Origin of the sequence: Okeania hirsuta, assembly GCF_003838195.1 — a bacterium.
GTDB classification, from domain to species: Bacteria; Cyanobacteriota; Cyanobacteriia; order Cyanobacteriales; family Microcoleaceae; genus Okeania; species Okeania hirsuta.
The window spans coordinates 1-57,671 of sequence record NZ_RCBY01000018.1 but is presented as its reverse complement, the minus strand read 5'-3'; the positions used below and the strand labels follow the sequence as shown (position 1 = coordinate 57,671).

The 57,671-nt window shown below is 38.4% G+C and carries 41 protein-coding genes and 2 pseudogenes (1 of these 43 running past the window's edge); 25 read left to right on the top strand and 18 right to left on the bottom strand.

The features are described 5' to 3' along the window. The 4 genes from rplM to prfA all read left to right on the top strand — a co-directional run. Window positions 1-321, top strand: the 3' portion of a protein-coding gene (gene rplM / locus D5R40_RS05380) for a 50S ribosomal protein L13 (RefSeq protein ID WP_124143142.1). The gene continues 129 nt to the left of window position 1, outside the view; only the last 321 of its 450 coding nucleotides appear in the window; its start codon lies beyond the left edge, outside the window; the stop codon is at window positions 319-321. A 5-nt stretch (window positions 322-326) separates the two neighbouring features. Next, window positions 327-737: a 30S ribosomal protein S9 gene (rpsI, locus tag D5R40_RS05375; protein WP_124143143.1), complete on the top strand. Its 411-nt coding sequence runs from the start codon at window positions 327-329 to the stop codon at window positions 735-737. Between the two features lie 709 nt (window positions 738-1,446). Then, window positions 1,447-1,698, top strand: coding sequence for a 50S ribosomal protein L31 (gene rpmE, locus D5R40_RS05370; RefSeq protein ID WP_124143144.1), 252 nt, complete (start codon window positions 1,447-1,449; stop codon window positions 1,696-1,698). Between the two features lie 120 nt (window positions 1,699-1,818). After that, window positions 1,819-2,928, top strand: coding sequence for a peptide chain release factor 1 (prfA, locus tag D5R40_RS05365; RefSeq protein ID WP_124143145.1), 1,110 nt, complete (start codon window positions 1,819-1,821; stop codon window positions 2,926-2,928). Window positions 2,929-3,463: 535 nt separating this feature from the next. Here the strand turns inward: prfA and D5R40_RS05360 are convergent. Next, complete coding sequence (locus tag D5R40_RS05360; RefSeq protein ID WP_124143146.1) at window positions 3,464-3,652, bottom strand: hypothetical protein; 189 nt, start codon at window positions 3,650-3,652, stop codon at window positions 3,464-3,466. A 263-nt stretch (window positions 3,653-3,915) separates the two neighbouring features. Here D5R40_RS05360 and D5R40_RS05355 point away from each other — a divergent pair, with 263 nt between their 5' ends. Next, complete coding sequence (locus D5R40_RS05355) at window positions 3,916-4,395, top strand: hypothetical protein (RefSeq protein WP_124143147.1); 480 nt, start codon at window positions 3,916-3,918, stop codon at window positions 4,393-4,395. A gap of 242 nt (window positions 4,396-4,637) precedes the next feature. Here the strand turns inward: D5R40_RS05355 and D5R40_RS05350 are convergent, their stop codons facing one another. Together D5R40_RS05350 and D5R40_RS34645 are read right to left on the bottom strand one after the other, a co-directional pair. Continuing rightward, complete coding sequence (locus tag D5R40_RS05350; RefSeq protein WP_124143148.1) at window positions 4,638-5,501, bottom strand: pentapeptide repeat-containing protein; 864 nt, start codon at window positions 5,499-5,501, stop codon at window positions 4,638-4,640. Between the two features lie 305 nt (window positions 5,502-5,806). After that, complete coding sequence (locus D5R40_RS34645; protein ID WP_124143149.1) at window positions 5,807-6,031, bottom strand: hypothetical protein; 225 nt, start codon at window positions 6,029-6,031, stop codon at window positions 5,807-5,809. Window positions 6,032-7,778: 1,747 nt separating this feature from the next. On the opposite strand from D5R40_RS34645, the gene D5R40_RS05340 reads away from it, so the two are divergent. The 10 genes from D5R40_RS05340 (at window position 7,779) to D5R40_RS05290 (ending at window position 23,848) form a co-directional block, all read left to right on the top strand. Next, window positions 7,779-9,122, top strand: a complete 1,344-nt coding sequence (locus D5R40_RS05340; protein ID WP_124154326.1) for a sedoheptulose 7-phosphate cyclase — start codon at window positions 7,779-7,781, stop codon at window positions 9,120-9,122. Window positions 9,123-9,346: 224 nt separating this feature from the next. After that, the gene (locus D5R40_RS05335) at window positions 9,347-10,192 is read left to right on the top strand and encodes an O-methyltransferase (RefSeq protein WP_124154325.1); all 846 of its coding nucleotides are present in this window, start codon (window positions 9,347-9,349) and stop codon (window positions 10,190-10,192) included. A gap of 246 nt (window positions 10,193-10,438) precedes the next feature. Further along, entirely contained in the window at window positions 10,439-10,795 is a 357-nt protein-coding gene (gene panD, locus D5R40_RS05330; RefSeq protein WP_124143152.1) for an aspartate 1-decarboxylase, read from the top strand. A 75-nt stretch (window positions 10,796-10,870) separates the two neighbouring features. After that, window positions 10,871-12,235 (top strand): ATP-grasp domain-containing protein, encoded by a 1,365-nt coding sequence (locus D5R40_RS05325; protein ID WP_124143153.1) that lies wholly within the window; start codon window positions 10,871-10,873, stop codon window positions 12,233-12,235. Between the two features lie 153 nt (window positions 12,236-12,388). Next, a complete protein-coding gene (locus D5R40_RS05320; RefSeq protein ID WP_240041545.1) occupies window positions 12,389-13,918 on the top strand; it encodes a sodium/proline symporter in 1,530 nt (509 codons plus the stop codon). Between the two features lie 44 nt (window positions 13,919-13,962). Further along, a complete protein-coding gene (locus D5R40_RS05315) occupies window positions 13,963-14,958 on the top strand; it encodes a DMT family transporter (protein ID WP_124154324.1) in 996 nt (331 codons plus the stop codon). Between the two features lie 740 nt (window positions 14,959-15,698). Further along, window positions 15,699-16,808: a D-alanine--D-alanine ligase family protein gene (locus D5R40_RS05305; protein WP_192901034.1), complete on the top strand. Its 1,110-nt coding sequence runs from the start codon at window positions 15,699-15,701 to the stop codon at window positions 16,806-16,808. Window positions 16,809-17,229: 421 nt separating this feature from the next. After that, the gene (locus D5R40_RS05300; protein ID WP_124143155.1) at window positions 17,230-18,201 is read left to right on the top strand and encodes a DMT family transporter; all 972 of its coding nucleotides are present in this window, start codon (window positions 17,230-17,232) and stop codon (window positions 18,199-18,201) included. A gap of 182 nt (window positions 18,202-18,383) precedes the next feature. After that, complete coding sequence (locus D5R40_RS05295; RefSeq protein ID WP_240038764.1) at window positions 18,384-22,358, top strand: non-ribosomal peptide synthetase; 3,975 nt, start codon at window positions 18,384-18,386, stop codon at window positions 22,356-22,358. A gap of 452 nt (window positions 22,359-22,810) precedes the next feature. Then, window positions 22,811-23,848 carry a methyltransferase gene (locus D5R40_RS05290; RefSeq protein ID WP_124143157.1) on the top strand — a complete coding sequence of 346 codons (1,038 nt, stop codon included), beginning with the start codon at window positions 22,811-22,813 and terminating at the stop codon, window positions 23,846-23,848. Between the two features lie 559 nt (window positions 23,849-24,407). On the opposite strand, the gene D5R40_RS05285 is transcribed toward D5R40_RS05290, so the two are convergent. From D5R40_RS05285 to D5R40_RS05245, 9 genes are all read right to left on the bottom strand, one after another. Then, complete coding sequence (locus tag D5R40_RS05285; protein ID WP_124143158.1) at window positions 24,408-25,289, bottom strand: shikimate dehydrogenase; 882 nt, start codon at window positions 25,287-25,289, stop codon at window positions 24,408-24,410. A gap of 340 nt (window positions 25,290-25,629) precedes the next feature. Further along, complete coding sequence (locus tag D5R40_RS05280; protein ID WP_124143159.1) at window positions 25,630-26,577, bottom strand: F0F1 ATP synthase subunit gamma; 948 nt, start codon at window positions 26,575-26,577, stop codon at window positions 25,630-25,632. Between the two features lie 325 nt (window positions 26,578-26,902). Next, window positions 26,903-28,420 carry a F0F1 ATP synthase subunit alpha gene (gene atpA, locus D5R40_RS05275; protein WP_124143160.1) on the bottom strand — a complete coding sequence of 506 codons (1,518 nt, stop codon included), beginning with the start codon at window positions 28,418-28,420 and terminating at the stop codon, window positions 26,903-26,905. Between the two features lie 44 nt (window positions 28,421-28,464). Beyond that, entirely contained in the window at window positions 28,465-29,010 is a 546-nt protein-coding gene (gene atpH, locus D5R40_RS05270; RefSeq protein WP_124143161.1) for an ATP synthase F1 subunit delta, read from the bottom strand. Beyond that, window positions 29,007-29,540 (bottom strand): F0F1 ATP synthase subunit B, encoded by a 534-nt coding sequence (locus D5R40_RS05265; protein ID WP_124143162.1) that lies wholly within the window; start codon window positions 29,538-29,540, stop codon window positions 29,007-29,009. The genes atpH and D5R40_RS05265 overlap by 4 nt, the downstream gene beginning before the upstream one ends. 92 nt (window positions 29,541-29,632) lie before the next feature. Continuing rightward, complete coding sequence (locus D5R40_RS05260; RefSeq protein ID WP_124143163.1) at window positions 29,633-30,118, bottom strand: F0F1 ATP synthase subunit B'; 486 nt, start codon at window positions 30,116-30,118, stop codon at window positions 29,633-29,635. 344 nt (window positions 30,119-30,462) lie between these two features. Next, window positions 30,463-30,708, bottom strand: coding sequence for an ATP synthase F0 subunit C (gene atpE, locus D5R40_RS05255; RefSeq protein WP_011611801.1), 246 nt, complete (start codon window positions 30,706-30,708; stop codon window positions 30,463-30,465). A gap of 346 nt (window positions 30,709-31,054) precedes the next feature. Beyond that, window positions 31,055-31,804, bottom strand: coding sequence for a F0F1 ATP synthase subunit A (gene atpB, locus D5R40_RS05250; protein WP_124143164.1), 750 nt, complete (start codon window positions 31,802-31,804; stop codon window positions 31,055-31,057). A gap of 66 nt (window positions 31,805-31,870) precedes the next feature. Next, window positions 31,871-32,314, bottom strand: coding sequence for an ATP synthase subunit I (locus D5R40_RS05245; RefSeq protein ID WP_124143165.1), 444 nt, complete (start codon window positions 32,312-32,314; stop codon window positions 31,871-31,873). Window positions 32,315-32,355: 41 nt separating this feature from the next. Between D5R40_RS05245 and D5R40_RS34635 the strand changes: the two genes are divergently transcribed. Then, window positions 32,356-32,520: a hypothetical protein gene (locus D5R40_RS34635; protein ID WP_161564933.1), complete on the top strand. Its 165-nt coding sequence runs from the start codon at window positions 32,356-32,358 to the stop codon at window positions 32,518-32,520. 802 nt (window positions 32,521-33,322) lie between these two features. On the opposite strand, the gene D5R40_RS05240 is transcribed toward D5R40_RS34635, so the two are convergent. The 5 genes and pseudogenes from D5R40_RS05240 to D5R40_RS05225 form a co-directional block, all read right to left on the bottom strand. After that, window positions 33,323-34,507: a condensation domain-containing protein gene (locus D5R40_RS05240; protein WP_124154322.1), complete on the bottom strand. Its 1,185-nt coding sequence runs from the start codon at window positions 34,505-34,507 to the stop codon at window positions 33,323-33,325. Window positions 34,508-34,533: 26 nt separating this feature from the next. Beyond that, on the bottom strand, window positions 34,534-39,732 hold the full coding sequence (locus tag D5R40_RS05235; protein WP_375339369.1) for an aminotransferase class III-fold pyridoxal phosphate-dependent enzyme: 5,199 nt from the start codon (window positions 39,730-39,732) through the stop codon (window positions 34,534-34,536). A gap of 621 nt (window positions 39,733-40,353) precedes the next feature. Further along, window positions 40,354-41,367, bottom strand: a pseudogene (locus tag D5R40_RS42435) (methyltransferase); the annotation flags it as partial. Window positions 41,368-41,666: 299 nt separating this feature from the next. Then, window positions 41,667-42,311 (bottom strand): class I SAM-dependent DNA methyltransferase, encoded by a 645-nt coding sequence (locus tag D5R40_RS05230; RefSeq protein WP_124143169.1) that lies wholly within the window; start codon window positions 42,309-42,311, stop codon window positions 41,667-41,669. 831 nt (window positions 42,312-43,142) lie between these two features. Continuing rightward, complete coding sequence (locus D5R40_RS05225) at window positions 43,143-44,339, bottom strand: class I SAM-dependent methyltransferase (protein WP_124154320.1); 1,197 nt, start codon at window positions 44,337-44,339, stop codon at window positions 43,143-43,145. 177 nt (window positions 44,340-44,516) lie between these two features. Here D5R40_RS05225 and D5R40_RS05220 point away from each other — a divergent pair, with 177 nt between their 5' ends. The 9 genes from D5R40_RS05220 to D5R40_RS05185 all read left to right on the top strand — a co-directional run bounded on the left by D5R40_RS05220 (window position 44,517) and on the right by D5R40_RS05185 (window position 56,726). Beyond that, window positions 44,517-45,776 carry a DUF262 domain-containing protein gene (locus D5R40_RS05220; protein WP_124154319.1) on the top strand — a complete coding sequence of 420 codons (1,260 nt, stop codon included), beginning with the start codon at window positions 44,517-44,519 and terminating at the stop codon, window positions 45,774-45,776. A 1,093-nt stretch (window positions 45,777-46,869) separates the two neighbouring features. Next, window positions 46,870-49,611, top strand: coding sequence for a phycobilisome rod-core linker polypeptide (locus tag D5R40_RS05215; RefSeq protein ID WP_124143171.1), 2,742 nt, complete (start codon window positions 46,870-46,872; stop codon window positions 49,609-49,611). Between the two features lie 1,275 nt (window positions 49,612-50,886). Further along, a complete protein-coding gene (locus D5R40_RS05210; RefSeq protein ID WP_124143172.1) occupies window positions 50,887-51,207 on the top strand; it encodes a 2Fe-2S iron-sulfur cluster-binding protein in 321 nt (106 codons plus the stop codon). 226 nt (window positions 51,208-51,433) lie between these two features. Then, a complete protein-coding gene (locus tag D5R40_RS05205) occupies window positions 51,434-51,628 on the top strand; it encodes a DUF8621 family protein (protein WP_124143173.1) in 195 nt (64 codons plus the stop codon). Window positions 51,629-51,793: 165 nt separating this feature from the next. Beyond that, window positions 51,794-52,861: a DUF3326 domain-containing protein gene (locus tag D5R40_RS05200; RefSeq protein ID WP_124154318.1), complete on the top strand. Its 1,068-nt coding sequence runs from the start codon at window positions 51,794-51,796 to the stop codon at window positions 52,859-52,861. Beyond that, entirely contained in the window at window positions 52,845-53,024 is a 180-nt protein-coding gene (locus tag D5R40_RS05195) for a hypothetical protein (protein ID WP_124143175.1), read from the top strand. The genes D5R40_RS05200 and D5R40_RS05195 overlap by 17 nt, the downstream gene beginning before the upstream one ends. A 725-nt stretch (window positions 53,025-53,749) precedes the next feature. Beyond that, window positions 53,750-54,328: a CPBP family intramembrane glutamic endopeptidase gene (locus D5R40_RS05190; RefSeq protein WP_124143176.1), complete on the top strand. Its 579-nt coding sequence runs from the start codon at window positions 53,750-53,752 to the stop codon at window positions 54,326-54,328. A 9-nt stretch (window positions 54,329-54,337) separates the two neighbouring features. Then, window positions 54,338-54,505, top strand: coding sequence for a hypothetical protein (locus D5R40_RS36985; protein WP_192901035.1), 168 nt, complete (start codon window positions 54,338-54,340; stop codon window positions 54,503-54,505). A gap of 544 nt (window positions 54,506-55,049) precedes the next feature. Beyond that, a complete protein-coding gene (locus D5R40_RS05185; protein WP_124154317.1) occupies window positions 55,050-56,726 on the top strand; it encodes a M14 family metallopeptidase in 1,677 nt (558 codons plus the stop codon). A gap of 565 nt (window positions 56,727-57,291) precedes the next feature. On the opposite strand, the pseudogene D5R40_RS05180 reads toward D5R40_RS05185, so the two are convergent. After that, window positions 57,292-57,582: pseudogene (locus D5R40_RS05180) on the bottom strand (IS1 family transposase); the annotation flags it as partial. Window positions 57,583-57,671: the final 89 nt, after the last annotated feature.

Here is a 57,671-nt window from a genome sequence, read left to right as displayed (position 1 = left end):
ACTTATACTCCACATCTCGATACAGGAGATTTTGTGATTGTCGTTAATGCTGAAAAGGTGAATGTAACTGGTAAAAAAAGTAGTCAGAAACTTTATCGGCGCCATTCAGGAAGGCCAGGAGGTATGAAAACAGAGGTTTTTTCTAAGTTGCAAGCTCGTTTGCCTCAAAGAATTATTGAGGAGGCAGTTTTCGGAATGCTACCAAAAAATTCTCTGGGAAGAAAACTTCATGCTAAACTAAAAGTTTATCCAGGGCCTGACCATCCTCACCAAGCTCAAAAACCTGAAACGTTAATTATTGAAACTACTCCAGGAGAATAAAAATAATGCAAGCAAAAGAAAGTGGCCGTGCTATGTATTGGGGTACTGGTCGTCGTAAGTCTTCGATCGCTTCAGTACGCCTAGTTCCAGGTACAGGCAAATTGATTATTAATGGTAAGGATGGTGAGTTATACCTACAATATAATCATGGTTATTTATCATCTGCAAAAGCTCCACTAGAGACTTTAGGTTTGGAAAATGAATATGACATTCTCGTGAAAGCTACAGGAGGTGGGTTAACAGGACAAGCTGATTCTATTAAGTTAGGCGTTGCTAGAGCCTTGTGCCAGTTAGACCCAGATAATCGTAAACCTCTCAAGACAGAAGGATATTTGACTCGCGACCCCCGGGCAAAAGAACGGAAAAAGTATGGTTTACGCAAAGCTCGTAAAGCACCTCAATATTCTAAACGATGATATACTGAAAAATTGCCAATTGTTACAAGATTGATGATAATTGGCAAAAACTTTAGACATCTCCACCAAAAGAGGGAACAGGGAACAGGGAACAGGGAACAGGGAGAAATAATTGATAATTTATGGATAAGAATTGATTTGATTTTTGATTTTCACCAGATGTCTTTTGATAAAATTTTCAATAGCGCTATAGTAGGGCGTGTCATCAATTAAATCTGAAAGTACTATGTAGCAAGAGTTTTGAACTTTTGGCTGGGAAAGACTACAGGCGCTAAAAACCTTGACTCACAAAGCTTATAGTTCTAATTGATGACAGGCCCTAGTGGTGTGATACCAATTTGAAAAAAGAATGTTACGAATAGTTTAGTCAACTAAAGTAATTTAAGTCAGATGCAAATTTACTATAATAGATTTTTTCATGGCAAAAAATGAGAATAAAAGCTACTTCTACTGACTATTGACTATTGACTACTCGAAACAGTCCAAATATTTGTAGCAAAAATTTATAAAATTGGTATGACACATCTAAAATTTTGCAATAGTGTAGTAGGGGCGGGTTCTGCATTAAGTTAATGGTGTTACAAATTATTTAGATGAACCCGCCCCCAACCCAACAATTGAATGCACAAAATTAGCTTTGTCAATTCAGTGCAATAAGCTAAGATATTGTATAGAAAAAATATTTGTAATTTTAAGTAGAGTAAAGAAAATGCCTAAAGCTGGAATTCATCCTGAGTGGTATCCAGAAGCCAAAGTTTACTGCAATGGTGAAGTAGTAATGACAATTGGTTCTACAAAACCAGAGATTAATGTTGATGTTTGGTCGGGAAATCATCCCTTTTTTACAGGTACTCAGAAAATTATTGATACTGAAGGAAGAGTTGAGAGATTTATGCGTAAGTATAGTAAAAAAGATGGAGGGAAAAGCTCTAAATCTAAGAAGAGTAAAGATAAAAAATAGCTGGAATGTCAATTGTCCTTAATTAGTTGTCTGTAATATTTTATGGACAACAATTAACATCAACATCTCACAAAAATTCCCCATAAATAAAATACTAATTAAGACAAGGGACAACTGACAATGGCTGAAACATATTTACTAGAAAAATTAAAATCCGTTGAGCAAACTTACAATGAATTAACTCTACGTTTAGCAGATCCAGATATTGCAAAAGATCCAACTGAGTTCCAAAAAGTAGCTAAGGCACGCTCCTCATTAGAAGAGGTGGTAAATACTTATGAAGAGTGGAAAAATAGTCAGCAAGAATTAGCGGATGCTAAGGAAATCTTGAAAGAAGCTGGTGGCGACCAAGAAATGGAAGAGATGGCCAGAATGGAAGTAGAGGAATTGGAAGCCAAGCTGGAATCTCTGGAAATTCAAATGAAAATTGCCCTACTACCACGAGACCCCAACGATGATAAGAATATTATGTTGGAGATTAGAGCTGGTACAGGAGGGGATGAAGCTAGTATTTGGGCAGGGGATCTGGTGAGAATGTACTCCCGTTACTCAGAAACTCAAAAATGGAAGGTGAGTTTACTGAGTGAATCTTTAGCAGATATGGGAGGTTTTAAAGAAGCAATTTTAGAGATTAAGGGAGAACAGGTTTATAGTAAGCTGAAGTTTGAAGCAGGAGTTCATCGGGTTCAAAGAGTTCCAGTGACAGAAGCAGGTGGGAGGGTACATACTTCAACAGCAACGGTGGCCATTATGCCAGAAGTGGATGATGTAGAAGTGGAAATAGATGCAAAAGATATTGAACTAACAACGGCTCGTTCTGGTGGAGCAGGTGGACAAAATGTGAACAAGGTGGAAACTGCTGTGGATTTATTTCATAAACCCACAGGAATTAGAATTTTCTGTACTCAGGAGCGCAGTCAGCTACAAAACAGAGAGAGGGCAATGCAAATTTTACGAGCTAAACTTTATGAGATTAAGCTACAAGAGCAACAACAAGAAGTTAGTTCGATGAGGCGATCGCAAGTAGGTACTGGTTCCCGCTCAGAAAAAATTCGGACTTATAACTATAAAGATAATAGGGTGACAGATCATCGCTTGAGTCAGAACTTTTCCCTTGCACCTCTTCTTGAGGGAGATATAGAAAATGTAATTCAAGCTTGTATTACCCAAGACCAGCAGGAACGTTTGCAAGAGTTGGCAGCATCCACATCTACTCCAATGTCAGTCTAATTGACATTTTGTGAAATGGACTTATTCACATAATATCAATATCACTCAAAAAGCGAGGACAAAGTTCTCGTTTTTTTTATAAAATATGCTTATATTAGCAAGTATAGCGCTGTGCGCAGGAACAGGCAATATGGGGGATAAAAAGCTGATAGTATAAGACTTTTAGCTATGTAAAACATAAGTTTTTCAATTTTACCTTCAGCTACTTACCATTAAATTTCAGCAACACCAATTTTATTTAGGGTTTGCTGAAAAAGTATGCATGGTCAAGGGAGGACTGAGTCAGGAGAAATGGGAATTATAGAGGAGGTAGTTGGATGTTTTGTCCCTTGATTTTTCTGCCCTTGTCTGCTCAAAATGCTCATAAGCATGAGCTTGAGGCACTGAAAACCAGGCAATTTTTTCGACAATAAAAAGACTAAAGCCTTTATCTGTCAATGTTTTGAGATTTAATCAGCAAACCATATTTATAACTGACCCGTCCGAACATTATATAAGTCTGGGTTTGCACATTATGGAATGATATTGCCAAAAATTAGTTTAGATTTTGAGTAAAAAACCTAATATTAATCATTTTAGCAATTCTCAAACCCAAAATATTGTTCATCAAAAATCTAAAATCATTTGTCACTGTGCAACGCCATAAGTCTTGTATCCCACATTCCGCACTTCGATTTGTAACATTAAAAGTATTATAAAAATCTGTAGCTTGGTAGGTATTCATACTATGCAAATCATCTCAATTACTTTTTTCGTTCATCAAATCCCGAGTAAATAATTAATCATAAATACTTGCTTGATTGTTTACTCAATCACTGTAGCTATGATTTTCTCGTAAATTCTGACTCCTTACTCCTTCTTCTATACTACATTTTGTGGTGCGGAATATGGGTTGTATATTATTCTATGCAGCTCAGAAATGAATTTGATATAACGTAGTAAAGTATTCTAATTCTAGCAAATTAAAGAAAAGTAGGAGATTTGGGCATGACTACCAATGAAGAATTATCTTGGGAATGTGGAATGGGTTTCTATGTGCCAATTTTAAATGATGGAGAATTAGTGGGCATTTGTAAACCTGAATATGCCGAAGAAATTCTAGAAGTTATGAATGAGCAGGAAAGGCTACACAAAGCTTTAAGGCTAGCTTGTCTAGATTTACTGCGAAGGGTGGGAGGAAAAAGAAGTAGAGTCAATGACTTAATGCAGAAATATATAGCTCTGGCTGAACGACCTAAATATGGACCAAGAGCGGTAGCCCTCTTGTTGCGAGAAAGGCAAGAACAACTGCAGGTTAGTGGCCATGAGTTTATTAAATTTTGTGATATTCATAAAATTTCTCCTGAGCAACTCAAAGATATTTATGCAGGCAAAGCAGTAGATACAAACTTAGTAGGACCTATAGCAAGAATTTTAGGCAAAACTAATAATGAAGTACAAGAAATATTAGAAGGCCCTAGCGAATAATATTGTAATTTGTCATTAGCACTTAGTTTTTTGATTTTCTCGGTCTTAGAGTATGTCTGAAATTTTAATTAATATGATTTATCATCTTTTTAGATGAGTTTTTCAATTAGATTATTATTTTTTCTGCTTACAAAAACTTTTTCAAATCTACACCTCTTCCCTATTTTCTAAAATATTGAATTCCCTGTTCATATCTCAAACATAAATGGTATTTATACTACATAGTTAAAATACTAAAAATATCAAGTTTCATCATTATAATTAACTTTACCATTAGGCATAATTGTTTCCTGAAGATTAGCTTCAGAAAGGTTAATATCATTAATCAAAGCATCAGTAAGATTAGCACCTCTCAAATCAGCACCTCTCAAATCAGCACCTCTCAAATCAGCTCTAATTAAAATAGCCTTACTTAGATTAGTTCCTCGGAAATAAACCCCCCTCAAATTTGCACCTAGAAAATTAACTTTTTTGAGGTTTGCAAACCTAAAATCTGCTTTATAAAGATTTGCTTCCTTTAAAGAAGCATTTGATAAATGAATTCTACTCAGATGAGCTTCAATCAGATTAGCTTTGTCTAAATTAGTCTGGTAAAAATAAGCCCCAATCAATTCAGCTTCATGGAGATTAGCATGACTAAGATTAGCATAACTGAAGTTAGTTTCTATTAAATCTGCTTTGGCTAAGTTGCTTCTTCTCAGGTCTGCTGAAGTAGCATCAGCATATCGACAAATAGCATTTTGTAAATCAGTTCCAATTAAATTTGCACCAACTAAATCAGCATCTATTAAGTTAGCCTGTCTTAGATCTGCAGAAATCAAATTAGCATATCTTAAGTTAGCTCCCTGAAGATTAATAGAAGTAAGGTTAGCATGAATCAGTTGAGCTGAAGTTAAATTAGCATATCTTAAGTTAGCTGTTTTTAATTGAGTTAAACAGAGATTCGCTCCTGTGAGATTTACTCCTTGAAAATTAATACCTTGCAGGTTAATACCTCTGAGGTTGACATTAGTAAGATCTGCTTGTAGATGTAGATTTTTCTGTCTCCATTCATTCCATGTAATTACATCCCGATTAAGTAGGGCGAGATATTCTTTATTTGCCATTTTTTATTAGATAACTTCTTAGAGATATTTATATATTTCTGTTATGGAGTAATAACTATAAGAGACTGTTTGTAAAAGGAATGTTAAATCCAGGCGTAGGGTGGGTTAGGCAACAATAATTATGAGTCGCGAACCAAAATCTTAACTGTCCACTGTAACCCACCGAACATACCGAGTATTAAGGAGTTGGACATTATGGAATGATATTGGCAAAGATTAGTGTGTCGGCTAAATCCCTTACTTCAACTGAATTTGGGTTTATAGTCGAACATAGCAATACAGCAAAACTAAAGATCCTAATTATATCAAATCCGTTTAATTCGATATAAAGAAATTTTCCATCTGAGCGCCATTGCCAAATCTTTCTCAATATTCCCATCCTGGTAGGGGTTAGGGGTGGGTCTCCATATCCCCATATCCCCATATCCCCACACTCCCCATCTCCCCAGACTCTTTATGGAGGAGTATGGAAATATTTTTCCACCTTTTTCTCCTATTGCCTCTATCTCACGGACGACTCCATGGCTCAAAATTATTATCAAGGTCAAGATACCAAATAGCTTATATAGGAGGAAAAGAAGAAGGATGAGAAAGTTTTTTTCAGGGTTATTATTCCAGACATGATATTACTTATTCCACACTTTGCTGATGTAGTTCTAAGTATTTCTAGCTATAGTAAAAGCTATGGTCTTAAAAAAAAAGGTAATCAAAATATTTACTATATCATATAAACATCATATATATGCATAATATTAATTAAATTTATGTATAATTATTAAAACTTAATAAAGATTTACTTAATATTAAGTAAAATGATACGAATCAAGAGTTAAACTAACAAACGAGAACAATAGTTAACATATTGAAGAGCCATGACCTAACCATTGCAAACCAAAAGTGAATTTATTAGTACAGTCCAAAAAATTGAATGTCCCTAATTTAAGGATATTACTAAAAACGTCAGTATATCTTGGTGATCTAACGGCTCTACCAAATTTATTGAATGAATGGGGAAAATAGCTACACAGTAAACCTTGAGAATGTGTTGGCTAAAACCTCAAGATAGTGAAATGAAGTTTGGAAAGTTGGAGAAAACGCATTCCTCACTAATACAATTTCATAGATAATGAAGTATTTTTCTAGGGTGACTTCCCTAAAAGTGAGGCACAAAGTTCCAACCTCCTAACAGTGTTGAAAATGTAGAACTTTTACCTTGCCTGCCTTCAGGCACACATTAAGCTAGTTATTCTAGTAGCATTACTAAAATACTCCTTCAGTACGAAGTAATTTATAATTCCAAGTGGTAAAGAATAAAAAGCGATCGCAAACATAAATGTAAATTAGATTCACGTCGCCATAATTAAAATTACCAAGTCAGTCAATTAGTCATTAATACAAGGATTTGACAACTATGCTAAACACAATACCTATCAAGCAGCCGTTAAATCCAGATCAAAACGTGAATCACGGTTGTAACTTGAAGTGGAAGTTAGAAGATCGACAAGAGTATCGTTTTTCTGCTATAATTTTGATCACAAGTAAAATAACAAGAAAACACCAATGGTGACATCAATTCAGTTTTGCTATCAAATAAGGAAACTGTAATAGGTTTTGGTGTTGACAAAATAGTGATTATTAGCACCTAGTTAACCTCTGACGACAGGACTTCTTAAGTCTATAGCATCAGTCAATCTTTAAATTATACAAAGATTGTCTATGTTTATGATGTCTAAAATTGCTTCAATGTATTTCTAAGGACTTAATAGATATTTCCTAGATAGCGATCAAAATTAATTGTAAATGTACTAAAATATTTACATTCAGTACTAGAGTACACTGATCGGAAATACTGTAGTAGCAAAAAAAATTCACTGAATAATTGATGATTAATAATTTTAGGTTTAAAGCCTATCCTTTCAAGAGAAAATATTATTATGCCTTTTGATACCAAATGAATACAAAGGTGGTTACAGTATTAATATCCATATTTTCACCAGGAAAATAAACTACTGTAGCAAGATTTGATGATAGTGGTATTAGTCAGTCATATTCTTTTGAAGAAAAGGTGATTACTAATGATTAATCGTTAAATATTAGTTGTTGAATTAGCATTAATGAAAAAAAACTGCTCTCAGCAAGTAGTAATATCCCTAAAAACCACTGAATTCGTGTACTATAATAATGTGCTGATAAACTGACTTTAAGTTTAACCAAAAACTTCGATTGTGTGTTATTAAGAAGTAAAATTTCGGAGCAAACCATTAACTAACTAAAATTATGACCAACACAATATTACCCCCTACAGCATTAACCGAAGAAATTAGCAAGCCAGACTTCACATTTGATCCCAGTATTCGACGCGATCATGCAAAGAAGTACCGAACCTCAGAGTGGTACGATGGTCGTGGAGAAATTAAAGCGGTAGAAGATGGTCGCTCATTTGAGATTTCTGCAACCTTTACTCTCAAGTCAGAAGTAAAGTTGGTATATGGAGTACTAAACCCATCTAACCCAGTGTTGGCAGAAATCTACAAAAGTCGTGGTCGTTGTGTAGCAGTTGTCGATCAAACGGTCGATGAACTTTATGGAGAATCACTGCAAGCTTACTTTAAGCACAATGAGATTCCCCTAGAAACTCTAGTTTGTCGTGCATGGGAATCAGACAAAACTCCAGAAACAGTTCAGCGCATACTCCAATTCTTAGGTAAAGATGGCTGTGATGTATCCCGCAACGAACCTGTACTAATCATTGGAGGTGGCGTACTCAGCGATGTGGCAGGTTTGGCCTGTGCTTTGCAGCACCGACGAACACCTTATGTGATGATCGGAAGTTCTATTGTTGCAGCTATTGATGCTGGACCATCCCCTCGTACCTGCACAAATGGTCAGCTATTTAAAAATAGTATCGGTGCATATCATCCCCCAGTTATAACAATAGTAGACCGTAGCTTATTCCGTACTCTGGCAAAAGGTCATATCCGCAATGGGATGGCAGAAATTATCAAAATGGCAGTAACTGATGACCCAGTGCTATTTGATTTACTAGAAGAATACGGCCCACGGTTAATTGAAACCCATTTTGCTAACTTTGATGCGGATGAGGAACTGACCCAGGTAGCTGATGAAGTAATTTATCGAGCATTGTATTCCTACATGAAGCATGAGGGAACAAATATGTTCGAGACCTATCAAGACAGACCCCACGCCTACGGTCACACCTGGAGTCCCAAATTTGAGCCGGCAGTCAAATTGATGCACGGTCATGCTGTTACTATTGGTATGGCTTTTGGAGCAACCTTAGCAATGGAAATGGGTTGGTTAGAAAAAGGCGATCGCGACAGAATAGTTGCACTATGTTCTTCTCTTGGTTTATCAGTTTATCATCCTATCCTCGAAGACAGTGATTTGATGATTCAAGGACAGAAAAATATGCGTCGCAAGCGCGGTAGTAGTGGGTTATGGGCACCTTTACCTACAGGTATTGGTAGTTGTAGTTTTGCTGGAGAAGTTCCCTCAGACTTATTAATATCTGCTGTGGAGGAACATAAGAATTTTTGTACCTCTGTGCCAAATGAAGGAAAAGGCGAACAAATGTATTTAAGTGATCTTGGTTTGGAGTAAAATAAATAGAAGTTGTGATGTGGGGTGGAGAAAACAAGAAATTCCTCCCTGCTCCCTTTTGAAAAAAAGAACAATAGTGGGCAAAGACTGCAAAATTTTCATTAGACCTCTGCGATAATTAATCTCAAAGCCTTGTAATGCTTAGGCTAAAACTTAGTTTTCGTATGCTATAGATGATTTAGTATTTGCCCATTCTACTTATCCAATAGTAATGGAATAGAAATATGATAACCGTTGTAAATACAGAAACTGTAAATACAAACACTGCCAGACCAGTTACACCATTGGGTATTTTAGTAGAAAAACTTGAAAAAACTGTCAAGATGGCAGAAACCGTAGAAATACCTGCCCAACTTGCTGAGGCTATTAAAGATGCTTACCAATTAGCAGAAGGTCTTGACCCCTACATTGAAAAAAATACTACCCAGGAGTCAGATGCTTTGGCAGCATTAGCAGAAAAGACTCGCCGGGAACCCTGGAATTTACGATTTTCTGATGGCGAAACAGTGCGCCAGTTAGAACAGGAAATGTTATCTGGGCATATTGAGGGGCAAATTCTCAAAATGTTCGTTCACATGACTGGGGCGAAACGTATCCTAGAAATAGGAATGTTTACCGGGTATTCCGCATTGGCAATGGCAGAAGCGCTGCCAGAAGATGGACTTGAAGTTGCTTGTGAAGTCGATCAATATGTAGCTGACTTTGCTAAAGCTTGTTTTGAAAAGTCTCCCGCTGGGAAGAAAATATCAGTCGAAGTTGCACCAGCTTTGGAAACTATGCAAAAGTTGGCAGATGCCGGAGAAACTTTTGATTTAGTGTTTATTGATGCCGATAAAAAAGAGTATATAGAATATTTCAGAATTCTCTTAGATACAAGTTTATTAGCACCAAATGGATTTATTTGTGTTGATAATACTTTATTGCAAGGACAACCTTATCTGCCATCAGAAAAGCGTGCTGCTAATGGAGAAGCGATCGCTAAATTTAACCGTTTTGTTGCAGAAGATACCAGAGTAGAACAAGTTTTGCTACCTTTACGAGATGGGGTAACTATTATTAAACGAAAGTAGTTATGGTTTGAGGATATTATTAACCCAATAAATAATTGGATATAACTCCTGAATATTCGGTAACATCATGTCAGCTGGTATCATTAGTGTAAACCCAAAGGTGAATATCTACAGGGAATTTAAGTTTTTTTCTTGCTCTTAAGTATTCTTGCCTGTTCCCTGTTCCCTACCCTTGCTATACAATACCGATGCTACCTGACATGATATAACATCATAGGTGTTACCGATATAAATAATTATAATCAAATGCTACTGACAATTTTTAAGAGTAAACTGCATCGACTCAAAGTAACTGAAGCACAACTATATTATGAGGGTTCAATTACCATTGATGAAGAACTACTAAAAACTGCCAGTATCTTAGCTTATGAAAAAGTACAAGTAGTTAATGTCAATAACGGTTCACGGCTAGAAACCTACACTATTCCAGGGGAATGGGGTAGTCGTATTGTCTGTCTCAACGGTCCAGCAGCCCGAATAAATGCTGTTGGGGACGAGATAATAGTCATCGCTTATGCTCAAATGACACCAGAAGAAGCACTTCTACATCGTCCTCAAGTTATTTTAGTGGATAAAAATAATAATCCTCTACAGAAAAGCTAATACTTAGACCTACCTCTACAGCTAAATTTTTATTCTCAAAAACTTAACACTTTTTTCCTGATTATAAATAATAACATGGCACTAATTTTATTTGTTCAAGGACGTGCTTATGCACTTTTCCAAAATCTCGGCACTCTAATTTTATTATTAATTGTTTTACCTTTCAATTTCCTGAAAGTAATACCATCGCTGCTATGGAATTTTATCAGTCAACCTTTTCAAAAAAAAGTAGTAGCTGAAAACCCAAAAAACATCCTAATTACGGGTGCAAAAATGACAAAATGTTTGCAACTTGCCCGTTCATTCCATGCCGCAGGGCACAAAGTTTTTCTGCTAGAAGCAAATAAATATTGGTTATCAGGAAATAGATTTTCTAATGCTGTTACAGGTTTCTACACATTACCCTTTCCCCAAAAAGATTGGGAAGGCTATTCTCAAGGATTATTAGAGATTATTAAAAAAGAAAAGATAGATGTATTTATTCCAGTTTCTAGTCCGGCAGGAAGCTACTATGAATCTTTAGCAAAACCACTTATATCGGAACATTGTGAAGTATTGCATTTTGACGCTGAAATTACGCAACTATTAGATAATAAATTTACATTTATTGAAAAAGCTAAAAGTTTTGGTTTATCTGTACCAAAATCATTTTTAATTACAAATCCTGAACAAGTTCTCAATTTTGACTTTGCTACTGATGGGAGTAAATATATTCTCAAAAGTATCCCTTACGATTCAGTGCGTCGTTTAGATATGACAAAACTGCCCATGAATTCAAAAGCAGAAATGGAGGAATTTGTCAATAGTTTGCCGATTAGCGAACAGAGACCCTGGATTATGCAAGAATTTGTGAAAGGCAAAGAATATTGTACCCATAGCACTGTCAGAAAGGGTAAAGTTAGACTCTATTGTTGTTGCGAATCATCAGAATTTCAAGTCAATTATCATCATGTAGATAGACCTCAAATCTATCAATGGGTAGAAAAATTTGTCAGAGAATTAAATATTACTGGGCAAATATCCTTTGACTTTATTCAAACAGAAGATGGTCGAGTTTATCCCATAGAATGTAATCCTAGAACTCACTCAGCTATTACAACATTTTACGACCATCCAGGAGTAGCAGATGCTTATTTGAAAGATAGTAAAGATGAAAATGAAGCCTCACTAATACCACTGCCAAATAGTAAACCTACTTATTGGACTTACCATGAATTATGGCGACTGACAGGAATTAGATCTTTGGGACAATTAAAAACTTGGATTAACAGAATTTTTCAAGGAACAGATGGTATTTTTCAAATAAATGACCCCTTACCATTTTTGATGGTACACCATTGGCAAATTCCTTTACTTTTGTTAGGTAATCTGCAAAAATTAAAGGGGTGGGTAAGAATTGATTTTAATATTGGGAAATTAGTAGAATTGGGCGGAGATTAACAAATTGGATTTCTGTAGAATGTAAGCTCAGAAACCGTAAGCGTTTAGCTCTCATTTTCTTTAATGAATGAATAAATGAAGCAAGCATTTGTTTAACTTCTACTACATTTTCAACAAGAGAATTGAAGTACAAGAAGGACTAGCTTGCTTTAAATGAAGCTGAGATCTGATAGCTGGCAGCTAAATGCTTACCAGAAATTAAGAAAGAAAAAACAGATTTCTACTAAGGTTAAATCATCAATTTTTATGGATCAACAAATTTGGATTGCGATAACATTTATTGCCTTTTTACTTTCATTTACAGTAGTAGGCATTTACTCCGCAACCCAAAAACAAAACACAACAAATGATTACCTACTTGCTAGTAGAAATGTTAATCCCTGGTTGACAGCTTTATCAGCAATGGCAACAGGTCAGAGTGGATATTTATTCATTGGAGTAATTGGCTTTACCTACAAAGTAGGAGTTGCTTCCATTTGGATACCTGTTGCTTGGGCAATAGGAGACTATATTGCTTGGTGGTTGATATTCAAAAAGTTGAGGTTAGTCTCTCAACAAACAAATTCAGATACAGTTTCCTCATTCCTCGGTCAAGAAAATCTAAGGTCAGGAAAAAATAACGGGCGCTTGATTACAATAATTTCAGCCTTAATTACTATTGCTTTTCTCGGTACTTATGCTTCAGCTCAACTGGTAGCAGCAAGCAAAGGACTAAATGCAATATTTGGCTGGAACTATCAATTAGGAGTTATCATTGGAGCTGTAATTGTCGTTATATACTGTTTTTCAGGAGGCATTCGTGCTTCTATATGGACTGATTCAGTGCAGGCAATTTTGATGATTGGCTCCTTATTAGTTCTGTGTATAGTCGGTTTGATTAACTGTGGTGGGTTTGGAGAACTTTGGACAAAACTCAATGCAATTGACCCCACCTTAACAAATTTGATTCCCGCTAATCTGCCTTGGGGATTTTTCCCTTACTTTTTGGGATGGATAGTGGCAGGATTTGGCGCTGTCGGTCAGCCTCATATATTAGTACGAGCAATGGCAATTGACTCCGCAGAGAATGTGGCTTTTGCTCGAAACATCAAATTTGTCTGCGGTCAAATAAACTCTGCCACAGCCTTCGGTGTTGGGTTAACTGCAAGAGCATTGTTGCCAGATTTAATCACATCAAGTGACCCAGAATTGGCATTACCTTATCTATCTATGGAACTTTTACCAGCAGTGATGGTGGGGTTAATGTTAGCAGGATTATTTTCAGCAGCAATTTCCACAGCAGACTCTCAGATTCTATCTTGTTCGGCTGCATTGAGTCAAGACTTGATTCCTAATACAGCTAATTCTTATAGAATGGCTAAAATTGCCACGTTAGTTGTCACAGCTATTGTATTAGTAATTGCCCTAACAGGAGACAATAACGTATTCGCTTTAGTAATTTTCTCTTGGTCAATTTTAGCTTGTGGTTTAGGCCCATTATTGGTATTGCGGGTTTGGCAAAAACCTATAAGTGTGCCAGTAGCGATCGCCATGATGATTATTGGTATTATTGTTTCCATAGCCTGGAATTTAGGACTTGGGTTATCTAGTGCTATTTATGAAGTACTTCCCGGTATGGCTACAGGCTTTATTGTTTATGGAATTGTTTATTTTTTGACCGACTCTAGAGAGTTGAGTAAATAAAAAAATTGTACTACTTTGTATCAGTTTGATCGAGACGGAAAAAGATGGATGCTCCAAATAAAGTATCACGATTACAATTATTCTTATCATTACCGATAGACTGTTTAGCTGCATTAATGGGTGGGACGATATGTCTATCTTTATCACCAATTTTCATCCGTTTGAGCGAATATGAAATCGGTCCCAATGCCGCAATATTTAATCGCTTGTGGATTGCGACTGTTGCCTTTGGGTTAGTGAGTCGATTTTTGGCTGTGCGCCACCGAGAACGAAAAAAGGAAACCCAAAAGGAAATCCAATCAGATCAACAAAAACCCCATCTACTTCACAGAGCCAAGCTACTGATGATAGCAGATGGGGTTATTCTCTCGATGGGTCTAACATTTTGGGCTTGGTCTTTGACTCAGACAAGCATTGCCAACGCTAGCATGATGCATAATCTGGTTCCCATATTTACTGTTTTAGGAGGGTGGCTAGCTTTAAGTCAAACCTTTGACCATCGATTTCTGCTAGGTATGTTTGTGGCGCTCGCTGGATCTGCATTATTAGAAATGAATGACCTTTTATCACTAAGAGTCAGCCAACAACTACTAGGAGATTTGGCAGCATTACTTTCAGCAGTATTTTTTGGCATACACCCACTGATAGTTGAGCAACTCCGATCTCATATCAACCCAATCACGATTATGACTTGGTCTTCGGCAACTAGCTCTCTATTATTATTGCCTTTTGCTCTAATTGTTGAAGAGCAACTTTTTCCAAGTTCTTTCACTGGTTGGTTTTCAGTTATTGCTCAAGCCGTTGTTGCTCAAATGTTAGGTATAGGACTTTTGGCTTATTCTCTCAAAAGGTTATCTGCTGGACTTACTAGTCTAGTTGCGTTATTTATTCCTGTTCTCAGCGCTGTCGAAGGTTGGGCAATTTTCTCAGAAAATCTTAGCTTGTTGACTTCGGTAAGTTTCTTTGTAATTTTATTGGGAATGTATTTGGCTATCTCTAGTAGGTCTGCTATCAAACCGAAAGTTGAACCTTCTTATTGAAGGCAAAAGTTGAGAGCTTTGCTAGAATAAATGACATCTCATTATTAACCAGAGACGAAATACTCGGGGATTTAGAAGCTTTAATATCATCAGTATTTATAGAACGCATTTGGGATATTTGTCGGCGATTCAGTTTTTTGCCAGGAGTCAGGAGTCAGGAGTTGGAGGGAAGGTATAAGGGAAGTACATGGAATGTCAACTTCCCTAAATATTCATTGATTCAGCAACCCCTTAATTTTATTTTATGAACTTGATTGAAAATCTCCTTAGTGCAGGATGGTGGAAATAACTGACCAGTTACAAAATCCTAAAACAATTACAAATCAAAAATGATTGACTTTTAAGTTTTGACTTTTAACTTCCGTGTAGCGGCACTAGTTTAGCTTCATCTAAGATAAAATTACAGTTTTTTTTCAGATGAAGATAAAACATTGAAAACTAATGAAAAAGAACTACCTTCAAAGTAAAATAACAGAATATTAGGCTAAATAATTGGGGAAAAAAAATAGAAAAATGCAGTAATATTTAAGTGGAAGCTAGGGGATGTTATTGTCTGGCTGTAGTCCACAGTAGACTCAATACAAAATCACCTAGAAAAGTCCTACAGTTTTTGGTAATATATTTAATATTCGTGATATGAAACTAGTCAAAATTAATAAAAATTAATTTTTCTACTTTTTTTGTTTTGTTAAAATTTAGGACACAATTAACTAATTTAATAGAAACAAAACAACGCCATTATGACATTAGAAAAAATTTCTCAGACTCAACCTTCATCCTTAAAGACAATGCCAATGTTACGAGTATTGCACCTCGCAGGTTCCATTGTCTCTGACTTTTACTACAACTTATCAATAATCTACGCCAAAGAAGTAGTACAACCAGTGGGTGTCAGTAGCTACTATGCAGTCGTAAATCCTGACAGTCTTTGGCAGTTAGGAACATCCTTAGATTCCTTGTCAGAAAAGATGTCTCTCCAGGATATGATTCCTCGACTACCTCAGATTGATGTAGTAGTTCCCCATATGTTCTGCTTTCCTGGAATGACCAGTTTCAGGGCTTTATTTGAGGATATCATTGGTATCCCCGTGGTTGGGTCGCCATCCCATTGCACAGCATTAGCAACTAACAAAGCACAGACAAGGAGCATTGTTTCTGCATCTGATGTCCTGGTTGCCAAAGCACAACAACTACGCCGAGGAGATAAATTAACAATGGAGCCGCCCTTTGTAGTGAAACCTACCTCGGAAGACAATTCTTTGGGTGTGACATTGGTGTGGGATGAATCTCAAATAGAGGAAGCATTGAAAGTTGGGTTTAAACTAGACGAGACGTTGTTAGTGGAGGATTATATTCCTGGAAGGGAATTTCGTGTAGGTGTGGTTGAGTATGAAGGTAAGTTGTCCGTCTTGCCGATGATAGAGTACTTAGTCACGGAGGAACACCCTATTAGAACTGTACATGATAAGTTGGAGCTAAAATCAGACGGAACTCCTGGAAAACAACCTGAGAAACCAGAAGTGAAGCCAGTATGTCCAGCGAATGTCACACCAGAACTATTCAAGAAACTTGGCGATAGTGCTAAGAAGGCTCATATTGCATTGGGATGTCGTGATTACTCCTTGTATGACTTCCGAGTACACGCAAAAACCAATGAGCCATATCTGCTTGAAGCAGGATTATTTTGGTCTTTCGGCAAAATTAGCATGATTTCTCGGATGCTTCAAGCTGATGGGCAAAGTTTAGAAGATGTGGCTTTGCAACTGTGGAGTGCAGCAGCAGGGAGAACTCGCGTAGCTTGTGGTTCATTGTTTAAGTACAGCAAATCAGAGCAAGTAGCAAAGATTTAATGAAGTCAGAAGTCAGAAGTCAAAAGTCAGAAGTTAACCCACCCCTCGCCCCTCCCCCTCCCAGGAGGGGAAGTAGGGGATTTGAGCAAGCCTCCAAAAACATTTCGCCTTAAAAGGCAGGGTTGCGCGACCCATATTATTTTGATAATACCATTTCTCATTTTATTGAGCAGAGGAGTTAGGGAGTGGGGAGTAGGGGAGTGGGTAGGGACATTGCATGCAACGTCCCTACAGATAAGTAAACATTAGAGTCTCAAGGGGTGACAAGCACCTCAACGTATTTCCGTCTAGGGAAGCAATCTCAAGTCCTAGTTTTTCGTACCTCATGGGTAAGTCCTGTTCTAATTAGGACACTGGCTATTCAGCAGCCTTAATTTATCGTTATTATCATTCCCATGTGACTTAGCCTAGAAAAAAAAAGATGAATGCTCAAGCAAAATTATTAAAGCTACAGTTTGTCTCATTTTTACCGATAGATTCCTTAGTTGCATTAACAGCTAGCATAATCTGTCTCTCTTTTTCACCCATTTTTATCCGTTTGAGCGAACTGGAAATAGGACCAAACGCTACAGCATTTAATCGTTTTTGGATAGCCGCTGTTGCCTTTTGGCTGCTAAATACTTTATTGACAGTACGCCATCGATACCGAAATAAAGAAACTCAACTCGAACAACAAAAGCACCATCTAGTTAATAGGGCAAAGCTACTAATAATAGATGGTGTTCTTATATCAGTAGGTCTAATGCTTTGGGCTTGGTCTTTAAATCAAACGAGTATTGCTAACTCTAGTATGATTCATAATCTGGTGCCAATATTTACCGTCTTAGGAGGATGGCTAGCTTTAGGTCAAACTTTCGACAATCGATTTTTGATTGGTATGGTAGTTGCGATTTTTGGAGCAACTTTACTAGAAGCAAAAGAACTGTTATCATTGAGGATGAGCCAAGAACTATTAGGAAGTTTAGCAGCTTTGCTCTCAGCAGTGTTTTTTGGAATACATCCACTTGTCATTCAGCGACTCCGTAGTAATTTAAGCCCTGTCACTATTATGACTTGGTCTACAACAACAAGTTTTCTATTTATGTTACCTGTTGTTCTAATTGCCAAAGAGCAACTTTTCCCAACTTCGATAAATGGGTGGTTTGCAGTAATTGCCCAAGCTCTCGTTAGTCAAATGCTTGCTATGGGACTTTGGGCTTATTGTCTCAAAAAGTTATCTGCCGGGTTTAGTAGCTTAGTGGCGTTGATTATTCCTGCTCTCAGTGCGGTGGAAGGTTGGGCTATTTTCTCAGAAAGCCTGAATTTTTTGACTGTTGTAAGTTTCTTTGTAATTTTATTTGGAATGTATTTGGCTATTTCTAGCACATCTGCTATCAAGCTGGAAAATGACTAAAGGCATAGCTGAATTAGTGTATGATATTAATTTTTTAGGAGTCAAGAGTCAGGACTCAGGAGGGAAGAAATAAGAAGAAAGTAGTAGAAGAGAAAGTTTTTTGTTAGCGCTCTTCTCCAGAACTGATATCATACCTCAAATCAGCAACGCCAATATTCGCTAAATTAAAGAGGAATCAAATTTTGTCTACTTTACGATCAATTTCTACTTCCTACATACAGCAAGCAAATTGGTTTCTGTATAAATTCAAAGCTACAGGTTTAACAGACAAAGTGTCTGTAGCATTTCAGATTAAATCACCTCTGGATATTCAAAGTGTAAAAGATACACTACAAGTATTAATTGAACGTCACTCTATTCTTCGCAGTATCTATTACGAACAAGATGGAAAAATAGTTCAAACAATTCAGGAAAATGTCGATATTAATTTTGAACAAATTTCTGCTTCATCTTGGAGCGACGAGGAATTAGAAGGGCATTTATCTGACTCGCTCAAACGTCCTTTTAACTTAGAAAATAGCGGGGTATTTCGTGCTTGTTTATTTAAACGTTCGGTAACAGAGAATATTTTGTTATTGACTGTTCATCAAATAGCTGGAGATTGGGAGTCTTTATTAATATTAGTAAATGAATTTGTTGCTCTCTATGAATCAAAAATTAATCATGAATCTCTAGATTTACCCATATTAAATAAGTCTTATGAAGATTATATTCAGAAAGAATTAGACTTGCTCAATAGTTCAGAAGGAAAACAATTGGGTGATTATTGGCAACAGAATTTGGCTGATGAATTACCAGTGTTAGAATTACCCACAAATTCTCCTCGTCCAACCATTAGAACTTATAATGGAAAATCAATAAGGCGTACCATAAATTTACAATTAAGTCAACAAATTCAACAACTGGCAAAAACAGAAACAGTCAAGGTCGAAGAAATACTATTAGCAGTATTTAAAGTCCTGCTTTACCGCTACACAGGAGAAGAAGATTTACTTGTAGGTTTATTACAAAACCGAGAAAATCAACCATTATTCCCTGGAGTTATTGGCAATTTTACTAATGTTACGGTGATCAGAGATTCTATTTCAGGGAATCTCAAGTTTACAGATTTTTTGACTCAAGTCAGTAAAAAAGTATTTGAAACAGAAAGCTACAAAGATTATCAATTTGCTCTACTTGTACAACAACTCAAATTATCTAATCTGAGTTATCCTCCTATCTGTCAAGCAGCCTTTGGTTATTACAAATTTGATAAGTTATTTAATGCCAAAGAATTAGAATTAGAATATTATCAACTCCCACAACAAAAGGTAGATTTTGAACTCAGTTTAGAAGCAATTCAGTTAGAGGAATATTTCTGGGTTGATTGGAAATACAATAGTGATGTATTAGCAGCGGAAACTGTGACTCAAATTGCTGAACATTTCCAGAATTTACTAATAGCAATTATAGAAAATCCTCAGACAGAAGTAGATAAGTTACCGATACTGAGTGAGAGGGAAAAACAGCAAATATTGGTGGAGTGGAACAATACAAAAACAGATTATCCTCAAGGCAAATGTATCCATGAATTATTTGAGAGTCAAGTAGAAAAAAACTCAGATGGAATAGCAGTAATTTTTGAAGATAAAAAACTGACTTATTCAGAGTTGAATGCCAAAGCAAATCAACTAGCTCAGTACTTACAAAAGTTGGGAGTAAAGCCAGAAACACACTTGGGAATATGTGTAGAACGTTCTTTGGAAATGGTCGTAGGTATATTAGGAATCCTGAAAGCAGGAGGAGCTTATGTACCGCTCGACTCAAGCTATCCCTCAGAACGTTTAGCTTATATGCTTGCTGATGCACAAGTATCAGTGTTGCTAACTCAGGAATCATTAGTGACATCATTGCCGGAGCATCAAGCACAGGTTGTTTGTTTGGATAAAGATTGGGAAGCGATCGCTCAATTGCCTACAGAAAATTTAGCAAAAGTGGCTAAACCCGAAAATCTAGGCTACATCATCTATACTTCCGGTTCCACAGGTAAACCTAAAGGAGTTGCCATGAGTCAACGCGCTTTGGTCAACCTAATTATGTGGCAGCAGCAGGAAGCAATTATTGGTGAAGGTGCAAAAACATTACAATTTGCTCCCATCAGTTTTGACGTATCTTTCCAAGAAATTTTTTCCACGTTATATTCAGGTGGTACTTTAGTTTTAGTTTCTCCAGAAGTCAGGCGCGATAGTTTTGCTTTGATGCAATTTATGGTTGATAACGAAGTAGATAAACTATTTGTACCCTTTGTCGCCTTGCAACAGTTAGCTACAGTTGCTGCTCAATGTCAAACTTTGCCACAACTGCGTGAAATTGTGACAGCAGGCGAACAATTACAGATTACTCCAGACCTAATTGAGTTGATGAAACGACTCCCCAACTGTAGGTTGCAAAATCAGTACGGACCGTCAGAAAGTCATGTGGTTTCTGCTTATACTTTACAAGGAACTGCGGTAAATTGGCCAGCACTTCCTCCCATTGGTCGTCCTATTGCTAACAATCAACTCTACATTCTTAGTCGCGATCTACAACCACTTCCCATGGGTGTTCCTGGGGAGCTATATATTGGTGGAGTTGGTGTAGCAAATGGTTATCTTAATCGTCCGGAGCTGACTGCGGAAAAATTTATCTCCAATCCGTTTAGCGATCGAGGAAAAAGCAGACTATACAAAACAGGAGATTTAGCTCGCTATCTTCCTGATGGTAATATCGAATTTATTGGTCGCATCGATAACCAAGTCAAAATTCGAGGTTTTCGGATCGAAATCGGAGAAATTGAAACGACTATCAGTCAACATCCCACTGTTAAAGAAACAGTAGTTTTGGCAAGGGAAGATAATCCTGGTAATAAACGTTTAGTAGCGTATATTGTGCCCGAAACTGAGGCAAATCAAGAAATTGTGTCGCAACTCAAACAATATCTAAAACAAAAGTTGGCAGAGTATATGGTGCCTTCAGCTTTTGTGGTTTTGTCACAACTACCGTTAACTCCGAATGGGAAAGTTAACCGTCGTGCTTTACCTGTACCAGATATTTCTAGTTTTAGTGAGAGTAATAATATTGTTGCACCACGAGATGATATTGAAGGGAAGTTAGCAGAAATTTGGTCAAATATTCTCAATATTAATCCGGTGGGAATTAAAAATAATTTCTTTGAGTTAGGAGGTCATTCTGTTTTAGCAGTTAACTTAATGGCAAAAATTCAGCAAAAGTTTGCCAAACAATTACCTTTATCTACTCTGTTTACTAATCCCACAATTGAAGATTTAGCAAGTTTAATCCGAGGAGAAAATCAAGTTATTTCTTCTTCTCTAGTTCCGCTGCAAACTCAGGGAAATAAGCAACCATTTTTCTGCGTACATCCGGCGGGAGGTCATGTATTTTATTACCAAGAATTGTCCCGTTATTTAGGTAATAATCAACCTTTTTATGGCTTACAAGCACAGGGGTTTAATGAAGGAGAAAAAATCTTCACAAATGTGGAAGATATGGCTGAGTTCTATATCAAAACTATTCAAGAATTTCAACCAGAAGGGCCTTATCAAATTGGTGGTTGGTCTTTTGGTGGAGTTGTTGCTTTTGAAATGGCACAGCAGTTACTTCAACAAGGGCAAAAAGTTAGTTTATTGGCTTTGTTAGATCCTTGGGTTCCTATTCTATTAGACCACAATAAAAAGATTGATAATTTGTACATGAGGGGTGTATTAAGTCGTTATTTTGGAGGAATGTTTGGTATAACTAATTTAGTTAGCGAGGATGAATTAATTGGGCTAAGTTCAGAGGAGCAAATAGAGTTTATTATTGATAAAGCGGAAAAATTAGAGTTATTTCCCCAGGAAGCGACTCGCGAACAAAATCGGCGGTTTATTGATGTAATTATTGGCACTTTGAAGGCAACTTATAGTTATAAACGTCGGCCTTATTCCGGTAAAGTAACAGTCTTTCGTGCGGAAGAAAAGCATCCTCATGGAATAGATCCGCAATTAGTTTGGGTAGAAATGTATGCTATTTTAGATGTAGTTGATATGGAGGTAGTTATGGTTCCTGGCAATCATTTTACATTTATCAAGGAACCAAACAATAAAGTATTAGCAGAACGTTTGAGTGAGCATTTAAAGTAGGTAAGTATTCAGCAGTTAGCTACCAGCTATCAGTTATAGCAATTCGCAATTATTTGGAGGCTTGCTCAAATCCCCGTTATACCAAATTGATAAATTTTTGCTACAAATAGCTAGGATATTTCTTAGGAGTCAGGAGTCGTATAGGAATGGCTTTAATACCATTTTTTTAGGGCATAAATTATCTTTTTTGTCAAAGGGACATCTCTTTTAAAATCTTTTAATCACGCTGATTATTCGTAACATTCTTTTTTCAAATTGGTATTACAAAAATAACTTCTGACTTCCCCTCCTGGGAGGGGGAGGGGCGAGGGGTGGGTTGACTTCTGACTTCTGACTTCGTTAACCCTGTTCCGTCTTTTGGAGGAGATGTCTAATGGAACAAATAAGTTTAAGTACCTTTTTGAGAGTATTTGCTTTTATCATATAGTTAGTAAAAAAATTGGAGCTTAATTATGTTAGGATCTGCCTCAGAATCTAAGAAGAAAATCTATCGAATTATTTACGGTTACTGGCAAAGTCAGTGTGTTTATGTAGCAACAAATTTAGGTATACCAGAATTGCTGCATAACGGACAACAAACCGTTGAAGCAATAGCAGAAAAAACAGGCACAAAAGTAGAAAAACTTTATGTTGTGCTGCGTGCTTTAGCTCATTTAGGTGTCTTTTTAGAAAAACCTGGACGGGTATTTGCTTCTACAGAATTATCGGAACTTCTGATTACTAATGGTTCCCCTTCTATCGGTGATTTTTTAATGCACATTACAGAGCCTAATATGTGGGATGGTTGGCGAGAATTAGAAAACAGTTTAAAGACTGGAGAAGTTCCTTTTGAATTAGCAAAAGGTAAGGATTTTTATACTTCCTATATGACAGAAAATCCCAAAAGTAAAAACCTGTTCAACAATGCCATGAGTTATTTAACTACTGAAGTTGTTGACCCGTTATTTGCAGTTTATGATTTTGGTCGTTTTCAGACAGTAATGGATGTGGGAGGAAATCAAGGTACATTAATTGCCAATATTGTGAAAAGATTCGGCTGTAAAGGTATTTTGTTTGACTTACCCCATGAAGTAGAAACTGCTCCTAATAATCTGGCAAAACATGGAGTTAATGATGCAGTAACAGTTATTGGTGGGAGTGCTTTGGAATCTTTACCAAAAGGTGCCGATGCAATTGTAATGAAATATTTTCTATCGGTATTTAGTCGCGAAGATTCTATCAAGGTACTGACTAACTGTCGAGAAGCTCTCTCAAAAGATGGTCGGGTTATACTTTTACAAACTTTAGTTCCTTCTGTGGGAGCGCCTGTAGAATATCCCGATGGCACAATACCAGCTTTAGCTGCAGTGCAAATGATGATTACTAATCCTGGAGGTTATTGGCGTACCGAACAAGAATACAAAGATTTGTTTGCAGCAAGTGGTTTCCAACTCGAACAAATCGTTCATACTGGCACAAGTGTGACAGTTATGGAGTTCAGTCCTCTTTAAATAATCGGCGCATCACATTACTGTAATGTGATGCGCTGTTTCCCACATTGATTTTCATATATAGCAAGGAACGAGTTGGTGTTTGACAGAGATGGATGATGAACCTGATATCAAATCCGGTTGAACACTTATTATATAGTTTTATATAGTTGGGGGAAGTAGGAGAGTAGGGGAGATAGGAAAGAAGTAAAGATAAGAATAATCGGCGTTGGTGAAGCGCGTGTATGATATTAATCTTAATTACTCAGGAGTCAACCCACCCCTAACTCCCTCCCAGGAGGGGGAGGACTGAGTCAGGAGGGAAGAAAGAAGAAGAAAGAGGAATAGAAGGAGAAAGTTTTTTGTTTAGCTGGTGCACAACCCACGTTAACGCTACTTGAGATGGAAAGCGTACATTCAGGACCGAAAACGCGGAGCGCGGAACGGAGTTCTATCGCACTCTGATATAGAATCCGGTTATACAGTATATGTTTATAATTCTATCCACACTTCAATCTCCCCATCTCCCCATCTCCCACAACTATATAATAAGTATTCAACCGGACATGATATTACAGGTCTAATCATTCAAGCCTAAATGTTGGCGTAGAGAATAGCGCATAATATCAACTGGTACAGACTTTTGTAACCATAATTCCAAAGCTGCAGCCCCTTGTTGAACCAACATTTCTAATCCATCAATAGCGATCGCTCCTCTAACCAGAGCTTGTTGAAGAAATTTAGTAGGGTTGGGAATATAGATTAAATCATAGACTATTGCTCCTGGTGATAATAGATCGAACACTTTCTCATCTATTGGAGACTGCTCAATATTAGGATACATTCCAATCGGAGTAGTATTAACTAGCAAATCTGCCTGTGAAACTAATCTTGACATTTCATCCCACTTATGTATCTTTAAACTTACTGGTAAAGGAGAATTAATCCAACTTTGCCTAAAAGCAGCTAACTTTTCTTGAGACCGACCAATAACATGAATTTCTGCACAACCCAATTGTGCACAACCAGCCACTACTGCGCGAGATGCACCACCATTACCTAAAATCAACGCTACTTTTTGATGCCAATCCCAATTATAAGTTTTTAGTGGAGAAAGAAACCCTTCCACATCTGTATTTGTTCCCTCCCATCCTTTGTCTATTTGATAAACAGTATTAACTGCCCCCACTGCTTGAGCAAGGTCTGAAACTTTTGACAAAAGTGGTAATATTGTTTGTTTGTGGGGAATAGTAATATTAAAACCCTGAATGCCAATAGCAGAAAACCCAGCAATAGCTGTTTTTAAATTTTCTGGTTTAATTGGAAAAGGCAGATAAACATAATCTATTAAGTTTTGTTGATTATTTATTGCTTTAATTGCAGCATTGTGCATTACTGGAGACAAAGAATGTTCAACGGGATAGCCAATGACTCCTAATAATTTTGTTTTACCTGTAATCATTATGATAAATATAAGTAAAAATTGCTATAGTCTATTTTATAAAAATTAAACAATAAAACCCACATTCCGCACGACAAAATGTAGTATGCGAAAGTAGTTAAACTTGAGTAAGTATTTATACTTGTTGTGATTAGTGCTATATATTATACCAATTTGAAAAAAGAATGTTACAAATAATAAGCAGTATTAAAATAATTTGTAGGAAATATCTATTGGAGGAAAAAGATAAATTACTACTTGGTATTATTTAGCAACCCCTAAATAAGAAAAAAAATACGCCTGAGTCATGCCAGACGTATTAGACGTATTAACAATATAAATAATTTTCCAAAGTAGCCTATTATTCTAAAGCACTAGCACCACCCACAACTTCCAGAATTTCTTGAGTAATAGCAGCTTGCCGAGCTTTATTGTAAGAAAGAGTTAATGTACCAACTAATTCACTAGCATTATCACTAGCATTACTCATTGCTGTCATCCGAGATGCTAATTCACTAGCAGATGATTCTTGCCACGCCCTCAATAACTGGTTAGTTAAAAATAATGGCAAGAGAGCTTCTAAAATTTGAGTTGGGTCTTGCTCAAAAATCATATCGCGGGGAAAGCTTTTAGTAGGTGCTGTTACTTTATCCCGTGATACTTCAAAGTGACCACCTTTAGTAGTTAAACGGAAGATTTCATCATCTTGAACTTCTAAACCTTGAGGATCGAGAGGTAAGAGAGTTTGAATAACTGGTTTAGAGCTAATTAGTGAAATAAATTTGGTATAAACCAACTCTATTCTATCTACTGATCCTGAGAGAAAATCAGCAAGTACTTCATCAGTAACTGCAGAAGCATCATCAGCTGTAGGAATTTTTTCAGGATTATCATAAGTGTTTAAAATTGGAGCTTCCCGACGTTGGAAATATTGAATTGCTTTACGTCCAATCAATAAATATTTATAATCAACTCCTTGCTCAGTGAGTTCACGAGCTCTAATTTCTGCACGTTTAATTATGCTGCTGTTATAGCTACCACATAAACCACGATTTCCAGAAATTACTAATAACCCAACTGTTTTAACTTCCCTTTGTTTTAGTAGGGGTAAATCTACACTTTCAAATTGTAAACGTTCGGCAAGTCCGTATAAAACTTGGGCAAGGCGGTCGGCAAAGGGCCGAGTATTAATCACTTGTTCCTGGGCACGACGTACTTTAGCAGCGGCCACTAGGCGCATTGCTTCTGTAATTTTTTTAGTGTTTTTGACCGAGTTGATGCGATCGCGAATAGCTTTTAAATTAGGCATGATTTTGTGTAGGAAGAAGTAAGAAGTAACAAGGAAGAAAGAAGAAGGGAAATTTTTAATTTATTCTCAACTAAGTCAACTAGATTAAACTTTCTCATATCTGTCTATCTAGTTACTCTCAACCCTTTTTTTTCAATAAATCTATAGAGATTCGCCTATAAATTAAGTGCGAATTAGTCTTAAAAGTTAGGTAGTATCAGGTAAACAACAAAGCTGACTGCTGATAACTGACTTTTAATTACTACATCTAACTAATAATTAGTGGCTAGTTGCTTTTGAGCATTAACAACTAACCACTAAATGTTAATACTTAAAAGTAACTAATTTAAGCAGATACCAAGAATGTTTGCTTATACTCAGTAATACCTTCTTTTAAGACAGTTTGAGCTTCATCAGTCAGTACCTTTTCAGTACCGATAATTTCACCGAACTTGGGCTTACTGTTGTTCAAGTAATCCAGTAAACCAGAAATAAATTTAGTCACCTTCTCAAGAGGGATATCATCCAAGTAACCATTAATACCAGAATAAATCACTGCTACTTGTTCGGGAAGAGAGCGAGGTGAGTTTTGAGATTGTTTCAAAATCTCCCGCAAGCGCTGACCTCTTGCCAGTTGGTTTTGGGTAGCTTTATCCAAGTCTGAGGCAAATTGAGAGAACGCTTCTAATTCAGCAAACTGTGCTAGCTCTAGCTTAATCTTACCAGCAACTTTTTTCATAGCCTTGGTCTGAGCAGCCGAACCTACCCTCGACACAGAAACACCTGCGTTTACTGCTGGGCGGAAACCTGCGTTGAATAGGTCACTGGAGAGGAAGATTTGACCATCCGTAATAGAGATAACGTTGGTAGGAATATAGGCCGAAACGTCACCAGCTTGAGTTTCAATAATTGGTAGAGCAGTCATACTGCCTCCACCTAAATCATCATTGAGTTTAGCAGCTCTTTCTAAGAGACGGGAGTGGAGATAGAATACATCTCCTGGATATGCTTCACGACCTGGTGGACGACGCAGTAGCAAAGATACCTGGCGATAAGCTTGAGCTTGCTTGGAAAGGTCATCATAGATTACCAGAGTTGCTTTGCCTTTATACATAAAGTATTCAGCAATAGTAGCACCAGTATAAGGAGCCAAGTATTGGAGAGTTGCAGGGTCACTGGCATTAGCAGCTACTACAACGGTGTAATCCATTGCACCTTTTTCTTCAAGGGTACTTACTACCTGAACTACAGTAGAAGCTTTTTGACCAATAGCCACATATACACAGATAACATCTTCACCTTTTTGATTAATGATAGTATCGATGGCGATCGCTGTTTTACCTGTTTGTCTGTCACCGATAATCAATTCCCTTTGACCTCTACCGATGGGAATCATCGAGTCTATAGCAGTGATACCTGTTTGCATAGGTTCACAAACAGAACGGCGTTCGATAATTCCTGGAGCAGGAGATTCAATCAGACGACTGTCATCGGTTTGAATATCTCCTTTACCATCAACAGATCGACCGAGACCATCTACCACCCGGCCAACCATGGCCTCTCCTACTGGCACTTGAGCAATTCTACCTGTGGCAGTTACGGCAGATCCTTCTTGAATTTCCCGGCCTTCACCCATCAATACTGCCGCTACGTTATCTTCTTCTAAGTTTTGGGCAATACCTACTGTACCATCTGAGAACTCTACCAGTTCTCCTGCCATTACCTTGTCTAGGCCATAAATCCTGGCAATACCGTCACCCACTTGTAGAACAGTACCAACGTTAGATACTTTGACATCTTGGTCGTACTGTTCTATTTGGTCGCGAATAATTTGGCTAATTTCGTCAGGTCTGATTGATACCATTTTTCTTTTTTATTGTCCAGTCTTTATTACAAAAAATGAGTGAATTATGCTTTGAGGCTATTGCCAATTCGGCGTAGTTGTCCTTGCAGACTAGAGTCAATTATCTGAGAGCCTATTTTGATAATGACACCACCGAGTAAACTTGAATCGATTTTGGTTTCAATATCTACATCTCTTGCATCAGTCATTGATTTGACTCGTTCGCGGACTGTATTTTTTTGGTCTTCGTTTAATTCTACTGCGGAGGTCACTTCTGCTAGAACAGTTTGATTTAGTTCTCGCAATAGTGCTAGGTATTTTTTCCCTATCTCTTCTAGAAAAATAATCCGACCTCTATCAACTAGCAGCATTAAAAAATTACGCATATAGGGATCGGCTTCATCACCCATCATGCGTTGCAGCACTGCTTTTTTGTCTTCTGGTTTAATAATTGGATTTCCCATAAATTGCTTCAATTCTGGGGATTCATCCATAATATTAATCAGGGAACGTATATCTTCCCCAAATCTCTCAGCAAGGTCTTTTGATTTAGCCAAGGACATTAGAGCTGCTGCGTAGGGTTCTACAATTTCACCAGCAATTACAGTCATGATTGACCTCCTAATAACCCCAGACTACGATCTATTAATTGTTGCTGGGCATTCTCATCTAAAGTTTCTTTGAGGCGAGATTCTACTTGTGCCAATGCTTTAGATGCTACAATTGAGCGCAGTTGGGCAATTGCTTTATCTCTTTCCGAGTCCATCTCTTGGCTAGCAGTAGCTTTCATCCGCTCAATATCTTGTTCTGCCTGTTGCTCAATTTTTTGCTTGACTTCCTGTGCTCTTGTTTCAGCAGTGGCTAGAATTGTTTCAGCCTCTACTTGAGCTTGGGTCAACTTTTGTTGTTGAGCTGCTAGAGCTGATGCTGCTTCTTGTTGACGTTTTTCTGCTTCTTTGATTGCTTGTTCAATAGTGGCGCGTCTTTCACTAAGAATTTTCCCAATAAAGCCTCGCCCAAAATAAATTAAAACTACAATCAAAATTCCTAAATTAATTAGGTTAGTGTCTAAAAGATCCAGGTTTAAACCGAAACCTTCTTCTGCGCTAGCTTCTGTGGCTAGCCATAAAACATTTACCATGATATCCTGTGATAGTTAGCCTTAAATTATCTTGTTGGATGCTGAGTTTTACGATCTATCGCCTCAACTTTTCCACCTGGAATTTTCTTTGGCTATCTGACCAATTCTGGTCCTAATAGTTTTTCTAGAATTTGGTGGCTCAAAGAGTCTACCTGTTCTTCTAACTGTTGCAAAGCTGCTTGCTTTTGCTCTTCTATTTCTTGAGCTGCTTGTTCTCTTTTGGCTTGTGCTTCCTGTTGAGCTTTAGCCACTTTTTCGGCTACTATTTTCTGAGCTTCTGCTTGAGCTTCAGTAATAATTGCTTGAGATTTTTTACGAGTTTCTGCTAGGTCTTGCTCGTATTGTTCAGCTAATTTTTTTGTTTTTGCCAAACCCTCTTGTGCTTTGATTTGATTGTCGCGGATATAATCTGCACGAGAATCTATAGCTTTACCCAGTGGTTTGTAAAAAATTTTATCCAAGACAAAAGCCAGAATCAGAAACTGAATTGCCATTAAGGGTAGAGTTGCATTAATGTCAAACAAACCACCCTTTTCTGCTACTTCTTCAACGGCTAGTAATATTGTCCAATTTATCATTTTCTCTAATCTTTAGGTGGTTCCCATAGTTTAAGTAGGATTTAACTAGCTATCAGCTATTAGCGCTTCAGCTATCAGCCTAAAAATTTGCGCAATTAGGTATTTGTTTGCGGAGCATTCCGGAACGGAAAAGCTTGGATAAAACATCCCCAACTTCTATAAAGTCGCTTAATTTTAGGAGAGGCTTAAATTCCCTTCTAAAAAGCTGACTGCTGAACTGCTGTTTGCGTTTGCGTAGCATCCCGTAGGGAAGAATTCCGTCAGGAAATGCTTGTTAAAGATTTTAGATTTTCGATCTCCAAAATCAAAAATCTAAAATCCCTATTTTCTATAATGAGGGTTGTTTATGCAAAGGGGTTGGCAAATAGCAACACTAGTGATACCACCAAACCGTAAATTGTTAAAGCTTCCATAAATGCCAAACTCAACAATAATGTGCCTCGAATTTTTCCTTCTGCTTCTGGTTGACGGGCAATACCTTCTACAGCTTGACCTGCTGCATTTCCTTGACCAATTCCAGGACCAATCGCACCTAAACCTACAGCTAAGGCAGCAGCAACGACGGAAGCAGCAGCAATCAATGGATCCATAATAATTTTCTTTCCTTTTTTAACCTAAAGTACAAACTTGACGATTAACTAGAACTATATTGATTACACTGTTGCGTAATCAACTACATACACAATTGTCACTTTTTTCGATGAACTGATGTGATGATTGAAGTGAAATATGAAACTCAATAAGTTCAAGTTTCATGCTTTTATCTCACATCACTCGTCAACTCTGAAGTTTACTTGTTTTGTTGTTTTGGGGGACTTATTGCTCTACCATTTCCAGTTTCCGTGAATCTGGCGATAATTCATCCCATTCACTGCTTAGAATACCAGACTTTGAGTTACTTTTAAGCAAATTTTTTTTCTACTACCCACCTAATTCTTAATCGTGATGTTCTGCGCCATGTTCTTCTAACGCTTCTCCGATGTAGTTAGCAGCTAGGGTTGCAAAAATCAATGCTTGAATAGCACTTAAAAATAGACCCAAAACCATTAGTGGTAAAGGAATAAATAGAGGTACTAGCAGAACTAGCACTCCCACAACCAATTCATCAGCAAGAATATTACCAAATAAACGGAAGCTTAGGGACAAAGGCTTGGTAAAATCTTCTATGATCTTAAAGGGGACCATAAATGGTACTGGTTCAGCATAGCCCGCAAAATATCCTAAGCCTTTTTTGCTGATACCTGCATAAAAATATGCTATGGAAGTCAGTAGTGCCAATGCTACTGTTGTATTAATGTCACTTGTGGGGGCAGCTAGTTCTCCCGAAGGTAGTTCTATTACTTTCCATGGTACTAGCGCTCCTGACCAATTTGACACAAATATAAATAGGAACAAAGTACCAACAAATGGCACCCAAGGGCGATAATCTTTTTCACCAATTTGGTCTTTTGTTAGGCTGCGTATAAATTCTAGGATGTACTCCATGAAATTTTGCATCCCACTAGGAATTCGCTGCACATTGAGTGTTGCTGTTAAAGCAGCCAAAACTATCAGGGCAATTACAAACCAAGATGTAAGTAAAATTTGCCCATGTATTTTGAGGCTGCCTAGCTCCCAGTAAAAATGCTGGCCAACTTCTAGTTCGGCCAGGGGTAAATAGTTAATAGTATGCAAAATATCTAGCATTTTGATTCTCAGGCTTCCCGATTTATATCAAGTGGATTTTTCAAGAATTAGAATTTGCTTCAATTGTTATGAGTTTGGCATCAAGGATGTTCGCACTACATATATTATTAGTGCTGCTTTGTAAGTCAGAAACCCAAGGAAAATCGGCAAAATTTTGAGCTGATTCAACTGAGTTGCTAATATCATCAGCCCGACAAATATTGCTAACCTTGTTTTACCTACACTTCTTTTATCCCCGCCAATACTCTCAACTTCTTTAGCTAACATCCTTAAGTAAACCACACTTGTCGTTGCTCCTATCAAATAATTAAGAGCAATGTTTAGGGAGTAAAAAACCCAGACAAAGACAAATATTATACCTGTAATTGTCAAGGTGATTACATATAGTTCCTGCTGCAGTTTGTAATACTCTTGCATTGAAGTATTTGGTTCTGCGCCTGCAGTGCCAACTTCTGGAGTATCACTATCGTCAACAGTTATGGTTTCTGGTGATGTATCAGATGTATTCACAAAAATTTAGATACTAATCACAAGTGGTAGGCTTTTTTTATATGCCAATAGTCATCATACCATGTTGGAGCAAGCATACCCAGAAGTCAAAAGTTAAAATTTATAGGCCAGAAGTCGGAGGAGTCAGGAGTCAGGAGTCAGGAGTCAGGAGGAAAAAAGAAGGAAGAGAAGAAGAAAGTTTTTTATCACTAATTATCCGGACATGATATAATTTTATGTATCTTTGAATACCCACAATAAAAAATTGAGGGAATAGGGAACAGGGAACAGAGAGAAATTGATCGGGGAAAAGATTTTGATTATGGCTAATTAATAAGACTTGATAGAACCTAAATTCCGCACTTCAAAACGTAGTACAAAGGCAGAGGGCAGAGGGCAGAGGGCAGAAGGCAGAAGGGAATATTGGTTCAAAGATATAAGGTTTTTTATAACTGATTCATGGTAAAAATAGCCCCAAGTAGCTCACAACCCTCACTATTTTGCAACACAGCCCGTAAGAATGCCTTGAAGTAGGGCTTGCTAATTAGGGTTTGCTGATTAATCCTAAAAGTATTGAAATATAAAGGTTTTAGGGTTTTAGAGTTGAAAAAAGTACCAACTTTTTGGTGGAAAAAGCTCATGCATGCTAGTATTTTGGGATGATTATGGCAGAAAAATTGAGAGGCAATTCTTAACTCCTACCTCCTCACTCATTCCCATAACTCCTGTCTCCTGTCTCCTGTATCCTGTCTCCTACCCCAGCAAAAAGACTTTCCATACGCAAACCCTAATTAAATATCAAAGCATTGAAATATAAAGATTTTAGCCTTTTTGGGGTCGAAAAAAGTTCACCTATTTCAGTCTAAAACGCTCAAACAGTTAGTATTTTAGGCTCATAGTTGGGCAGAAAAATCAAGGGACAATTCTTACTCCTATCTCTTCGCTCATTCCCCGTTCCTCCTGTCTTCCCCTCCTGGGAGGGGGAGGGGCGAGGGGTGGGTTGTCTTCTACCCCTACTAAAAGACTTTTTCAGCAAACCCGAAGTAGTTCTATGAAATTCATCAGAAATTCTTGCATTGTTTCTGTCTTGAAGCAATCTGTGTTGTAATCCAGATCAAAATGAAGGTGATCAAGTTCAGGGATGACATTAAGGCCCATTGCATATCGTGCGGAGGTTACTGGCTGAGAAATAATCTGAGTTTGCAGATCGACTAAATCAAGAGTCATCGGGATGTCAAGGTTAAAAGTAACTTGCATGAGGTTTTGCTGTTGTTCCTGGGGAAATTGGCCTAATATTCGGGCTAAGGGCACATTTTGATGCTTGAATGCTTTGCTAATGGCAGCTTTGGTTCGTTCTACTTGCTTGTTCCAGGTTAAGTTCTCATCAGTTTTCAGGTAGATGGGAATGAAATGTGAACAGTAGCCCACTAAATGTTCGGCCAGATGTGTTGGACGGCCACTCACAGAAATTCCAATCGTGATGGTATTTTGCTGGCAAAACTGGGTCATCTGGTAAGCATAAGCTCCCAGCAGTGTGTGAAATAGGGTGGCATTCCAGGCCATCGAACGTTGTTTAAGAGCAAATGTTAAGTCGGATGGTATCTGTATACTAATGCGATCGCCGTTGTAGGTTCGTTGTTCTGGAGCAGAGTAGTCCAGGGGTAAACGTAAAGGGGATACTGCCCTGAGATTTTCGCTCCAAAATAGTTCGGACTTCTTGAAGATATCGCTTTGGGTATCTTGGTTATACCATTGCAAATAGTCTGTGAATTGTTGAATTGGTGGAATATCTAGACAACCGGAATAAATCTTACTAATTTCCTCCAAAATCACAACCAGAGACCATCCATCGGAAACTAAATGATGAGTACAGATATTGAATGCGTATCTCTCTGGAGAAAGTTTGACAATTGTGGCCCGAATTAGAGGTCCTTGATAAAGATCGAATGGCTGTTGGCTTTCTGCTAAGAGCCACTGATTTAGGGCTTCATCTGGAGCATCTTCAGATGAATAATCTAGCAAAGGAATTTCAACATCCAGGAGTGGCCTAACAATTTGAGCAAATCCATCGGCAGCAATGGATGTTCTCAGAGCATCATGCCGATGGATGACAGTGTGAATCGCATTCCGTAACCGATCGATGGCCAGTTTTCCTGTCAGCTCAAACGTAATCGATTCATTATAGGCAGTCGAACCATGTTTATCCTGGGAAATTTGAAGTAGGCGTTGCTGTTCTTCCGTTAGGGGATAAGTGCGTTTTTTTTTTGAGCAACTGGTTTTTGCGAAGTTTGTGACGGGAAATACCCAACGGAACGCAACTCTTCAACACTTTCTTTAACCACGGTAATAATGCGATCGATATCCTGGTCAGTGTGAGCTGCGGAGAGAAAACAGACGCGACCTTCCCAAACATAAACCCCTTTGTGGATCAATAGGTAAAACAAGAGATCCATTTCAATGGGAAGGTACAGTTCACTAAACATACTTTGGAACTCAATTCTAAAAATCGACGCAAACTGATCGGCCCGCAGCATGAGTCCCTCAGTTTGAAAATAGTGATTCAAGGCTTGAGCAAGTCGGGCCGTAGAGTCATTCAATTTGGCTTGTAATGCTCCACCTTGCTCCTTGATATGGAGAAGAACTGCTTTGGCCGCTGACATGGCCAGAGGATGTTTGCAAAAAGTACCAGCAAAATAAGTGGGTTCCGTTTGGGGATACGATTGGTCTCCATAGTTCCAAGTGCCCCCGTCAATGCGATCCATATACCTAGCTTTTCCAGCTACGACCCCGATCGGCATCCCACCGCCAACCGCTTTTCCATAGGTTGCAAGATCGGCTTCAATCCCAAAATATTCCTGAGCACCACCAGGCGCGGCCCGGAATCCCAGAATCACTTCATCAAAGATCAGGGGAATATCTTCTGAGTGGGTCAGGGCACGTAGCTCATGCAAAAACTCCCTTGGCGCAAGACTAAGCAGTCTGCTTTGAACAGGTTCTACCAGCACAGCGGCCAGTTCATGTCGATGTTGTCGAATAACCTCTAGACTCTCTGCTTTGCCATAGTCCAGCACAATAACATCTTTCACCATATTAGGTGACGTTCCTGGGAACATAGGTTGGCCATAGGGTGTTCCATCAGTTTGTGCCGGAATGGCTAACGTACCATCAAAGTGACCATGATAAGCACCTTTAAACTTCACAATTTTATGCTTACCACAAGCCGCGCGAGCAATCCTTACTGCGGTCATCACAGCTTCAGTCCCAGAATTACAGAAAGTCACCCGTTCTTTCCCCGTGACCTCAGAGAATAGTTTGGCAACTTCTCCGGCCAATGGTGTTTGAGGACCCATTTGTACGCCAGTGGTTAGGGTGTAGCGAACCGGATTCATGATGAAATCTGGATTATGACCCAACAGATGAACCCCAAAGCCCATCGTAATATCAATGTATTCATTGCCATCAATATCCCAAATGTGGGAACCTTCGGCACGCTCTGCAACAATTGGGTAGAAAATCTCCTTCAGTTTGGGACGAAGGCCCCTAATTGATCGGCGATCTGCCAGGTAATTGCGATAGGCAGCGGCATTTTCTTTTGATCCCTTGGTGCGTTGGGAGTAGGCTTGGACCAAATTGTCGATGAATGCCTGTTGTTCAGCTGTTGGTGGTTTGCCGGCTTTGCCTTTTGCTCCCCAAAATGAGAATGGAGCAGGTGTCGATCCGATTTTTTCCGCTGGTTTTGGTTTAGTGGCCTCCACCGGCTTGGCAGGTTCCATTGGTTCCATTGCCTTAACCAGGGGTTGCTGTTGATGAGAAGGGGGACTCACGGGGACCACAGCCATGCTGGATTTCTCTTGAATAGCTTCCAGTTGTTTCGTCATCACCAGTAGTTGCTGCTGAACAATGCGCTCTAAGGCTGTCGAGGTGCCGTTTTCCACTGGTGCAAAAGAAACCGTTGGTTCCTGAGGGAGTTTAGTTTCAAGGGTAACAGTGGGTTCAGATGGTTGGGCAGGTTGGTGAAGAAGAGCTGCTCCATTGGCCGATGGGGTGACAACTGGTAGAGAAACCTTTTCTGGTGGGACTTTCTGACTTAAGAAGTCAATGAGTTGTTGAAGGTTGGTCAACTCATCCAGGAATTGGTGAATAGCTAGAGTAATGCCGTAGTCTTTTTCAATACGGGCAATAACATTTAATAAGGTGAGGGAATCTAGTCCTAGGCTGAGGAAAGATGTTTCACGATCGATGGCACTGCTGTCCATTCGCATCATAGTTGCAATCATTTCCGTCATTTCCCGTCCGATCCGCTCTGAAATAGCAGATGGTGAAGCAGTTCTAGAGGATTGTGTAGAAATCATAGTTGTTTCTGGCCAGTAACATTGACGTTGAAAAGCGTAGGTAGGTAGGGGGATTTTCCGTCGGTTTTCATTGACATGAAAAGCATTCCAATCTATAGAAATCCCACAGTTATAGAGACAAGCAAGGCTATCTAAAATATCACCATAACCCTTTTGCGGTCCTTCAAGAGTGGGAATCCAGTTCAGTTCTGGAAACTCTCGTTGTCCTAGACCACAGAGGATTGGTTTAGGTCCAATTTCCAGAAACATAGTTAGTCCAGAATCCACAATAGTTTTTAATCCATCATGAAAACGAACAGTTCCTCGAATATGGTCTGTCCAATAGGTGGCATCTAGGGTCCGATCTGCATCCAAAAGATCCCCTGTCAAGTTAGAAATGAAGGGGATTTGGGGTGGATGGAAGTCGAACTGGGAGGCAAATCGTTCAAAAGTATCCAGAATGGGGTCCATCAGTGAGGAATGAAACCCATGGGACACAACTAATTCTCTGTAGTTGATATGTTCTGCTTGTAGGTGCTGGATAATCTGTGTTAATGATTCCTGTTTACCTGAAATCACCACAGCTTTTGGCCCATTAATTGCAGCAATGGAAACATCTGTGTAGTCCTGTATGTAGCCCATAACCACATCCTGGGCAGCGAAAACACTGATCATGCTCCCTGACTCTGGGAGTTCCTGCATCAGGCGTCCACGTTCAGCCACCAGCATTAACCCTTCTTCCAACTGGAAAACCCCAGCCACCCATGCGGCTGCAAATTCACCCACACTATGACCAATCACCATGCTGGGTTGAATGCCCCAAGAAAGGAACAAGGCAGCAATGCCACATTCAAGAGCATAGAGTCCTGGTTGAGCAAATTCGGTTCTGTGGATCGAGGTGTCCTCGTCTTTTGCCAATAGAACATCTAGAAGAGAGTGCCCGCAATGGCCCAAAAATGCTGTTTCACAGCGATTTAATACATCTTTAAACACGGGTTCAGTTTCATACAATCTGCGGCCCATACCGGCAAATTGTGAACCTTGCCCTGTAAATAGGAATGCCAGTTTACCAGAAGCAGTGGTGCTGGATCGCAGGACAGGGTTGCGTTCCAGTTCCCGAATCATCTCACTACGATCGCTTGCCACATAGGCTGCTCGAACGTTGAAGTGCTTCCTACCTAAATGGGTTGTGTAGGCAGCATCGGGTAGGGAGATATCTGGATGTGTTTGGAAAAAGTGAGTATACTTAGCAGCCAGTTCGACGACGGCTTGCTCGGATTGGCCGGAAAGGGTAAGTAATACTCTAGGTCGGCTACTGGGTCTAGTTTGCGCCTTAACTGTTGGAGCTTCAGCAATGATGGTGTGGGCATTGGTGCCACCAATACCAAATGCAGAAACACCGGCAATACGGGGATTACCATCGGTCGTCCAAGGATTGAGTTGAGCGTTGACAAAGAAAGGAGTCTGTTCAAAATCAATTGCAGGATTAGGGGATTGGAAGTGGAGACTCGGTGGAATTTGTTGATTTTCCAGAGCCAGGACTGTTTTTATCAATCCGGCAACGCCAGCGGCTGAAATCAGGTGTCCAATATTGCTCTTTACCGAGCCGATGGCACAATAGGTACGCTGATCGGTCTGACTCCCAAATGCTTGGGTGAGTGCTCTAATTTCAATAGGATCTCCCAACTCCGTTGCCGTTCCGTGGGCTTCCACATAGGAAATAGATTCTGGTGAAACTCCGGCAACTCTCATGGCCTCAGCAATTACAGTAGCTTGCCCCTGTACTGACGGGGCTGTAAACCCAACCTTCTCGGCACCATCATTATTAATCGCTGAACCTTTGACCACAGCCCGAATTGGATCGCCATCTGCCAATGCTTGACTCAAGGGTTTGAGGACGACTACGCCGACCCCGCTGCCAAAAGTGGTGCCTTTAGCGTTGGCATCAAAGGGGCGACAATGGCCGTCTGGAGAGAAAATCATGCCTTCCTGGAACATATAGCCAGCTTGGTAGGGATGAACAACCGAAGTACCTCCAGCTAAGGCTAAATCGCAATCGCCGTTGCGGATGCTTTGGCACGCTAGGTGCAGGGCCACTAGCGATGTGGAACAGGCGGTTTGGACGTTGATACTGGGACCAGTTAGGTTTAATCGGTAGGAGACCCTGGTTGGTAGGTAATCCTTGTCGTTGCCAAGCATAACCTGAAAGTTGTCCACTGATGAAAAGAAGTCACCACTATGGGACAAAATCTGATGTAAGTAAGAGCTAATTCCGGCTCCAGCAAATAGACCGATGGTATCTGTGGTTTGAGTAGGAATAGTACCAGCACTTTCCAAAGCTTCCCAAGCACATTCCAAGAATAGCCGTTGTTGTGGGTCCATAATCTCGGCTTCAAATGGGGGAATACCAAAGAATCTGGCATCAAAATTCTGGATATCTTTCAGGATCGGGTTGGCTTTGACGTAATTTGGATTCTGTAATAATTCTCGCTCAACACCACTTTCCAGTAACTCTTCATCCGTAAATAATGTAATAGACTCGACCCCTTCCTGCAAGTTTTGCCAAAATGTTTCTGGATTATCTGCACCAGGAAACCGACAACTGAGTCCAATGATGGCAATATCTGTTTCTGCAACCTGACTTTTAGTAGATTGTTTGTTTAGAGCTTTTCTAAAATCTCGGTGGGGTTGTGTAGGGAAATTTTGCTCAGAATTCTTTTGAACTCGATCAGTTTCCTCAGAGAGATTTATATTTTTTTGATTTCGTAAATATCTCGCTTGGGCTTGAATTGTTGGGTATTGAAAGAGGTCAACTTGATCGATGACATTAGATCCTTCAAACCGCTCTTGAATTTTGGCATGGAGTAGGGTTAAAAGAATGGAACTTCCTCCTAGCTCAAAGAAGTTGTCTGTGATTCCTACTTCTTCAATTTGTAGTGTTTCAGCCCAAATCTCGACTAAAATATGTTCTTCATCTGTATTGGGTGGTTGAAAACGGTTTGTGAGTACTGGTCGTTTGATATCTGGTTCAGGAAGTTGCTTGCGATCTATCTTGCCATTGAGTGTTTGCGGAAAGGAGTCTAGAAATACAAATGCCTTTGGAATCATATAGTCGGGTAGAAATTCCCGCAAATGCTTCCGCAAGCGAGGCTCTATTTGTCGCCCTAAACTCAGTAGTATCGGACAATTAGCTATTTTATTGACCGAAGATACTGAGTTTGACTCTGGAAAAATCGGAGCTGTCTGGTTATCCTTGAGAAAAACAACATCAAATACCCCGTTTTCATCACTATTAGCCCAACTGATGTAAACGTGATAGTCATAGATTTCACCCAGAGCAAAACATTCTGCTGGTTTGATGGCGCTCTCATTATCTATTGGAACAATCAGGGAATTCTGAACCGCTGCCAAACCTAAGACCTTTGGTTGATGCTGAAGTGTTTGTGTTAGGCGAGTTTTAGTCCAGTTTTGTTGCGTCCAATTAACCCACTCGAATGTCTCAGTTGGACTGGAACCAATTGAAATCACCACATCATAGCGATAGCAGGTGAACTCGTTTTCAAAGTTTCCTGCTTTGGGCACGATCCGGACTTCGGAAATGGCTGGAATCGCTTTTTTCAAGGCTAAAAACCATTCCGGGCTAATGACTAGCTCTTCTTCTTTGCTCATGGACTGCTGTACTTGCTGGTCACTAACCGTTTCCGATGTCGCCTTTGCCAACAGTCGTTTGTGGAAGTGATTCAAGAGCAGAAGGTTACGAACATCCCCAATAAAAATAGAGCCATGGGAACAAAGCAATGGAATTAACTGTTTAATGACATTTTCCAAATAATCAATACTTGGGAAATATTGCACCACTGAATTCAGAATGATGGCATCGAAAGTTCCAGACTTCAGACTCGGTAGATTGTGGGCAGAACGATGGTGTAACTCTACCTTGGAGCCTAACTCTGAATTCTGGTTTAGCTGTTTTTGGATATAGGATATGGCTGCCTGAGAAATATCGGTTCCCACATAACGTCTGATATCTTGAGCAAGAGCAAAAAGCAGGATACCAGTTCCACAGCCAACTTCTAGCACCTGGGTGGGATTCAGTGATCGAATGCGCTCTAGGGTATTTTGACCCCATTCCCGCATTTCGGCTTCAGGCATCGGTTTACCAGTGAAGCTATTGTTGTAGCCACTGTAATTAAAGGTTGGATCGTAAACTGCCGATTCATCGCTGTGTGCTTTAGTCCAAACCTGTTCCCAAAGTGCAACCATGTCGGGTGTAGTGTGCAACTGAGGAACTACATAAGCTACCAATCTGGAGTCATCGGATCCATAGGATTTAACCGTAACTAGGGATTGCTGTACACCTTCAGATTCGTCAATATGGGCTTCGATTTCACCCGTTTCAATGCGAAATCCATTCACCTTCACTTGATGATCGATGCGACCCAGGAAATGTAATTGTCCAGACTCATCAATGCGACCCATATCACCAGTGCGATAAATGCGTTCGCCTGCGATTTCTGAATCCACAAACTTTTCTGCATTCAACTGGTGGCGGTCTTTATAACCCAAGGCTAAACCTTTGCCACCAATACCGATCTCGTTATTATCCAGAATGTAGATGCGAGTGTTGTGAATTGGGACTCCAATTGAGATTTTTGCATCTGTAATTGGAGCTAGGGTTGACCAAATTGTGGTTTCGGTTGGACCAAACATATTCCAAATTTCAGCACATTTGCCAATCATTCGTTTGGCTAATGCGGAATGTAGACATGGATGAGTCCTTTAGAAATTCTTTAGAATCAATGCAATGTAGTTAGGGTTTGCTGAAAAAGTCTTTTAGTAGGGGCAGGAGACAGGAGACAGAAGAAATGGAAATGAGCGAGGAGGTAGGAGTAAGAATTGTCCCTTAATTTTTCTGCCCAAATCTTGACCAAAATCCGCTCCTAAATTGAACCATTACCACTTAAAACCTCGCACTTTTTGATACTTAAAAAGGCTAAAACCTTTATCTATAAAAACTTTTAGATTTAATCAGCAAGCCCTAGTTATTGAGTCACTTGATAAGCAAGGTAATAAACAAGAATTTTCTGGGCATATTCTGAATGTCCAGGAAGGTAAGCCATTGGCTGAGAGATGTATTTTTGCTGCCATAACCCTTGGGATTCCATAGAGTTATATTCTGTTCCGTGACCCCCGTCTTCAAATAAATCAACCCGCTGTGAAAAGATCACCCATCCCCCAGGACGGGTGACACGGCAAAATTCTTGTAAAGGGAAGTGATTTGGAAAATAGGTAAGAACTCCAATACAGTATGTAGCATCAAAGGTGTTGTCTGGCCATGAAAGCGGTTCCTGCAGGTTGGCTTTCACTAATTCACGATATACCTGGCGCTGAACCGCCTTATCCAGTGATTTTTGGGAGATGTCAACACCTATGATATTGGTAAAACCCTGATTGTAGAGAAATTCTCCAGTAAGGCCAGTACCACAACCAGCATCTAGAATCAAGTCTTCAAGTGAGAAAAACTGCTTGGCTAGCTCAACACCAATTCGAGGGCCTTCATACGCCCATTGCTTGATGAGATCGTCATAATCATCGGCTAAAAAGTCATAATCGGCCTCGACTTTTGAAGCATTTACAGGAGGTTTATGTGCCCAAGCAGAACTAATACTCTGAGGTTCTTGACTCATAGTTTTATCAATTTAGGTTAATTTTGAAAAAAAAAGTTTAAGTGATACCTAAAATTAGACATCACTTAGGTATGACTTACCTAAGAATCATTTATATTTTTTTATATTCTCTGTTGGGCATTGTTCAATAATTGATAATTAGGGTTTGCTGAAAAAGTCTTATGGGCAAGGGTAGGAGACAGGAGACAACTCACCCCTCGCCCCTCCCCCTCCGGTGGAGGGGAAGACAGGAGAAATGGGAATTAATTAGGAGGTAGGAGGAAGAATAACCAAGGGATTATTCTGCGCAACTATGAGCCTAAAATGCGCTCTTTTTTGAACCATTATGACCATTAAGCTTGGACTTTTTTTAACTAAAAAATGCGCTCAACCTTTATATTTCAGTGCTTTTAGATTTAATCAGCAAACCCTAATTACCTCTCCCTAAAAGCTATCCCTTACCCATAAGTCTTGAAACCCTTGTGGGGAGGAGGAGAGCAGCGGTGCGACCCCGCGTCGGCGACAGACCCAAGGGAACGCGCACCAAGAGAGGGAGCAGGGGAGAAAGGAGAAAAAATCATAGTAGCTAAGTAAAACTACTGAAGTTGTCAAAAAAAAGTCTTTTTACATACATTTTTTCTCCCGAAAAACCTGAACCAAGACTTATGCATAACTCGTCTATTTTGTCAAGTTTTCTGCTAAGTTAAAGATGTGGGTAAAGCATAGCCCTAAAAGGAAGAGGATTGAATAAAAGGAAAATTTTTTCTCTCTTGGTCGATTGGATATGGCGAGGAGACCTCGCCATCCCTCGACCGCTTGTTTCTCCTTTAAAGAAGAGGCATTTTACCTTAATTATTCGGTAAGTAGAATCAAAAGTCTGGACTGAAGCGATCGCACAATTTCTAATTCCACTGGTATATTAGCTAATATTTCTCCTACTGTGGATGGGGATTGACTGTTTGAGTTAGTATCACAAGCTTGTAGAAATTCATATTCTTTCCTTGACAAATTTACCAATTTATATTCACCATCAAATATATTCTCGCTCGGCCATCCCTGAATACAAGGACTTAATTTAGGTATTGCTGCTAATAGAAGGCGATCGTCAGACCAATCAATTCTGGGCAAGGGTGGCCTACCTAAGAAAAATTCGTAATGACTAATCTGAGGGTCTAATAATTCAATTAAACGATAACGTTCTTGCTCGTCCAAACCAACAACTCTGTCGAGCAACTCGGAAGATTTTCCGATCAGTCTGTCTATATTCCAGTATTCACGATTAGAAAATCCCAGAAACTCTAAACCAGATGCTTCTATCAATTCAAACAGAGTATCAATATTATAATCAATCTCTTGGGGATGGACATACATATCTGCAAAACACTCATCTCTTTTATTCTCAAAAGCCCATCTTTCTTGTTCATATTTGACAAGACGGTTATTCTCTGGTAGAGAAGCAAAAAGTTGACGTCCGATTTTTACTCCATCTTTATAGTTACGACCTTTATTACCTTGAAGGATGGCGATCGCCTGTTGCATGAGTCTAATTTCCCAGCGACCCAACTCTGCATAAACAAAGATGTGCATAATTCCACCAGGAGCTAACTTCAAAGTAAGATTTTGAATACCTTTAATTGGATCGGGTAAATGGTGCAGTACTCCTACACAATTAATAAAGTCAAACTCTCCTTCTATTTGGCCTACATCATATATGCTGAGATGATGAAATTCTACTCGTGAAGCTCCCGAACGACTACACCGTTCCTTGGCCACTTGTAAAGCACCACTACTCAAATCAATTCCAACCACAGATGCTTGAGGATTAAGATGAACCAAATAATCTGTACTAGAACCAGTACCACAACCTGCATCTAAAATTTTAATATTTTGTTTTTGGGGTGTTTGACCAGTGCAAAAACTGTAAGCTACTGGCCAACTCCAGCGCCAGTTGTATCCAGGAGGTGCTTCATCTACTAAAGGGTCTGGTGGAAATGGAAAAGTATCGTACAGTCCCTCTACAGCAGCACTGATATCTAATTTATCCTTCATTTTGTTTTGGGTTTAATAGTTACTAAATATATTTGCTAAAAATTATAGTGCTATATATGTAATTTCTTAAATCGATAAATTTGCAAATTGTTGTTAGTGTTGCTGTGTTAATTTGGGAAAAGGTTATTACAAAGATACAATAATTGTGTCAATTCCTAATATAAAGTTATAAATAATATGACAAATTCTTTTTCACCTCTAGTACAGGATCAGACAAAATCTCAAAGCGAAAGTATAGAGACTATTTTGAGCAGATTGAAGAATAAAAGGGTGTATATTCCCGATTATCAAAGAGATTCTGAACAGTGGGATGCTCGTAAACAATCTCTCTTTATAGAATCTTTATTAAATAATCTCACAATACCAGCTTTCTTTTTTTGTGAAGATGAAAACCGTAACTATGAAGTAGTCGATGGTCAACAACGTCTTAGCACTATCTTGAAATTTTATAATAATGATTTGACGATGACTGATGATGCAAAAACTTCTTATATAGCACCTCAAGCAACATATTATAGTGGTCAGAAATATGAAGGTTTAGATATAAAGCTGCAAAACATATTTCTGGATTATCCTTTAACTATTATTTATCTTCCCAGAGACTTAAGCCTAGAAACAAAATTGGAAATATTCAGAAGAATAAATGAAGGTGGTACTCCTCTTTCTGGTCAAGACATTAGGTTAGCTTACTATAGTGAATCTAAATCAGTTACTTTTATTCGATTAGTAGGTATTCACAAATATCCTACTCCTGTAAATGATGAGGATAGTGAAAATGATGAAGGTAATCATAAGCCGTTTCAAAGAATGCTTGACCTAGCTGAAAAACAAGGTATAAATCCTCCTTGGAATAGTTTTAATGATGCTAGAGAAAAGTGGTATCAATGGTGGAAAGGAAAAGAGATCGCAAAAGGTCAAACACCATCTTTAATGTTTTTATGGTATCTCATTTGTCTTGAACGAGATAAGCTAGATAGTTTATTAAAGAATAATATGTCACATCTTAAAATTCGATTTGGGGGGTTGACAGAAAATGCTTTAGATATTTACTGCGCGCAACTTAAACACCAAGATTTAAATGAAAATGAAACTCTAATTTCTTCTTTTAGTGAGATTGAAAATCGCTACTTTGGAGAATTTGCTAAATGGATGAATATGATTTTAAGAGAAAAATCGCAAGGAATTAGTGTTGATAAATATAAACAGTTAGCTTTGTTTATTGCTGGTGCAGTTGAGTTAGGTATATCGCCAGAAGAATTATCTGATGAACAATGGAACTTGAGCAGCAAGTTCATCAGAAGTCCTAGAAAAACTGGTAAAGAGTTATTGGGTGATGATAGATATCCAGAATCAAAGGGGCGCTGGAATGGAGTCAAAGGGCAAAAACAACAGTTTGATGCAGCAGTTGAAATTGTCAGAAATATTTTCCAAAAGTAGAATTTTTATGAGAGAAATTCCTGAAAGTTTTTAGAAGGATATGTTTGCCCGATTTGCAAAAGGTTATTTCGAGTTTCTAAAGGTTTCAAAGAACTTAAGGCTGACTATATTTATCCTTTCAGCATAAGGTTGCGTAGAATAATATATTTATCAGAGTTGACTGTAAATCGAGATAGACAAGTTGATAAATTTCATAATTCTGTGGCACTTAACACCTAAGACCTAATACCTAATTCTGTGCAGCCTCACATAAAATTGGTATTTAAGATAGCGCTTTTGTCTAAATTCGATTAAAAAAGATTGATATAACTTTTGGCAATTAAATATTGACTTTTGACTTATGCCATCGGAGCAACAGTTACTTAACAAAAATTATTATTTTTTCTAAGATAAATGACCATAAATCTATAAAATAAAATTCTGTAAGGTTTTTAACAAACGCGGGTAATTAGCCTAAGATATTTTACCTTTGAAACAAAGTAAGGAAAAGCTAGAACATAAAAATAGCAAAAATACCTGCTTTCTTTTGCCTCAATATTTCTATCGGGTTAGTGTTACAAAACCTCAGGTTAAATAACCAAGCCAAGATTGGAAATAAAGTAGGTACATTGAGCTAGGCAATACTTAATATAAATTCAGCCTAGTTTTTAAAGATTTTCTGTTAGAATATCTGCAAAAAATAAAATTTTAATGCTGATGTTAAGACGAATCTAAACGGAAAATTTTGATGTAAAGCTACAATAGTTTATCTGTGGAAATTCAGCAAGTATGGTGTTAATAAAAATAACTATGCTTTCAACAATAATCCAGAGGTAAGCAGATAAAATAGCTAAAATAAGACATAAACTTTGAGGTGGGGTATCGCCTTAAGTATCAATTAAGTTGCTGATGGAAGTCAATAAAACACAGGTAGTAAAAAATATTTTATACTCTGTGAAAACCAGCTTTTACAGTAGGAAAAATTTTCATTGCAACTTCATAAAAACCCATACTTACTCTCTAGAGAAAATGTCTGGGAAATGTCATAAAAATTCAAGCTAACAGTCTGAATAGAAGCTGTAAAAACTTCAAAATAGGGAGCAATAATAATCGAATGACTGTCAAAGCAAGTGGTGGAAGCTCAGTTGCACGTCCGCAACTATATCAAACTGTACCAGTATCAACTATTTCTCAAGCGGAACAACAAGACCGCTTTTTAGGAAAAGGAGAACTAGATGAACTAGCAACTTTTTTTAGTTCAGGAGCAAAACGTTTAGAAATTGCTCAGATACTGACTAATAATTCAGAAAGAATTGTTTCTGTTGCTGCCAATACTATTTTTACTGGTGGTTCGCCTTTAGCCTTTTTAGAAAAGCCAGATGAAGAAGAAATGGCCATGAGTGCTGTTACGGCTGCAACAACATCAGTTTCTGAAGGCATGAAGCTAGGTACTGTTACTTATGTAGAGAACAAGAAAGGAAACAACCCATTGCAGGGTATACGCTCGCTGTTCACTAATTTAGGAGCTAGTAGTGCTGGCCCTGTACCTGCCGGTTTTAGGCCAATTAGTGTGTCTCGGTATGGTCCAGTTAATATGACCAAATCCTTGCGGGATTTATCTTGGTTCTTACGCTATATTACTTACGCTATTGTGGCGGGAGACCCTAATATTATCTCAGTCAACGTTCGTGGTTTAAGAGAAATCATTGAGAATGCCTGTTCCTCTGCAGCTACAATTGTAGCTATCCAACAGATGCGACAAGCTTCGATTAGATATTTTCAAGACCAGGAAGCAAGGGAAATTGTTGCGCAATACTTTGATGTCCTTTTAACTGAATTCCGTGGCTCAACACCCTCTAATAAGCAACGCCGGGGTCAAAGTTCAGACCAACAAGGTTTAGCACTACCACAAATTTACTTTAATGCTGCTGAAAAGCGACAAAAATTTGTGATGAAACCTGGTTTGTCTAATTTTGAGAAACAGGATGTCATTAAAGCTGCTTATCGCCAGGTATTTGAGAGGGATATTTTCCGAGCTTATAGTCTGAATATTTCCTACCTGGAATCTCAGGCCAAGAATTGCGAAATCTCCATGAAAGAGTTTATCCGTCGTTTGGGTAAATCTCCTTTGTACCGGAAACAGTTTTATGAGGGTTTTGTCAATAGTCGTGTTGTAGAATTGGCAGCTCGTCACTTTTTGGGTAGGGGTTTGAGTTCGCCCCAAGAGTTCAGCAAATACTTTAACATTGTTACCAAAGGTGGTTTGTCCGCTTTGGTAGATGCCATGGTGGACTCTCAAGAATACTCGGATTATTTTGGCGAAGAGACAGTACCATATCTCCGTGGTCTAGGCCAAGAGGCTCAGGAATGTCGTAACTGGGGACCACAAATCGATCTGTTTAACTTCAGTGCCCCTTTCCGCAAAGTACCTCAATTTGTTACCTTATTTGCTGACTACAATCAGCCCTTGCCAGACCAACACGTTTATGGTAGGGGTAACGATCCATTAGAAATCCAGTTTGGGGCAATCTTCCCGAAAGAAACCCGTAGTCCCAAAAATCGTCCTGCACCTTTTGGCAAAGATACTCGTCGGATTCTAATTCGTCAGGGTGCTGGTATTGATAGCCAAATTAGTAACCCTGGTGCAAGAGCTAAAAATCCTGGTTCTCTTGGTCCAAAGGTTTTCAAACTTGACCAACTGCCTGGAGGTTATGTTAGTAGTGGTTTCAGTAACTCTGGTGGCAGCAACGGTGCTAGCATTAAGTTCTCTGAAAGTTCTACTCAAAAAATTATTACAGCCGCTTATCGTCAGGTATTCGGTCGTGATGTTTACGATGGTCAGCGTCTAAAGAGTGCTGAGAACAAACTAGAAAATGGTGATATCACTATTCGCGAGTTCATTCGTGCTTTAGCGAAGTCTGATACTTTCCGTAATATGTACTGGAGTTCTTTGTATGTGTGCAAAGCTATTGAGTACATTCATCGGCGGTTGTTAGGTCGTCCGACTTATGGACGTAAGGAAATTAATTCTTACTTCGATATTTGTGCCAAGAAGGGTTTCTATGCTCTAGTAGATGCAATCATCGATAGTCAAGAATACAATGAATCTTTTGGAGAAGATACTATTCCTTATGAACGTTATCTAACTCCTGGTGGTTTGTCATTACGAAATACAAGAGTTGGCAGTATTGGTGACAAAAATCTACAAGTTGAGAAAGAAGTTACGCCAAGATTTGTGGAGTTGGGTACTCCTGCCGAAATGCGCACTGAACCTGATATTGAGTTCCGGGTTGGTCAAGGTGTTAACAAGCAACGGGAGCAGTCTAAGGTATTTAAGTTGACAAGTACCCAAGATAAGCAACAGGTGAAATTGATTATTGCTGCTGCTTATCGTCAGATTTTTGAACGCGATATCGATCCTTACATTGTTAAGAGTGAGTTCTCTTCCTTAGAAAGTAAGTTAGGCAATGATGAAATCAACCTCAAGGAATTTATTGAAGGGTTAGGTTGTTCTAAACTTTATGTTAAGGAGTTTTATACACCCTATCCTAATACTAAGGTAATTGAACTTGGTACTAAACATTTCTTAGGACGTGCTCCTCGCAATCAAGTTGAGATTCGTAAGTATAATCAGATTCTGGCAACTTTGGGTATTAAAGGTTTTATCAACGCTATGGTGAATAGTGCTGAGTATATTGAGATGTTTGGGGAGGATACTGTTCCTTATCGTCGCTTCCCGACTCTACCTGCTGCTAATTTCCCGAATACTGAAAAACTGTATAACCAGTTAACTAAGCAAAATGATGATTTGGTTATACCGAGTTTTGAACCTGTAGCTATAGCTGACCGCAGTTAAACCAGTAATTATTTTTCTGAGGTTTTAAATTGCATTTATCCTCTGCTATAGATTTTTTATAGCAGGGGATTTTTTATAGTAGAAGGAAGAGGGAAAAGGGAAGGAAAAAAGGGAAATAATATTAGAGAGGCAGGTAATAATGTACTAAGTCAGATTTGGTGATACGTTAAATTATTCTCTGCTGCCTGTTACTAGCAAGTGCTAAAGTAGCGTATTTATATAAAACCCGATTATATAATACCAATTACCAAAAGTAATGCTATACTTCAACAGTCAAATAGTTACCAAAACAAAGAACAAGCAATAAAAATATCAAAAGCGGTCTGATTTTACTTTGAAATTAATTTTAATCAGGAGATTACAGGTATAGAAGTTGACAGTTTTATGAACTACATAATAGTTTTGATTAAATCAAGTAATTTCATTTTTTTTGCGTTGAATTATGTCTAGCTACTTAAGTTATTTTTTTTAATCCTGCAAGGTTTTTTTATAGTATAGCAGAATCAAAAAAGAAGAAGGAAAAAGGAAGAAGGAAAAATATTGCTTTGTCTAATACCAAATTCAAAAAAGGCAGTTACATCTTAATTTGTGATTTATTCCTAAAAGAAAAAATTATAAATTCTATAAATTCTAAAATTTCCACTTTTTTTCCTCTTTAATATTTATGTTTTTCTTTCTCTGTTCCCTGTTCCCTGTTCCCTGTGTCTTCACTGTAACAATATTTTATCATTTTCTTTGTGGGTTTAATACCCCACCGTCTACACGGTGTTCAAAATTACTTGGGGTGAGAATCCCCATGTAATTTTCCTCCTGTCTCCTGTCTCCTGTCTCCTGTCTCCTTCTTCAAGAAATTGGTATAAGTTTTAAGCTTTTGATATGTCAGCACCCTTTCTTTCCACTGTTGTATATTTCTAGCATGGCTATTTAAATTTGTCTTGAAGTAAAGCTAAAAAATAAAAAATCATAATAAATCAAAGAGGATTTTGAAATTTATTTTCTAGATAAAATTACTTTTAGATTTTCTTGAATTAGTAATACCTGCTGTTAATAAAAATGTCATTTGAATAAAAAATAATTAAAAGAGAAAAATTATTTTTATCTCAGATAAATGATTTTTGAATATTGAAAAATTTTGTAACTATTCGGATTGTAAAATTTTGTAACTATTCGGAGAATTAGCGTTGCCCTCAATCTCTAAAAGGGCTAATATACATAGGATTTCATAAAATCAAGGAGCCTAAATTCCTCTCTGGAATTAAATCTACAAATTACAATATGTCAAAGACTTATACTGTTGAAATTCAACACCAGGGACAAACTCACACTATTCAGGTGCCAGATGATAAAAAAATATTAGAGGTTGCTGAGGAAGCTGAACTAGGTTTGCCTAATTCTTGCAACGCAGGGGTTTGTACAACCTGTGCAGCAAAAATTATTGGAGAGGGTACTGTAGATCAAGCTGATGGTATGGGAGTTGGTCCAGAACTCCAAGCAGAGGGTTATGTCTTATTATGTGTTGCCTATCCTCGGTCTAATTTAAAGATAGAAACTGGAAAGGAAGATGAGGTTTACGATCGCCAATTTGGTTCTTCATAAATAGCTTCAAAATGAATGAAAAGGAAGACTTGAAAATTAATAATTAATAATTAATAATTACCTCTCCTAGAAAAGAAAAGGTAAAAGGAAAAATTTTTCTTCTCTTGGTCGAAACGACCGCTTTTTTATCCTTTAAAGGAGAGGCTTTAAAGCTTAATTATTCGGTAAATAAAGTTTATTTCGTAAACTAATTAACTTAAAATTGTACAGATAACTGATAACTGAAATGACTACTCATTTTATTAATGCTGAAATTGACCTGCAAGAATCACCAAATAAACTCAATCAAGAAATTGAAAAAGAGTTAGAAAGGCGTGGCGAACCTCTACGTTGGGCAGTAACAAAGATAGATACAGAAAAACAAACAGCTCATGTAGAAGCTGTTGTAATTGAATCAGAAAGTTTAAGCACTAATGCTTAATTAGTTATTCATGCTTTTTGATTGATAATTGTTGAGTGTAGGGTTGGGTTTATCTAAGATAATACCTAACCTAAAATTATTTTTAATAGAGTTTAAAAATTAGCTTTCCTGCTGAAATTATTGAATCAAAAACTTGTTAAAACTTTTGAACTTACTTTTTGACTTTTGACCTTCGACTTAAAACCTTATACAGTAGTCTTAATTATTCCCACTGGTATCGGTGCATCTATTGGTGGTTATGCTGGTGATGCTTTACCAGTGGCACGAGCGATCGCGCAAACTTGCGACCTCCTAATTACTCACCCCAATGTTCTGAATGGGGCACAACTCTATTGGCCATTATCTAATGCTCTCTATGTAGAAGGCTATGCCCTTGACAAATTTGCTCAGGGATGGTATGGATTAAAACCTGTACATCAAAACCGAGTCGGTTTAATCCTTGACCAAGGCATTGAACCAGAATTGCAACTGCGCCATTTACAAGCCGCGGATGCGACTAGAGCAACTTTAGGGCTAAATCTCACAGATTATATAATTACAGATGCTCCACTAGAAGTACAATTACAAAAATCTGATTCTGGAGCATCCTGGGGCACAATAGCTAATTCAGATAGTTTGCTACGAGCAGCAGAAACTCTAATTCACAAAGCTAAAGCAGAAGCGATCGCTGTTGTTGCCAGATTTCCCGATGATGAAGGTAGTACAGGATTACAATTATATCGCCATGGACAAGGAGTTGACCCTTTAGCTGGTGCAGAAGCAGTTATTAGTCATCTGATTGTCAAAACTTTTCAGGTTCCCTGTGCTCATGCTCCTGCTTTATTACCTCTACCTTTAGACCCTAACTTATCGCCTCAGTCTGCTGCGGAAGAAATTGGTTACACATTTTTACCTTGTGTATTAGTGGGGTTGAGTCGAGCGCCACAATTAGTAAATACAAAAGATAGTCCCCTACTCCCTAATACTATTTTGGCAAAACAAGTAGATGCTGTAGTTGTACCTGCTACTGCTTGTGGTGGTAGTGCAGTAATGAGTTTCAGTCAAACTCCAGCGCAAATTATTGCTGTTAGAGAAAATCAAACTCAAATGCAAGCTTCACCAGAAAGTTTGGGGATAAAAGCATTAGAGGTTAATTCATATTTGGAGGCGTTGGGGGTATTGGTTGCTCATCGGTCTGGCATTAATCCAGAAGCTTTAAGGCCAGAAATATTACCAATTGCTAAAATTCAGTAGTACAGTAGTCGAAGCAAAGGTTAGGACATATAAACCCACATTCCGCACCACAAAATGTATTATAATAGAAGAAGGAGTCAGGAGACAACCCACCCCTAACCCCTCCTGTGTAGGGGAAGACAGGAGTCAGAATTTAGGAGAAAATCATAGCTATCGTGATTGAGTACATAATCAAGCAAGTATTTATGCTTAATTGTTTACTCGGAATTTGATCAACGAAAAAAGTAATTGAGATGATTTGCATAGTATAAATAGGGTTTGCTGAAAAAGTCTTTTAGTAGGGGTAGGAGGCAACTCACCCCTAACCCCTCCTGTGTAGGGGAAGACAGGAGAAATGGGAATGAGCGAGGAGGTAGGAGTAACAATTGTCAATTTGGGATTTTTCTGTCCAACTATGAGCCTAAAATACGAGCCATGCATGAGCATGAACAGCTGAAAAATTTGCACTGCAATTCGACCCCAAAAAGGCACTTGTCTTTATATGTCAATGCTTTTAGATTTAATCAGCAAGCTCTAAATACCTACCAAGCCACGGTTTTTTTATACTACTTTTAATGTTGCAAAATGAAGTGCGGAATGTGGGATAAAAAGCTGACAGCAGTTTTCTAGTGGATGAGGTACATCTTGGGAGTAGTGGTGCGACCCCGCGTCGGCAACAAACGCAAGGGAATGCTGACTCCTGTGAGGGAACGCGCACCAAGAGAGGGAGTAGGAAAGAGGGGATAGAGATTAATATTGAACTGTACCTCACTATCTTAAAAAGTGCGGTCAAACTCAGACAAGGCAAGGTTTTTCCTTCTTCCTTCTTTCTTCTTCCTTCTTTCTTCTGCTATACCATCCTGTACAATAGTTAAATATAAAATCCAAACTTAATTTGATGGCGGACAAGTGACAGAGCAAATTCCTGAAAATCCAGAAATCGAGCCTCTAACTCGTACTCAAGTATTGGTGGCAATGGGGGTAACAGCATTGGTATTACTGGCAATCTCTAAAACCTGCTTGCTACTTGGTGTTAATTTATTACCTGTGAGTTGGAATCCAAGAGCATTATTGTGGGGAGTAGCGATCGCTTTAGGTATTACTATCGCCAGTTCCTTAGTTTATCGCATTTGGCCTACCTACCGTCGTAGTGCAGATCAATATCTTAAATTAGTTGTGACTCCTTTGTTATGGCCCGATTTAATCTGGTTGGGGTTACTACCAGGATTGAGTGAAGAATTGTTATTTCGAGGTGTAATTTTGTCTGCCTTGGGATTGGATACAGTGGCATTAGTTGCTTCAAGTATTTTCTTTGGTGTTTTACATTTGAGTGGTAAGCAACAATGGCCTTATATGATTTGGGCAATAATAGTTGGAATGGTGTTGGGATATAGTGCTTTAGCAACAGATAATTTATTAATACCAATTATTGCGCACATTTTGACAAATTTGATTTCTAGTAGTATGTGGAAGTGGGAACATAATTAGGGTTTGCTTATGGAAAGTCTTTTTGCTGGGGTAGGAGACAGGAGACAGGAGACAGGAGACAGGAGACAGGAGACAGGAGACAGGAAAAATGGGAATGAGCGAGGAGGTAGGAGTAACAATTGTCAGAGTGGTTTTTCGGCTTTTGCTTCGGTGAAAATCCTCACTTTTTTAACTTAAGCTACCGAAAAGCTCATACTTTTTCAAGACATAAAAAGCCTAAAACCAATATCAGTCAATGGTTTTATATTTAATCAGCAAGCCCTAATTACAAATAGAGATCTTCACAAAAGAGGGAGTAGGGATTCAAGAATTTAGAATTTAGAATTTAGAATTAAGAGTTTAGAATTACCTCTTCTTATAAATAAGAAGATTGAATAAAAGGATTTTTTTTCTTCTCTTGGTCGATTGGATATGGCGAGGAGACCCGTTCTTGCAGACCCGCTCCGAAGATCGCCATCCCATCCTACGGAATGCTCCACAAACGACCGCTTTTTCTCCATGAATGGAGAGGCTTGATACCTGAATTTTTCGGTAAGGGAAAATAATTGATAATTTATGTGAGATAATTGATTTTATTTTTTATTATTGGACATTTCTAATAGTCACAAAGAGTTTAATAATTATGGTTAAAACTGATAATGTTAGTCTCCAGTTTGGCTGGATAATTCTAACAAATACTAATTCTAATTTAATTACATATATAGAGACTTAATAATTTAAAATGACAGAATCAGGGTTTGATTTTAGCCACTACTATACATATCAAGAAGTGGTGAATTTTTTGTATCAAATGAGTGAAAGTAATCCCCATTTGATTAAGTTAGAAGTTATTGGTAAAAGCTATGGTGGATTAGATATTTTCTTAGCTACTGTTACTAATCAAAATACAGGAAAAGCAAAAGAAAAACCTGGATATTGGATTGATGCTAATATTCATGCTGGAGAAGTTACAGGTTCTGCTGTTGCTCTATATATTATTTATCATCTACTAAATAATTATGCTAGGGAACCTCAAATTACTCGTTTATTAGATAACTACACAGTTTATGTATTACCTCGTATTGCTGTTGATGGAGCAGAACAATATTTAACAACTCCCCAAAGATTGCGATCGAGTATTCGTCATTATCCATATCCTGAAGAACGCGACGGACTTCACTGGGAAGATGTAAATGGGGATGGGTTAATTTTGCAGATGCGACTCAAAGATGATTGTGGAGCGTGGAAAATTTCGCCAGAAGACTCTAGAATAATGGTGCGTCGCGAACCCGATGAATTTGGAGGCACTTACTACACTATTCTGCCAGAGGGAATTATCAAAAACTATAATGGTTATGATATTAAAATTGCTCCTGCACTGGAAGGAATGGATTTTAATCGCAACTATCCTTATAAGTGGCAACCGGAGGGAAAACAAAAAGGTGCTGGAGATTTTCCTTTTTCTGAACCGGAAACTCGTGCTGTAGCAGAATTTTGGCGGAAGCATTCTAATATTAATGGTTTTATTAGTTATCATACCTTTTCTGCGGTAATTTTACGTCCTTATAGCATTTACCCAGACGACCGTTTGCCTGTGGAGGATTTGGAAATTTACAAGTTGATTGGGGAAAAGGGTACTGAAATTACTGGTTATGAATGTGTTTCGGTTTATCATAACTTTTGCTATCCTGCTAATCGGAAGACTTATGGTGCAATGGATGATTATTGTTATGAGCGCTTTGGTTGGTTTGGTTTTATTATAGAACTTTGGGATGCACCTACCGCAGCGGGAGTTAAGAAGGAAGATTATGTTAAGTGGTTACGACACCATCCTGTTTCAGACGATCTGAAATTGATGCAGTGGAATGATGAAAAATTGGGTGGGAAGGGTTTTATTGACTGGCAACCGTTTGAACATCCGCAACTGGGTACTTTAGAAATTGGTGGATGGAATCATAAGAAGGTTTGGCAAAATGCTCCTGTGGAATATTTACCAAAGTTGTGTGAGCAACATTGTCAGTTTGCTATTTCTCATGCTTTGATGTCACCTCGTTTGGCAGTGAGTCAGATGGTAGTTGAGCATCAGGGTGGTGATATTTATTTGGTAGTGGTGCAGTTGGAAAATCAGGGATTTTTGCCTACTTATACCAGTGAAAAAGCTAGGGAAGGAAAAAGTGTTCGACCTATAGAGGTTATGTTGACTTTGCCTGAAAGTGTAATGTTGCTTAGTGGGAAGCAGTTACAGGAAATAGGTCATTTAGAGGGGCGATCGAATAAAGCGTTTGCTAATTCTGCTCGAGGTAATGATTATCGTTGTCATGTTGAGTGGGTAGTTAAAGGTTTTGCTGGTTGTGAAATTGAAATTACGGCGTGGGGGCAACGTGCGGGTGTGGTGAAAACTGTGATTACTTTAAAATAATGGCGTTGCTGAAAATCGTGTATGGTATTAATCTTAATTAGATATCTCCAGAAAAGAGGGAGTAGGCAGCTTTGCTGTAGGCAGTAGGGAGAAAGAATTGATATATCTAGTGTGAGAATTGATTTTATTTTGGATTTTTACCAGATGTCTATTCTTTAGGAGTCAACCCATCCCTAACCCCTCCCAGGAGGGGGAGTCAGGAGAACCGAGTCAGGAGAGAAGAAATAAGAAGAAAGAGTAGTATCAGAGAAAGTTTTGGTAGTCCTGTATATGTAGTGATCAAATGGTGGTCAGGCGATATAGCTGCCGCTAGGATCCGCCAACGCTTCATTATAATTATCAATGAAATACCAAATAACTCCTAAATGGTTTTATAGCTTTTTAGAAAAGGATAAACTCTTTCTGACCAACCGAGAAATTCTTTGACGCCAAGTATTATAGCAATGAGCGCTGGTATATTTACAAATTGCAGGAGTGGCCAAATAGCTAAAAATCTTATATTATCGGCAATTTATTCCCCCAGATGAGCTGTTGCCTGTTGCCTGTTGCCTGCGCACAGCGCTATATTTAATCTTTCTATATAAGCTGTTAAACCTGTTTCTTTCCCCACTGATTTATGTCTTAAATCAGGAAAAACAAGATCGTAAGCTGACCAAAAATCTGTATAACAAACTGCACAGTGTCTATAGATACCTGGTCATGAATTCCACAATCCTAATGCCCCTTTTTCTCCTCTTTCCCCTAAGTAAAAACCCACAATTTCTTTACTGTCTATATCCATAGCTAACCAGAGCCATTGTTTGTGATTTTTATTACCTACAAATGACCACATTTCATCAAATTGGATAGTGAGTTTATATCATGTCCGTTGGTATCGTTTGTGTAAAAGTTAGCGTGGATATCTACAGGAAATTTAAGTTTTTTTCTTGCTCAATTGCCTTCCTG

Excerpts from the sequence above, each read along its gene's own strand:
- D5R40_RS05225 (WP_124154320.1), bottom strand. The coding sequence starts at position 44,339 with ATGAAGGATAAATTAGATATCAGTGCTGCTGTAGAGGGACTGTACGAT.
- D5R40_RS05265 (WP_124143162.1), bottom strand. The coding sequence starts at position 29,540 with ATGGTAAATGTTTTATGGCTAGCCACAGAAGCTAGCGCAGAAGAAGGT.
- rpsI (WP_124143143.1), top strand. The coding sequence starts at position 327 with ATGCAAGCAAAAGAAAGTGGCCGTGCTATGTATTGGGGTACTGGTCGT.
- D5R40_RS05320 (WP_240041545.1), top strand. The coding sequence starts at position 12,389 with ATGAAGCTGAGATCTGATAGCTGGCAGCTAAATGCTTACCAGAAATTA.
- D5R40_RS05280 (WP_124143159.1), bottom strand. The coding sequence starts at position 26,577 with ATGCCTAATTTAAAAGCTATTCGCGATCGCATCAACTCGGTCAAAAAC.
- D5R40_RS05360 (WP_124143146.1), bottom strand. The coding sequence starts at position 3,652 with ATGAATACCTACCAAGCTACAGATTTTTATAATACTTTTAATGTTACA.
- D5R40_RS05285 (WP_124143158.1), bottom strand. The coding sequence starts at position 25,289 with ATGATTACAGGTAAAACAAAATTATTAGGAGTCATTGGCTATCCCGTT.
- D5R40_RS05325 (WP_124143153.1), top strand. The coding sequence starts at position 10,871 with ATGGCACTAATTTTATTTGTTCAAGGACGTGCTTATGCACTTTTCCAA.
- rpmE (WP_124143144.1), top strand. The coding sequence starts at position 1,447 with ATGCCTAAAGCTGGAATTCATCCTGAGTGGTATCCAGAAGCCAAAGTT.
- D5R40_RS05340 (WP_124154326.1), top strand. The coding sequence starts at position 7,779 with ATGACCAACACAATATTACCCCCTACAGCATTAACCGAAGAAATTAGC.
- D5R40_RS05350 (WP_124143148.1), bottom strand. The coding sequence starts at position 5,501 with ATGGCAAATAAAGAATATCTCGCCCTACTTAATCGGGATGTAATTACA.
- D5R40_RS05305 (WP_192901034.1), top strand. The coding sequence starts at position 15,699 with ATGACATTAGAAAAAATTTCTCAGACTCAACCTTCATCCTTAAAGACA.
- D5R40_RS05205 (WP_124143173.1), top strand. The coding sequence starts at position 51,434 with ATGACTACTCATTTTATTAATGCTGAAATTGACCTGCAAGAATCACCA.
- D5R40_RS05260 (WP_124143163.1), bottom strand. The coding sequence starts at position 30,118 with ATGATAAATTGGACAATATTACTAGCCGTTGAAGAAGTAGCAGAAAAG.
- D5R40_RS05230 (WP_124143169.1), bottom strand. The coding sequence starts at position 42,311 with ATGAGTCAAGAACCTCAGAGTATTAGTTCTGCTTGGGCACATAAACCT.
- D5R40_RS05220 (WP_124154319.1), top strand. The coding sequence starts at position 44,517 with ATGACAAATTCTTTTTCACCTCTAGTACAGGATCAGACAAAATCTCAA.
- D5R40_RS05355 (WP_124143147.1), top strand. The coding sequence starts at position 3,916 with ATGACTACCAATGAAGAATTATCTTGGGAATGTGGAATGGGTTTCTAT.
- prfA (WP_124143145.1), top strand. The coding sequence starts at position 1,819 with ATGGCTGAAACATATTTACTAGAAAAATTAAAATCCGTTGAGCAAACT.
- panD (WP_124143152.1), top strand. The coding sequence starts at position 10,439 with ATGCTACTGACAATTTTTAAGAGTAAACTGCATCGACTCAAAGTAACT.
- D5R40_RS05290 (WP_124143157.1), top strand. The coding sequence starts at position 22,811 with ATGTTAGGATCTGCCTCAGAATCTAAGAAGAAAATCTATCGAATTATT.
- atpH (WP_124143161.1), bottom strand. The coding sequence starts at position 29,010 with ATGACTGTAATTGCTGGTGAAATTGTAGAACCCTACGCAGCAGCTCTA.
- D5R40_RS05315 (WP_124154324.1), top strand. The coding sequence starts at position 13,963 with ATGGATGCTCCAAATAAAGTATCACGATTACAATTATTCTTATCATTA.
- atpB (WP_124143164.1), bottom strand. The coding sequence starts at position 31,804 with ATGCTAGATATTTTGCATACTATTAACTATTTACCCCTGGCCGAACTA.
- D5R40_RS05185 (WP_124154317.1), top strand. The coding sequence starts at position 55,050 with ATGACAGAATCAGGGTTTGATTTTAGCCACTACTATACATATCAAGAA.
- D5R40_RS05335 (WP_124154325.1), top strand. The coding sequence starts at position 9,347 with ATGATAACCGTTGTAAATACAGAAACTGTAAATACAAACACTGCCAGA.
- D5R40_RS05210 (WP_124143172.1), top strand. The coding sequence starts at position 50,887 with ATGTCAAAGACTTATACTGTTGAAATTCAACACCAGGGACAAACTCAC.
- D5R40_RS05235 (WP_375339369.1), bottom strand. The coding sequence starts at position 39,732 with ATGATTCCAAAGGCATTTGTATTTCTAGACTCCTTTCCGCAAACACTC.
- atpA (WP_124143160.1), bottom strand. The coding sequence starts at position 28,420 with ATGGTATCAATCAGACCTGACGAAATTAGCCAAATTATTCGCGACCAA.
- D5R40_RS36985 (WP_192901035.1), top strand. The coding sequence starts at position 54,338 with ATGGAAAGTCTTTTTGCTGGGGTAGGAGACAGGAGACAGGAGACAGGA.
- D5R40_RS05215 (WP_124143171.1), top strand. The coding sequence starts at position 46,870 with ATGACTGTCAAAGCAAGTGGTGGAAGCTCAGTTGCACGTCCGCAACTA.
- atpE (WP_011611801.1), bottom strand. The coding sequence starts at position 30,708 with ATGGATCCATTGATTGCTGCTGCTTCCGTCGTTGCTGCTGCCTTAGCT.
- D5R40_RS05300 (WP_124143155.1), top strand. The coding sequence starts at position 17,230 with ATGAATGCTCAAGCAAAATTATTAAAGCTACAGTTTGTCTCATTTTTA.
- D5R40_RS34635 (WP_161564933.1), top strand. The coding sequence starts at position 32,356 with ATGCCAATAGTCATCATACCATGTTGGAGCAAGCATACCCAGAAGTCA.